This is a genomic window from Micromonospora phaseoli (assembly GCF_900109115.1).
Classification (GTDB): Bacteria; Actinomycetota; Actinomycetes; order Mycobacteriales; family Micromonosporaceae; genus Micromonospora; species Micromonospora phaseoli.
This window is the reverse complement of the sequence record NZ_FNYV01000007.1, coordinates 282157-339827: the sequence shown is the minus strand read 5'-3', so window position 1 is coordinate 339827 and position 57671 is coordinate 282157. Positions and strand designations below refer to the sequence as shown.

General features: G+C 71.6%; 49 protein-coding genes and 1 pseudogene (2 of these 50 only partly in view). 23 read left to right on the top strand and 27 right to left on the bottom strand.

Annotated features, from left to right (window positions below; translation table 11 throughout):
- The 4 genes in view from BMY89_RS19755 to BMY89_RS19740 are tightly spaced (at most 56 nt apart) and all read left to right on the top strand, a layout consistent with a single transcriptional unit that may run on beyond the window.
- On the top strand, positions 1-777 hold the 3' portion of the coding sequence (locus BMY89_RS19755) for an RIO2 family protein (RefSeq protein WP_092381480.1). 198 nt of this gene lie to the left of the window's left edge; the window shows 777 of its 975 coding nt (coding positions 199-975); the start codon falls outside the window, past its left edge; it ends in the stop codon at positions 775-777.
- A gap of 10 nt (positions 778-787) precedes the next feature.
- Complete coding sequence (locus BMY89_RS19750) at positions 788-1747, top strand: hypothetical protein (protein ID WP_092381479.1); 960 nt, start codon at positions 788-790, stop codon at positions 1745-1747.
- Positions 1744-3027, top strand: coding sequence for an adenylosuccinate synthetase (locus BMY89_RS19745; protein WP_111313839.1), 1284 nt, complete (start codon positions 1744-1746; stop codon positions 3025-3027). The genes BMY89_RS19750 and BMY89_RS19745 overlap by 4 nt, the downstream gene beginning before the upstream one ends.
- A gap of 56 nt (positions 3028-3083) precedes the next feature.
- Complete coding sequence (locus BMY89_RS19740) at positions 3084-3701, top strand: DedA family protein (protein ID WP_092381478.1); 618 nt, start codon at positions 3084-3086, stop codon at positions 3699-3701.
- A gap of 80 nt (positions 3702-3781) precedes the next feature.
- Here the strand turns inward: BMY89_RS19740 and BMY89_RS19735 are convergent, their stop codons facing one another.
- Positions 3782-4420 (bottom strand): TetR/AcrR family transcriptional regulator, encoded by a 639-nt coding sequence (locus tag BMY89_RS19735; RefSeq protein WP_175510392.1) that lies wholly within the window; start codon positions 4418-4420, stop codon positions 3782-3784.
- Between the two features lie 65 nt (positions 4421-4485).
- Here BMY89_RS19735 and BMY89_RS19730 point away from each other — a divergent pair, with 65 nt between their 5' ends.
- The 5 genes from BMY89_RS19730 (at position 4486) to BMY89_RS19710 (ending at position 9465) form a co-directional block, all read left to right on the top strand.
- Positions 4486-4938 carry an SCP2 sterol-binding domain-containing protein gene (locus tag BMY89_RS19730; protein ID WP_092381476.1) on the top strand — a complete coding sequence of 151 codons (453 nt, stop codon included), beginning with the start codon at positions 4486-4488 and terminating at the stop codon, positions 4936-4938.
- A gap of 1 nt (position 4939) precedes the next feature.
- Positions 4940-6154: an acyl-CoA dehydrogenase family protein gene (locus BMY89_RS19725; RefSeq protein WP_092381475.1), complete on the top strand. Its 1215-nt coding sequence runs from the start codon at positions 4940-4942 to the stop codon at positions 6152-6154.
- Positions 6155-6174: 20 nt separating this feature from the next.
- On the top strand, positions 6175-7737 hold the full coding sequence (locus tag BMY89_RS19720; protein ID WP_092381474.1) for an AMP-binding protein: 1563 nt from the start codon (positions 6175-6177) through the stop codon (positions 7735-7737).
- Between the two features lie 245 nt (positions 7738-7982).
- Positions 7983-8225, top strand: a complete 243-nt coding sequence (locus BMY89_RS19715; RefSeq protein ID WP_092381473.1) for a hypothetical protein — start codon at positions 7983-7985, stop codon at positions 8223-8225.
- 94 nt (positions 8226-8319) lie between these two features.
- Positions 8320-9465, top strand: a complete 1146-nt coding sequence (locus tag BMY89_RS19710; protein WP_092381472.1) for a serine hydrolase domain-containing protein — start codon at positions 8320-8322, stop codon at positions 9463-9465.
- 82 nt (positions 9466-9547) lie between these two features.
- Here BMY89_RS19710 and BMY89_RS31370 read toward each other — a convergent pair whose 3' ends face one another.
- The 7 genes from BMY89_RS31370 to BMY89_RS19675 all read right to left on the bottom strand — a co-directional run bounded on the left by BMY89_RS31370 (position 9548) and on the right by BMY89_RS19675 (position 22062).
- Positions 9548-14557, bottom strand: a complete 5010-nt coding sequence (locus BMY89_RS31370; RefSeq protein WP_269766872.1) for a DNA repair ATPase — start codon at positions 14555-14557, stop codon at positions 9548-9550.
- The gene (locus BMY89_RS19700; protein WP_092381471.1) at positions 14550-16571 is read right to left on the bottom strand and encodes a flotillin family protein; all 2022 of its coding nucleotides are present in this window, start codon (positions 16569-16571) and stop codon (positions 14550-14552) included. The genes BMY89_RS31370 and BMY89_RS19700 overlap by 8 nt, the downstream gene beginning before the upstream one ends.
- Positions 16572-16710: 139 nt before the next feature.
- Positions 16711-17343 (bottom strand): hypothetical protein, encoded by a 633-nt coding sequence (locus BMY89_RS19695; protein WP_092381470.1) that lies wholly within the window; start codon positions 17341-17343, stop codon positions 16711-16713.
- A 119-nt stretch (positions 17344-17462) separates the two neighbouring features.
- On the bottom strand, positions 17463-18059 hold the full coding sequence (locus BMY89_RS19690) for a hypothetical protein (RefSeq protein ID WP_092381469.1): 597 nt from the start codon (positions 18057-18059) through the stop codon (positions 17463-17465).
- 278 nt (positions 18060-18337) lie between these two features.
- Positions 18338-19588 (bottom strand): phosphoribosylamine--glycine ligase, encoded by a 1251-nt coding sequence (gene purD, locus BMY89_RS19685; RefSeq protein WP_092381468.1) that lies wholly within the window; start codon positions 19586-19588, stop codon positions 18338-18340.
- Between the two features lie 90 nt (positions 19589-19678).
- Positions 19679-20596 carry a type IV toxin-antitoxin system AbiEi family antitoxin domain-containing protein gene (locus tag BMY89_RS19680; RefSeq protein WP_092381467.1) on the bottom strand — a complete coding sequence of 306 codons (918 nt, stop codon included), beginning with the start codon at positions 20594-20596 and terminating at the stop codon, positions 19679-19681.
- A gap of 176 nt (positions 20597-20772) precedes the next feature.
- A complete protein-coding gene (locus tag BMY89_RS19675; RefSeq protein WP_092381466.1) occupies positions 20773-22062 on the bottom strand; it encodes an adenylosuccinate synthase in 1290 nt (429 codons plus the stop codon).
- A 125-nt stretch (positions 22063-22187) separates the two neighbouring features.
- Here BMY89_RS19675 and BMY89_RS19670 point away from each other — a divergent pair, with 125 nt between their 5' ends.
- Both BMY89_RS19670 and BMY89_RS19665 read left to right on the top strand, forming a co-directional pair.
- Positions 22188-23186, top strand: a complete 999-nt coding sequence (locus BMY89_RS19670) for a diacylglycerol kinase family protein (RefSeq protein WP_092381465.1) — start codon at positions 22188-22190, stop codon at positions 23184-23186.
- 70 nt (positions 23187-23256) lie between these two features.
- Entirely contained in the window at positions 23257-25308 is a 2052-nt protein-coding gene (locus tag BMY89_RS19665) for a MinD/ParA family ATP-binding protein (protein ID WP_092381464.1), read from the top strand.
- A gap of 64 nt (positions 25309-25372) precedes the next feature.
- Here BMY89_RS19665 and BMY89_RS19660 read toward each other — a convergent pair whose 3' ends face one another.
- On the bottom strand, positions 25373-25801 hold the full coding sequence (locus BMY89_RS19660; RefSeq protein ID WP_092381463.1) for a DUF3151 domain-containing protein: 429 nt from the start codon (positions 25799-25801) through the stop codon (positions 25373-25375).
- 327 nt (positions 25802-26128) lie between these two features.
- On the opposite strand from BMY89_RS19660, the gene BMY89_RS19655 reads away from it, so the two are divergent.
- Positions 26129-27376, top strand: coding sequence for an LOG family protein (locus BMY89_RS19655; RefSeq protein ID WP_175510391.1), 1248 nt, complete (start codon positions 26129-26131; stop codon positions 27374-27376).
- A gap of 134 nt (positions 27377-27510) precedes the next feature.
- Here BMY89_RS19655 and fbaA read toward each other — a convergent pair whose 3' ends face one another.
- The gene (gene fbaA / locus BMY89_RS19650; protein WP_092381461.1) at positions 27511-28536 is read right to left on the bottom strand and encodes a class II fructose-bisphosphate aldolase; all 1026 of its coding nucleotides are present in this window, start codon (positions 28534-28536) and stop codon (positions 27511-27513) included.
- Between the two features lie 188 nt (positions 28537-28724).
- Positions 28725-29108 carry a phage holin family protein gene (locus BMY89_RS19645; protein WP_092381460.1) on the bottom strand — a complete coding sequence of 128 codons (384 nt, stop codon included), beginning with the start codon at positions 29106-29108 and terminating at the stop codon, positions 28725-28727.
- A 165-nt stretch (positions 29109-29273) separates the two neighbouring features.
- On the opposite strand from BMY89_RS19645, the gene BMY89_RS19640 reads away from it, so the two are divergent.
- From BMY89_RS19640 to BMY89_RS19625, 4 genes are all read left to right on the top strand, one after another.
- Complete coding sequence (locus BMY89_RS19640; RefSeq protein ID WP_092381459.1) at positions 29274-29486, top strand: hypothetical protein; 213 nt, start codon at positions 29274-29276, stop codon at positions 29484-29486.
- Positions 29487-29562: 76 nt separating this feature from the next.
- Complete coding sequence (locus BMY89_RS19635) at positions 29563-30990, top strand: 3' terminal RNA ribose 2'-O-methyltransferase Hen1 (RefSeq protein ID WP_092381458.1); 1428 nt, start codon at positions 29563-29565, stop codon at positions 30988-30990.
- A 69-nt stretch (positions 30991-31059) separates the two neighbouring features.
- Positions 31060-33585, top strand: coding sequence for a polynucleotide kinase-phosphatase (locus BMY89_RS19630; RefSeq protein WP_092381457.1), 2526 nt, complete (start codon positions 31060-31062; stop codon positions 33583-33585).
- Positions 33586-33701: 116 nt separating this feature from the next.
- Positions 33702-34637: a DUF368 domain-containing protein gene (locus tag BMY89_RS19625; protein WP_175510390.1), complete on the top strand. Its 936-nt coding sequence runs from the start codon at positions 33702-33704 to the stop codon at positions 34635-34637.
- A gap of 51 nt (positions 34638-34688) precedes the next feature.
- Here the strand turns inward: BMY89_RS19625 and BMY89_RS19620 are convergent, their stop codons facing one another.
- From BMY89_RS19620 to BMY89_RS19575, 10 genes are all read right to left on the bottom strand, one after another.
- Positions 34689-35066 (bottom strand): ArsR/SmtB family transcription factor, encoded by a 378-nt coding sequence (locus BMY89_RS19620; protein ID WP_007454255.1) that lies wholly within the window; start codon positions 35064-35066, stop codon positions 34689-34691.
- Positions 35067-35123: 57 nt separating this feature from the next.
- A complete protein-coding gene (pyrE, locus tag BMY89_RS19615; RefSeq protein ID WP_092381456.1) occupies positions 35124-35654 on the bottom strand; it encodes an orotate phosphoribosyltransferase in 531 nt (176 codons plus the stop codon).
- Positions 35655-35811: 157 nt separating this feature from the next.
- Entirely contained in the window at positions 35812-36621 is an 810-nt protein-coding gene (locus tag BMY89_RS19610) for an SDR family NAD(P)-dependent oxidoreductase (RefSeq protein ID WP_092381554.1), read from the bottom strand.
- Between the two features lie 8 nt (positions 36622-36629).
- Complete coding sequence (locus BMY89_RS19605) at positions 36630-37346, bottom strand: hypothetical protein (protein WP_092381455.1); 717 nt, start codon at positions 37344-37346, stop codon at positions 36630-36632.
- Positions 37347-37422: 76 nt separating this feature from the next.
- Complete coding sequence (locus BMY89_RS19600) at positions 37423-38238, bottom strand: hypothetical protein (protein WP_092381454.1); 816 nt, start codon at positions 38236-38238, stop codon at positions 37423-37425.
- A 132-nt stretch (positions 38239-38370) separates the two neighbouring features.
- On the bottom strand, positions 38371-38970 hold the full coding sequence (locus BMY89_RS19595) for a DUF4178 domain-containing protein (RefSeq protein WP_092381453.1): 600 nt from the start codon (positions 38968-38970) through the stop codon (positions 38371-38373).
- A 72-nt stretch (positions 38971-39042) separates the two neighbouring features.
- Complete coding sequence (locus tag BMY89_RS31020) at positions 39043-40188, bottom strand: hypothetical protein (protein WP_139217974.1); 1146 nt, start codon at positions 40186-40188, stop codon at positions 39043-39045.
- A 70-nt stretch (positions 40189-40258) separates the two neighbouring features.
- Positions 40259-40609, bottom strand: a complete 351-nt coding sequence (locus tag BMY89_RS19585) for a hypothetical protein (protein WP_232521428.1) — start codon at positions 40607-40609, stop codon at positions 40259-40261.
- 74 nt (positions 40610-40683) lie between these two features.
- Complete coding sequence (gene clpB, locus BMY89_RS19580; protein ID WP_092381450.1) at positions 40684-43275, bottom strand: ATP-dependent chaperone ClpB; 2592 nt, start codon at positions 43273-43275, stop codon at positions 40684-40686.
- A gap of 96 nt (positions 43276-43371) precedes the next feature.
- Positions 43372-44355: a beta propeller repeat protein gene (locus BMY89_RS19575; protein WP_092381449.1), complete on the bottom strand. Its 984-nt coding sequence runs from the start codon at positions 44353-44355 to the stop codon at positions 43372-43374.
- A gap of 181 nt (positions 44356-44536) precedes the next feature.
- On the opposite strand from BMY89_RS19575, the pseudogene BMY89_RS31480 reads away from it, so the two are divergent.
- Positions 44537-44617 (top strand): annotated as a pseudogene (locus tag BMY89_RS31480) (potassium transporter TrkA); the annotation flags it as partial.
- An 18-nt stretch (positions 44618-44635) separates the two neighbouring features.
- On the opposite strand, the gene BMY89_RS19570 reads toward BMY89_RS31480, so the two are convergent.
- Complete coding sequence (locus BMY89_RS19570) at positions 44636-45757, bottom strand: hypothetical protein (RefSeq protein ID WP_092381448.1); 1122 nt, start codon at positions 45755-45757, stop codon at positions 44636-44638.
- Between the two features lie 31 nt (positions 45758-45788).
- Between BMY89_RS19570 and BMY89_RS19565 the strand changes: the two genes are divergently transcribed.
- From BMY89_RS19565 to BMY89_RS19555, 3 genes are all read left to right on the top strand, one after another.
- The gene (locus BMY89_RS19565) at positions 45789-46286 is read left to right on the top strand and encodes a cation:proton antiporter regulatory subunit (RefSeq protein ID WP_092381447.1); all 498 of its coding nucleotides are present in this window, start codon (positions 45789-45791) and stop codon (positions 46284-46286) included.
- 7 nt (positions 46287-46293) lie between these two features.
- Positions 46294-47505 (top strand): cation:proton antiporter, encoded by a 1212-nt coding sequence (locus BMY89_RS19560; protein WP_092381446.1) that lies wholly within the window; start codon positions 46294-46296, stop codon positions 47503-47505.
- Positions 47506-47658: 153 nt separating this feature from the next.
- On the top strand, positions 47659-48087 hold the full coding sequence (locus tag BMY89_RS19555; protein WP_092381445.1) for a hypothetical protein: 429 nt from the start codon (positions 47659-47661) through the stop codon (positions 48085-48087).
- An 86-nt stretch (positions 48088-48173) separates the two neighbouring features.
- Here the strand turns inward: BMY89_RS19555 and BMY89_RS19550 are convergent, their stop codons facing one another.
- From BMY89_RS19550 to dnaK, 5 genes are all read right to left on the bottom strand, one after another.
- A complete protein-coding gene (locus BMY89_RS19550; protein WP_092381444.1) occupies positions 48174-48416 on the bottom strand; it encodes a hypothetical protein in 243 nt (80 codons plus the stop codon).
- Between the two features lie 128 nt (positions 48417-48544).
- Entirely contained in the window at positions 48545-48979 is a 435-nt protein-coding gene (locus BMY89_RS19545; RefSeq protein ID WP_092381443.1) for a heat shock protein transcriptional repressor HspR, read from the bottom strand.
- 28 nt (positions 48980-49007) lie between these two features.
- A complete protein-coding gene (dnaJ, locus tag BMY89_RS19540; RefSeq protein ID WP_092381442.1) occupies positions 49008-50192 on the bottom strand; it encodes a molecular chaperone DnaJ in 1185 nt (394 codons plus the stop codon).
- 84 nt (positions 50193-50276) lie between these two features.
- Complete coding sequence (gene grpE, locus BMY89_RS19535; RefSeq protein WP_092381441.1) at positions 50277-51029, bottom strand: nucleotide exchange factor GrpE; 753 nt, start codon at positions 51027-51029, stop codon at positions 50277-50279.
- Between the two features lie 46 nt (positions 51030-51075).
- On the bottom strand, positions 51076-52959 hold the full coding sequence (dnaK, locus tag BMY89_RS19530) for a molecular chaperone DnaK (RefSeq protein ID WP_092381440.1): 1884 nt from the start codon (positions 52957-52959) through the stop codon (positions 51076-51078).
- 221 nt (positions 52960-53180) lie between these two features.
- Here dnaK and BMY89_RS19525 point away from each other — a divergent pair, with 221 nt between their 5' ends.
- The 3 genes from BMY89_RS19525 to BMY89_RS19515 all read left to right on the top strand — a co-directional run.
- The gene (locus BMY89_RS19525; RefSeq protein WP_092381439.1) at positions 53181-55046 is read left to right on the top strand and encodes a P-loop NTPase family protein; all 1866 of its coding nucleotides are present in this window, start codon (positions 53181-53183) and stop codon (positions 55044-55046) included.
- On the top strand, positions 55043-56731 hold the full coding sequence (locus tag BMY89_RS19520) for a GTPase (RefSeq protein WP_170147721.1): 1689 nt from the start codon (positions 55043-55045) through the stop codon (positions 56729-56731). The genes BMY89_RS19525 and BMY89_RS19520 overlap by 4 nt, the downstream gene beginning before the upstream one ends.
- A gap of 116 nt (positions 56732-56847) precedes the next feature.
- Positions 56848-57671, top strand: the 5' portion of a protein-coding gene (locus BMY89_RS19515) for a hypothetical protein (protein WP_092381438.1). The gene runs 397 nt beyond the window's last position; 824 of the gene's 1221 nt are visible here — the first part of the coding sequence; it begins with the start codon at positions 56848-56850; the stop codon falls past the right edge of the window.

The following is a 57671-nucleotide window of genomic DNA, read 5'->3' as shown; positions in this document are numbered from 1 at the left end:
AAGGGGACCGTCATGCACGGCTACCGGTGCGGCCGGCCGGCATACTCCGGTGATCTGGCCGACCTGTACGAGGTCGGCGCGGATCGGCTGCTCAAGCTGCCCCGGAACCCGGCCGACAACGACCTGATCTCCCGCGAGCAGTGGGCCCTGCGCACCCTCGCCGAACGGGGTGACCCGCGTTGGCTGCCGTACGTGCCCCGGCTGGTCGACAACTTCGCGCACCGGGACGCCGCCACCGGAGCCGAACGCCAGGTCACCGTGCTCGCCACCGCACCCGGCCTACGCAACCTGGTCGAGGTGCGACGCGGGTACCCGGACGGGCTGGACGCCCGCGACGTGGCCTGGATGTGGCGGCGGCTGCTGGTCGCGCTCGGCCTGGCCCACCGGGCCGGCGTGGTGCACGGCGCGGTGCTGCCGCCGCACGTGCTGATCGAGCCGGACGCGCACGGCGTGGTGCTGGTCGACTGGTGCTTCTCGACCGCACCGGGCGGCGTCGTGCCGGCCATGGTGCCCGACCACCAGGACTGGTACCCGGCCGAGGTCTTCGGTCGCCGCCCCTGCGGGCCGGGCACCGACATCGCCATGGCCGCCAGGTGCATGACCTGGCTGATGGGCCGGCACGCGCCACACGAACTGCTCAGCTTCGCCCAGGGCTGCCGGCAGCGGTTGCTGAGCATGCGACCCGACGACGCCTGGCGGGTGCTGCGCGAACTCGACGAGGTACTGCACCGGCTCTACGGCCCGCGGACCTTCCGACCCTTCACCCTCAACCCCTAAGGAGGCTGCCATGGGCAGCGGAATGTGGTCCACCGACGTGTACGACGCCGCCGACCGGTACCGCCGGGCGACCGGCACCAGCGCTTTCTCGTACAGCGACAGCGGAGCCCGGGTGGTGCACCCGGCGCTGGACCCGCGCGGTGCCGCCCGGGAGAGCCGCGACTCGGACGAGCACCCGCAGTCGACCCCGGTCGCCGTGCTGTTCGACGTGACCGGCTCGATGGGACACGTGCCCCGCACCCTCCAGGCCAAGCTGCCGCAACTACTGGGCCTGCTGTTGCGGCAGGGGTACGCCCGCGACCCGCAGATCATGTTCGGCGCGATCGGCGACGCCACCTGCGACCGGGTGCCGCTGCAGGTGGGCCAGTTCGAGTCCGACAACCGGATGGACGACGACCTCGGCCGGATCGTGCTGGAGGGCGGCGGTGGCGGCCAGATGCGGGAGTCCTACGAGCTGGCGATGTACTTCATGGCCCGGCACACGGTCACCGACCACTGGGAGAAGCGGGGCCGGCGCGGCTACCTCTTCATCATCGGCGACGAGCTGGCGTACCCGAAGGTGAAGGCCGCCGAGGTGGCCCGGCTGATCGGCGACGGCCCCCGCGAGGACCTGCCGCTGCGGCAGATCCTCGACGAGGTCACCCGACGCTGGGACACGTACTACCTGCTCCCCGCCGGCAGCCACTACTCGGGCAACCGCAAGGTGCTCGACTTCTGGCGCGACCTGCTCGGCCAGAACACCCTGGAACTTGACGACCTCGACGCGGTCTGCGAGACCATCGCCCTCACCGTCGGCCTCGGCGAGGAGGCCATCGACCTCGACACGGGCCTACGGGACCTGGAACGGGCCGGCTCGCCGGCAACCAGGACGGTGTCCAAGGCGTTGGCCCGTCGCGGCGGTGCCCGCCGGGCCGAGGTGACGGAGCTGCCCGCCACCCGCACCACCGGCGGTGGGGTCGTGCGGCTGTGACTCTTGGGGCGACGGCCTCGCCGCACGCGATCGTGGTCGACCTCGGGTACGGCGACGCCGGCAAGGGCACCGTCGTGGACTGGCTCTGCGCGACCCGGCCGGTGCGGACCGTGGTGCGGTTCAACGGGGGCGCGCAGGCGGCACACAACGTCGTCCTGCGCGACGGCCGGCACCACACGTTCGCGCAGTTCGGGGCGGGCACCTTCCATCCGGGCGTACGGACCCACCTGTCCCGGCACATGGTGGTGGACCCGCTGGCGCTGGCCGCCGAGGCAGACCATCTCGCCGCCGTCGGGGTGCCCGACGCGCTCGACCGACTGACCGTGGACGGGGAGGCGCTGCTGGCCACCCCGTACCACCGGGCCGCCAACCGGGCCCGGGAGCTGGCCCGCGGAGCCGACCGGCACGGCTCCTGCGGGCTGGGGGTGGGCGAGGCCGTCGCGTACGGCCTCGCCCATGCCGCCGACGCACCCCGAGTCGCCGACTGCCGCAACCCGGGACAGCTGCGCCGGCGGCTGGCCCTGCTACGAGACCGGCTCAGCGCGGAGCTGGGCCCGCTGGAGGCTCCGCCGGTCGCCGACTGCCTGCGCGCGTACCGGGCTTTCGCCGAGCGGGTGGCGATCGTCGACCGGGACTGGCTGACCGGAGCGCTGCGGGCCGGCCCGTGCGTGTTCGAGGGTGCGCAGGGGGTGCTGCTGGACGAGTGGCACGGCTTCCACCCGTACACGACGTGGAGCACCACCACCTTCGACAACGCCGAAGCGCTGCTGGCCGAGGCCGGCGCGGCCGGCTCCGCGACCCGGATCGGAGTGCTGCGGACCGTGACCACCCGGCACGGGCCGGGTCCGTTGGTCACCGAGGACCGGGCGCTGCCGCTGACCGACCCGCACAACTCGACGAACCCCTGGCAGGGCCACTTCCGGTTCGGCCACTTCGACGCCGCCGCCCACGCGTACGCCCTGGCGGCCGCCGGTGGGGTCGACGGCCTGGCGCTGACCCACCTCGACCTCACCGAACGGGGCCTGGACCTGCGGATCTGCCGCCGCTACGACGGCCTGGACCGGCTGCTGCCCGGCCCACCCGGCGACCTGGACCGGCAGACGGCGCTCACCGCCCGCCTGCAACAGGCCCGCCCGGTGTACGACCCCCCGCCGGCCGACTGGCCCACGGCGGTGGAACAGGCGCTGGACGCACCCGTCGTGCTCACCTCCCACGGCCCCACCGCTGATCACAAGACCCCGCGCGGCGCACTGCTGGTGAAAGGAAGGGCCCCTTATTAACGCCTGGTGTAGAGGAAGGGCCCCCTCTTAACAGCCGGTGCCCCGAGCATGGAGTCATGGAGGCTGCCCTGGACCTGATCCGGCACACCCTCACCTCGCCGTGGGTCTATCTGCTGCTGATCGGGCTCACCGCGGTCGACGCGATCTTCCCGCTGGTGCCGGCCGAGGCGGCGGTCATCACGGTCACCGTGCTGGCCACCGGGGGCGAGCCGAACGTGGTGCTGGTGGTGCTGGCTGCCATGCTCGGTGCCACCATCGGCGACCACGTCTCGTACGCGATCGGGCGCGGCGGCGGGTCAGGGCGGCTGGACCGATCCCCGGAGGACAGCCGACGGCGGGCCGGGTCGCAGTGGGCGCGGCGGGCGGTGGACCAGCGGGGCGGCATGATCCTCACCGCCGCCCGCTACATCCCCGGCGGGCGGACGGCGGTAACCCTGACCATGGGCGCGGTCCGCTATCCGCTGCGGTCGTTCCTGCTCTACGACCTGATCGGCACCACCTCGTGGGCGCTGTACTGCGTGCTGCTGGGTACCGTCGGCGGGTTGGCCTTCCAACGCGACCCGTTGCGCGGCATCCTGGCCGGGGTCGGTCTGTCGATCGCGGTGACCGCGCTGCTCGAACTGGGACGCCGGCTGCGACACCGCGCGCACCGCCGCTCCGTCCGGCGCGACTGAACCACGGGCGTCGCAGGGTCCGGCTCGGGCGTTAAGAGGGGACCCCTGCTCTACCTCAGGCGTTAACAAGGGGCCCTTCCTTACACCGTAGGCGGATGCCAGGTGGCACCGCTCAACAGTTGGCCCGCGCCGAGCCAGGCGGCGTTCATCATCCGGGTGGCGGTCTTCTCCGGGTCGGCCTCGGGCCGGTCGGCCAGCCAGTCGGCGAGCGACTCGGTCGCGCCGACCAGGGCGTACGCGACGACTTCCAGCTCGGTCTCGGCGGCCTCACGCCCCTCGGCGCGCAGCGCGTGGTCGAGCATTCCGGAGACCACCTCGACCAGCCGCGCCCGCATGACGGACAGCTCGCGGGCGAACCGCTGCTCGCCGCGGGCCTGCCGGTAGAGCACCGCCCAGCCATCGCGGTGTGCGCCGACGAAGCCGAAGAATGCCCGCAGCCCGCGCCAGAGTCGCTCGTCGGCCGGCAGGTCGGGGGCGGCGGCCCCGGCGATGGCCTCCATCATCCGGGTGCCCTCGCGGTGCAGGCAGGCGACGAAGAGGTCTTCCTTGTGCCCCAGGTACGCGTACACCATGGGTTTGGAGATGCCGGCTACCTCGGCGATCTCGTCCATGCTGGCACCGTGGTAGCCGCGCCGGGAGAAGACCTGCACGGCGGAGTCGAGCATCTGCTGCTCGCGTACGGCGCGGGGGAGGCGCTTGAAGGCAGGACCGGTGGACACCTTGCGAGCATACCTACCCATGCGTAAGGTTACGCCTGAGTAACCACTGTCCGAAAGGCTTCCCCATGACTGACTTCGACCCGGCCAACTTCGCCAACGTCGGCCCGAAGGAGTTCGCCCAGCTCGTCAAGAACACCCCGGAGAGCAAGCTCGCCGAGGTGATGTCGGGCGACCTGCGCGGCAAGATCCTCGGCGAGGTCTTCGGGCGGATGCCGCAGTTGTTCCGCGCCGACCGGGCCGGGACGACCAACGCGGTCATCCACTGGAACATCACCGGCGCCCCGGACGGCGGCACCGACACCTACGAGGTGGTCATCGCCGACGGCGCCTGCACGGTCAACGAGACCCCGCAGCACGACCCCCGGCTGAGCCTGACCCTGGGACCGGTCGAGTTCCTGAAGATCGTCTCCGGTGGCGCCAACCCGGTGATGATGTTCATGACCGGCAAGCTCAAGGCCAAGGGTGACCTGGGCCTGGCCGCCAACATCGCGAACCTCTTCGACATCCCCAAGGCCTGACGTGGTCGAGTTCTCGCTCGACCTGAACGAGGAACAGCGGGATCTACGCGACTGGGTGCACGGCTTCGCCAGCGAGGTCGTGCGCCCGGCTGCGGCCGAATGGGACGCCCGCGAGGAAACGCCCTGGCCGGTCATCCAGGAGGCGGCGAAGGTCGGCCTGTACGGCTTCGAGTTCCTCGCCACCTGCTGGGCCGACCCCACCGGCCTGTCGCTGCCGATCGCCAGCGAGGAGTTGTTCTGGGGTGACGCGGGCATCGGCCTGAGCATCTTCGGCACCTCCCTCGCGGTCGCCGCCATCTACGGCGCCGGCACCCCGGACCAGCTCGTCGAGTGGGTCCCGCAGTGCTTCGGCGACGTCGACTCGCCGACCGTCGCCGCGTTCTGCACCTCCGAACCGGAGGCCGGTTCGGACGTCGCCGCCATGCGTACCCGCGCCCGCTACGACGAGGCCACCGACGAGTGGGTGCTGCGTGGACAGAAGGCGTACGCCACCAACGGTGGGATCGCCGGGGTGCACGTGGTGACCGCCTCGGTCGAGCCCGAGCTGGGTTCGCGCGGGCAGGCCGCGTTCGTCGTACCGCCGGGCACGGCCGGGCTCGACGCCACCCGCAAGCTGCGCAAGCTGGGCCTGCGTGCCTCGCACACGGCCGACGTCTTCCTGGACGACGTCCGGGTGCCGGGGCGGTGCCTGCTCGGCGGCAAGGAGGCGTTGGACGAGCGCCTGGCCCGCGCCCGGTCCGGGCAGCGCGCCACCGGCCAGGCGGCGATGCGTACGTTCGAGTTGTCCCGGCCCACCGTCGGCGCGCAGGCGCTCGGCGTGGCCCGAGCCGCCTACGAGTACGCCCTGGACTATGCGAAGGAACGCGTCCAGTTCGGCCGGCCGATCATCACCAACCAGGCGGTCGCCTTCGCGCTGGCCGACATGAAGATGGAGATCGACGCGGCCCGGCTGCTGGTCTGGCGGGCCTCCTGGATGGGCCGCAACAACCGGCCGTTCACCGCCGGGGAGGGCTCGATGTCCAAGCTCAAGGCCGGCGAGGTGGCCGTCTCGGTCACCGACAAGGCCGTCCAACTGCTCGGCGGGGCCGGTTTCCTGCGCGACCACCCGGTCGAGCGCTGGTACCGGGACGCCAAGATCTACACCATCTTCGAGGGCACGTCGGAGATCCAGCGTCTGGTCATCTCCCGGGCGATCTCGGGGATGCAGATCCGCTGACCGCCAGGAGGCACGCGGGCATGGATTTGCCGTTCATCGTCGCCACGCTGACCCGACGGGGACTGCTCACCCCGGGCCGCCCGATCCGCGTCGCGTCCCAGCTCAACGCGTTGCGGAAGTGGGGCTGGAGCCTCGCCGGCGAACTGCGCCAGGCGGCGGCCCGGGATCCCGGCCGGGTCGCCGTCATCGACGACCAGGACACCGAGCTGACGTACCAGGAACTGCTGGACCGTTCGATGCGGCTGGCCCGCGCGATGCGCGCGGGCCTCGGCGTCCAGCCCGGTGACCGGGTTGCGGTGCTCTGCCGCAACCACCCCGGTCTGATAGAGACCATCGTCGCCGCCACCCTGCTCGGCGCGGACGCCGTGCTGGTCAACACCGGTCTCTCCCCGGCGCAGCTGGCCACGGTGGCGCAGGAGCAGCAGCTACGGGTACTGGTGCACGACGACGAGTTCACCGAACGTGCCCTCGGGCTGCCGGCCGATCTGCCCCGCGTCGACGAGCGGGCCCGGGAGGAGCTGATCGCCACCGCCCTGCCCGGCGAGCTGCACCCGCCCGAGCGGGACGGCCGGATCATCGTGCTCACCTCCGGCACCACCGGCGCACCCAAGGGTGCCCGCCGGCCCACCCCGAACGGCTTCGGCCCGCTGGTGTCCATCATCGACCGGATCCCGCTGCACGCCCGGGACCGGGTGCTGATCGCCGCGCCGGTCTTCCACACCTGGGGGTACGCGGCCCTGCAGGTCTGCTTCGCGCTGCGGACCACCATCGTGCTGCACCGGCGTTTCGACCCGGCCGCCACGCTGGACGCCCTGGTGCGGCACCGCTGCCAGGCGCTGTTCGCCGTGCCGGTGATGCTGCAACGGCTGATGGAGGTACCGGCACCGGATCCCCGGCCACCGCTGAAGGTGGTGGCGGTGAGCGGCTCCGCACTGCCCGGCGGTCTGCCGTCGGCCTTCATGGACACCTACGGCGACGTGCTCTACAACCTCTACGGCTCGACCGAGGCGTCCTGGGCCTCCATCGCCACCCCGGAAGATCTACGTCAGGCGCCCACCACCGCCGGGCGTCCGCCGCACGGCACCCGGCTGGCGATCGTCGACGACACCGGCGACCCGGTCACCGGTGGCCGGGTGGGACGGATCCTCGTCGGCAACGAGATGCTCTTCGAGGGCTACACCTCGGGTGCCGACCGGGAACGCCACGACGGCCTGCTGGACACCGGCGACCTGGGCCGGGTCAACGCCGACGGGCTGCTCTTCGTCGACGGCCGGGCCGACGACATGATCGTCTCCGGTGGGGAGAACGTCTTCCCCTCCGAGGTGGAGCACCTGCTCACCCAACTCCCCCAGGTACGCGAGGCCGCCGTCATCGGCGTACCCGATCCCGAGTTCGGCCAGCGGCTCGCCGCCTTCCTCGGCCTGCATCCCGACGAGACACTCGACGCCGACGCGGTCCGTGAGTACGTCCGCCACTACCTCGCCCGGTTCTCGGTGCCCCGCGATGTCGTCTTCGTCAGGTACCTGCCGCGCAACGCCACCGGCAAGGTGCTCACCCGCGAACTACGCCGCTACTACGGCTGACCCGGTGGGCACCGGACCTACGAAGCCGCAAATGGCGACGTGAAGGGCCTGCCCGTACCAGCAGTCACCAGGCGAAAGCGAGTCTGGTGGCCGGGATCGTCCCCTTAGGAGGGGAAAAGTTAGAATTATCGTGGGAATCTCATCTGGCCTCTCCCATTGGTGTTCTCCCACCGACATCTGTCTGAATAGATCTACCGATGATGTCGGCCACGCCTCGACAAGGCGGAAACGGGAGGACGACCACGATGGCTTCCGCGAGTCGCAGGGACGACGACAGCCAACGCGAGGACGCTCGGGAGCAACTGCACCCGGTTCATGCCACCTACGTCAGTGCCGGCATTGCGCTCCTGACCGTGGTGTTGCTGACCATCCTGGGTGGATGTGGTGAAACCGGCGGCACGGCTGTGGCCGGCATCGCAGCCGTGGGCACGATCATGACCGCCGCGTTCGGGGTGGCCGCTGTCTACGCCCGGAGAAACGGCAGGTGACGAAGGGCCGCCGGCGGCCCCTACCGGTCGGGATCCGGGCAGCGTCAGGGCGATCCCCGATCCGGTCCGTCAGCACCCCCGGCAGGCTCAGCCGATGCGAATCGACAGACGTGGTCTGATCGCCGGGATCACCCTCGGCATGCTCCTGGCCGGAACCCTGACGGCACCCGCCAACGCGACTCACCGAGGCTGCCCCGCCGGCACACTCGACCCCGCCGGCCTGGTCGCGGCCGTCGGCGAGGTCCCCGACCGTGAACTCACCACCACCAGCGTGCAGTTGAAGGTCACCACACCGGAGGGCTGCTGGCGCGGCGCCTTCGGCGTACGCGATCTGCGGTCGGCGACACCGGTGCCGGCGGACGCCCGCATCCGGATCGGCAGCGTGACCAAGGTCTTCACCGCCGTCGTGGTGTACCAGCTGGTGGCGGAGGGCCAGCTGGACCTCGACGAGCCGGTCCGGCCCCACCTACCGGACCTGATCCCGGCCGACTGGCCGACCATCACCGTGCGGCAGCTGCTCGCCCACACCAGCGGCCTGCCCAGCCCGGTCCTGCCCGATGGGCTCGACTGGCAACTCGCGCACCGCTACGACCGGTGGACCCCGGAGCAGATCGTCCGGACGGCACTGACGAACCCGCCGGAGTACGCTCCCGGGTCGGCGCAGCGCTACACCAACATGGGCTACATCGTCGCCGGCATCCTGATCGAGCGGGTGACCGGCACGTCGTACCCGGAGCAGATGCGGCAGCGGATCTTCCGGCCACTCGGGTTGCGCGACACGTACGCGCCCGGCACCGCCACCGGCATCCGTGGACCGCACGTCCGGGGCTACCAGCAGGTGGCCAGCGACGGTCGGACCGAATTGATCGACGCTACGCGCTGGAGCCAGACCTTCACCCCCGCCTCCGGTGACCTCGTCTCGACCCTGGCCGACCTGGATCGGTTCGCCGCCGCACTGTTCGACGGCCGCCTTCTCGCCCCCGCGCAGCAGCGTGAGCTGTTCACCCACCCGTGGGCCGGCGCGGGGTACAGCAACGGTGGGCTCTCCTCGGTACGGCTGCCCGACGGCCGTACGTTCTGGGGCAAGTCCGGCGCCCGGTACGGCTATCAGGCTCTTGTCGGAGCCCTCGACGACGGCAGCACCCGCCTCGCGTTCGCCGCCACCCCGACCGACGCGAAGGCCGACGGCCAGTCGGCGCTCGCCCAACGAGTCTTCGCTGCCGTCCTGGCGCTCGCCTGAGCCGGTGCCTGAGCGCGGAGCCGGGACGGCCGGCTCCGCGCTCAGCAACTGTTAATAGGGGGCCCCTGCTCTACCTGAGGCGTTAAGAAGGGGCCCTTCCTTTCCCGATGGCGGCGGCCACTGCGCTGACGCGGTCGGCGAGCAGGCCGAGCGCGCCCACCGCCCGGTCGACCGGGTCGTCGCCCGCTCCGCCGAGGGCCCGCGAGCGCCGGAAGGCGTCCTTCACCTCGGCCCAGCGGGCGGCCTGTTCCGGGCTCAGCCGACCGCGCAGCTCGGCGAGCTTGAGCAGGTTCGCCTCCGCGCCCGCCGCCAGGGTCTGCGCCTCGCCCAGGTAGTGATCGTCGATCACTGCTTCCAGCTCGTCGTCGGTGAGCACCGGGACGATCCGCTCGGCCAGCTTGTTCATGTTGCGGTACGACCCCTGAAGCTGGAACGGCGGCTCGACCCGCGCGTCGTCCGACTGCGCCGCCGAGGCGATGTATGCCTGGTTGTTGGCCAGCACCACCTGCTGTACCCGCAGCAGCTTGCGCAGCACCGAGACGATCTGCTCCAGCTCCACCGGCGGGTACGGGTGGGACAGCTGGTCGGCGCGCACGGTGTCGTCACCCCGGGCCATCCGGACCAGCAGTTCCAGGTCTGCGCGCTCCCGTCCGGAGAGCGGCGCCAGCACCGGGTTGGCGGTGAGCGCGTTCTCCACGTAGCTGAGGGCGAACACCTCCTCCCGGCCGGAGAGCACGTCGCCGAGGTTCCAGACGTCGGCCCGGTTGGCGAGCATGTCCGGCACCCGGAAACGCTTGCCCGACTCGGTGTACGGGTTGCCCGCCATGCACACCGCGAACCGCTTGCCGCGCAGGTCGTAGGTGCGGGTGCGGCCCTCCCAGACACCCTCCATCCGGCGTTGCCCGTCGCAGAGCGAAATGAACTTCTGCAACAGCTCCGGATTGGTGTGCTGGATGTCGTCCAGGTAGAGCAGCACGTTGCTGCCCAGCTCCAAGGCGAAGGAGATCTTCTCGACCTCCTGCCGGGCGGTGGCGTCGGGGGCCTCCGCCGGGTCCAGCGAGGTGACCTTCGTGCCCAGTGCCGGCCCGTTGACCTTCACGAAGACCAGGCCAAGCCGGCTGGCGACGTACTCCATCAGCGTGGTCTTGCCGTAGCCGGGCGGCGAGATCAGCAGCAGCAGGCCCGACTGGTCGACCCGCTTGCCGTCCCCGGTGGCACCGAGCTGCCGGGCCAGGTTGTCACCGATCAGCGGCAGGTACACCTCGTCGAGCAGCCGGTTGCGGACGAACGCGTTCATCACCTTCGGCCGGTACTCCTCCAGCCGCAGCCGCTCCCGCTCGGCGTCCACGACCGCGTTGCGTCGCCGCTGGTAGTCCCGGTACGCCGGGACCAGTTCGGTGCGGAACGCGCGGGTACGGGCCAGCGTCTCGTCCAGTCGCACGGCGAGCGTCGACCCCTCGACACGCCGGTGGGCACCGAGCAGGCCGCCGACGGTCTCCGCCATGGTCGCGGCGCTGTCCTCCCGGGCCAGCTCGGGGCCGCACAGCTCGATGGCGACCGCCTCCGGCAGGTCGTACCCCGACAGATTCCCGTCGTCGGTGGCGAGGAACGCGGTCAGCCACGCCTGGACCAGCTGGTACCGGCCGGCCAGGTCGTCGCCGAGGGCCCGCAGGTCGTCGTCGAACTCCCGGGAAGACCGGGATCGCGGGCCGCCGAGCGCCCGGCGGAACCGGTCCAGCAGGGCACGTGCTCCGCTGCCGCTGACGAACCGCACCGGCGGCGTGGCCAGCTCCGCGAAGAGATACTCGCCGGCCAGCCCGGTGCCGCCGGCCGGCAGCGGCAGCCCGGTGTGCGACAGGAAATTCTCGACCGCCTCGGCCAGCTCGGTGCAGAGCCGGTCGGCGGCATCCTCGCCGCCCGCGCGACCGAACCGTTCCCGGGCCCGGGAAAGCGAGGCGGCCCGGGCCGTCCAGGCGGACCGGGCCGGCTCGTCGGTGCCGTGGCGCCAGAACAGTTGGGCGGCGCCCCGGTCGGCCGGCGGGTAGCGCAGCAGTCCGGCACCGGCGTGCAGGCGCAGCAGCACCCGCAGGATCTCGGCCGCGTCGTGGTCGTGCACGCCGCGCTCGTACCCCTCGTCGTAGCGGGTCTCGGCGATCCGCCGGACCAGCTCCCGCAGCCCGTCGGCGTCCACCGCCGCCGCGTGCAGCTCGTCCAGGTCGGGTCCGTCGCGGCCGGCCTCGGCGGCGGCCAGGATCGCGGTGGCCAGGTACTCGGCCCGGTACACCTGCGCCGACTCGGAGACCAGCAGCTGGTCCCAGAACCGGCTGGTCTGCTGGAACGCCTCGTCCCGTACCGGGGCGCGGTAGTCGGTGCCGGTCACCGCGACCACCATCCGACCCTCGGCCGGTACCACCGCCACGTCGATCGGCTGGGTGTTGACGGCGAAGCGGTGCCGGCCCAGCCGGATCGTCTCGCCGCCGTCGGCGTACAGGTCGAGGCGGTCGCGCAGGCCGCGACCGGCCTCCTGGCGGGCGGCCCGGACCCGGCCGTCCAGCTCCTCGGCCCGCACCGCGTCGCCGAGGGTACGCAGCTCCTCGACCACCGAGCGCAGCTTGCCCACCATCGGGTCGGCCGCGAAATAGGTGTTGATCTCGTCGAGTGAGCCGAGGCTGCCGGCCCGCCGCTGCACGCTGACCAGGATCCGCTCGGCGGAGGTGACGAGCCGGTCGGCCCGGCGGGACCGCTCGTCGAGCAGGGCCTGCTTGCGGGACGAGAATGCCTCGTAGATGTCGGTGCGCCGGGTGGCCAGTTCGGCGAGGAAGTCGTCGAACTCGCCGAACCGGGACTCCAGCTCCTCCACCCGCAGCAGCAGCCGGCCGAGCTGCTCGTCGCAGCGTTCGGCGGTGTCGGCCGCCGCCAGCGCACCGGTCACCGCCTGACCGAGCAGGGCGAACTCGGCGGCGAAACCGGCCCGCCCCTCCGCGGCGGCCAGCTCCGCGCGCCGCTTGTCGAGCACGGCACGGGCCCGGTTGACCGCGCCGAGCACCTCACCGACCCGGCTCAGGATGCCGGTCCGCAGCGTCGCGTCGGCGATGTCCAACCCGCCCACCACGTCGGTGATGGTCTGCAGACCGTCGGTACGGGCCGCCAGCTCGTCGCGGACCGTGCCGGCCTGCGCCACCGTGTCGATCCCGGCGGCCTTCGTGGCGAGCCGCTCCACCTCCTGCTGGTAGCCGGTGAACGCCTCGTCCCGGCGGAGGAACTCCACCGCCCGGCGGCCGGCCACCGCCAGCTCCTCGTCCAGCCGGCCGGCCAGCTCGTCGATCCGGTCGTGCTCGACGTACCGCAGCTCCCGCAGTGTCTCCAGGTGCCCGCGGGCCCGGCGCAGTCCACCGAGCTGGGTGACCCAGTCGTCGGCGGTCAGCGGCGCCTCACCCCGGGCCCGCCGGGCCAGCGAGGCGATCTGCTCGGCACTGTCGTCCAGCTCGGCGCGGGCCCGCTCGGTGAGCGTACGGACCTTCTCGTGCTCCTCCAGCACGGCGGCGGCGGTGCGGCGTAGCCCGGTCAGCGGCGTGGCCAGGTCGCCGAGCTCGTCCTCGCCGAGCCAGTGGTAGTGATCGGCGATCCGGGCGCAGGCGGCGATCAGCGCCTCGTAGACCCCGGCGGTGGCGTTGCTGTCGACCATCCTGGCCGCGGAGAGGGAGTCCGAGATGCCGCGTACCAGGTCCGCGTTGCCGACCCGCTCCAACGGCCCGGTGCCGGCCGGCTGTGCCGCCGCGTACGCGTCCGAGACGTACGGCGTCTGCCAGACCTGCATCGGGTGGACCCGGGTCGGCTCCTCGGAGACCGCCCGGAACACCACCAGCGTGCCGTCGTCGAAGAGGGAGAAGCCGTGGCACGGGATCGGCGCGGCCACCTCCTTGCGGATCGCGTTGTACGGCAGCAGCAGCGTGCGCCCGTCGGAGCGGGCGTGGAAGACGTAGAGCACGTCCTCGCCGTTGGGCGACCGCACCACCCGCTCGAACTCCAACCCGGAGACGTCGGTTTCGAAGGTACGCGTGACGCCGGTGGCCAGGTGGTATCCGCCCGGGAAGATGATGCCGTGGTCCTCCGGCAGCCGCTGACAGGCGACACCGATGCCGTCGAGCCGGACCGCCTCGCGGGTGAGCGTGTTGAAGACCAGGTGCCGCCACTGCGTTTCCTTGTACGGCCGCAGCCGCAGCAGGATCAGCGGTCCCACCCGGGCCCAGTGCACGTCGGCGTCGGCGAGGCTCTGCAACGGCTCGTCCACCGGCTCGCTGTAGATGCCCTCGCCGACTTCGGTGTTGTTCTCCACCTTGACGGTCAGCGTTCCGCCCACCGTCTCGACGAAGACCTCACCGTCGATGGAGATGTGCGGATGCCGGCCGAGGATGTGGTCCTCGCGGGTGGTCTCGACCCACTCGAAGTCGTGCGTCGGTGGAAAGACGTGGTCCCGCTCGCCCCGGCTGTCCAGGTACTCGGGCACGCCGTCGACGCCGACCCGCCAGCGCAGCACCCGGATGTCCTCGGTACGCGGCCCGGTCTGGAAGACCGCCAGCAGCCGGCCGTCGACCCGGCGCAGCTGCAGCAGGCGGGCCTGCCGGTAGTAGCGGTACAGCTCACCGAAGTCGCGGACGAACTGCGGGTCGCGCAGCAGACCGGGCAGCTCGTCGTGGCCGGCCTCGTCGAAGCGGAACCCGGCCGCGTCCGGCCCGTCCTCGCCGGGCTCCCTGGTGAACCGGTGCAGCGAGAAGACGTCGTCGACGGTCGTCTCCGGCTTCAACCCGATGAAGACGTTGTAGCCGAACAGCATCAGCCCGCCGACCGAGACGATGTCACGGGGTACGCAGTTGTGCTCGGTCCGGATCCGCTCGGTGCTCAGCAGCCGCAGCTCGGTGCTGCCGAAGACCTCCAGCCGGCGGGCGTTGAGCGTCTCCGCCCGTCGGGCCAGCTCAGCCGCCTGGCCGGCGAGCCGCCGGCGGAGCACCTCGTAGCTACCGTCGTCCGGCCCCGTACCGACGCCGGCGTCCGAACCCACGTCGGCGTCCGGACCGGCGGTCGACTCACTCACCGGCGCGCTGCTGCGGACCGGTGAGGGCCGCCACCGGGGTGTCCGCCACACCCAGGCGCTGCGCCGCCTTCAGCAACTCCTGCAGCTTGCCCTTGTCGGCGCCGCCGGAGCGCATCTGCTGCATCAGGAACGCCGACAGGGTGAGGTTCTGCACGTCGGCGCTGTCCAGCGAGCCGACCATGCGGGCCAGGTCGTCGGTGAAGCTGGCGCTGCCGTCCAGCCACGGCTGGGCGAGGTTTCTCGCCACCTCCGAGTGGGCCACGAAGCCGTCCACGCTCTTGCCGAACGAGATCGAGCTGAGCAGCCGGTCGAAGAAGACGCTGTCCCCACCGACGATGTCGATGTTCGCCTTCTCCAGGCCGGTGGAGACCAGCTTGGCCTGCGCCTCGGCGACCTGTCGCTGGGTGTCCAGCCCGGCGAGCCGGACCTCCTTCTCCAACTCCAGTCGCAGCCGGTACTCCTCGTGCTGCCGGGTCGCGTCGTCGAGCGCGGCCATCGCGGCGGCCTTCTCGGTGAGACCCTCGGCCTCGCCCTTCAGCTTCTCGCGGACCGCGTCGGCGACGAGCAACGCCTTGTCCCGCTCCACGGCGACCTCGGCACGACCCACCTTCTCGATCGCCTCGGCGCTGCGCTCCTGGACCTGCACCTCGGCCAGGCCGGCCGCCGCCGCCTCGGCCTGGACCCCCTCGGCGAGCCGGATCTTCGCCCGGGTGTCCAGCTCGGCGGCCTGCTGACGGGCCTCCGCCAGCACCAACTGCTCGCGAGCCTTGTGCTTCGCCGCCGCCTCGGCAGCCTCCGCCGCCTTGATGTCCTTGACCAGGTTCTCCTGTGCCTCGGCCTCGGCCTGGATCACCACCGCCTGGCGGGTCCGCTCGGCCTCCTCGACCACCCGCAGCCGCTTGATGTTCTCCTCCTGCTCGGCCACGGTCTTCTCCACCGCGATCCGCTCCCGGATCACCTCGGCGATGGCCCGCTTCTCGGCCTCGACCTCCTTGTCCTTGGAGATCGTGCTGAGCTCGGTCTCCCGCTCCCGGCCGATGACCTCCAGCAGGCGGTCCTTCTCGATCCGCTCGGTCTCGATGGCGATGACCCGCTCGCGGTTCTTCTCGGCCACCGCGATCTCCCGGGCCCGGTTCTCGTGCTGGACGCCCAACTGCTCGTCGGTACGGATGTTGGCGGTCTCGGCACGCAGCCGCTCCTCCGCGCGTACCCGGGTGACCTCGGCCTGCTCGCGGGCCCGCACCGTCTCGATCTCGCGCTGCTGCTTGGCCTCGGCGTCCGCCTGCCGGCGCTCCAACTCCAGGATCGCCTCCTTGGCATCGACGTTCTGCCGGGTGATCTCCTTCTCCTCGCTGCGTCGGAACTCGTTGGTCCGGACGTGCTCCAGCGCGGTCAGCTCGGTGATCTTCCGGATGCCCTGGGCGTCGAGGATGTTCGCCGGGTCCAGCTGCGACATCGGCGTCTGCTCCAGGAAGTCGATCGCCGCGTCCTCCAGGCTGTAGCCGTTGAGGTCGGTGCCGATCACCCGGATGATCTGGTCCCGGAACTCGTCGCGTTTGGTGTAGAGGTCCACGAAGTCGAGCTGCTTGCCGACCGTCTTCAACGCCTCGGAGAACTTCGCGTTGAACAGCTCCTGCAACGTCTCCCGGTCGCTTGCCCGGGCGGTGCCGATCGCCTGCGCCACCTTGATCACGTCCTCGACGGTCTTGTTGACCCGGACGAAGAACGTGATCCGGATGTCGGCCCGGATGTTGTCGCGGCAGATCAGACCCTCGTTGCCGGTCCGTTCGATGTCGATCGTCTTGACCGAGATGTCCATCACCTCGGCCTTGTTCAACACGGGCAGCACGACCGCGCCGGTGAAGGTCACGTCGACCCGCCGGACCTTCGAGACGATCAGCGCCTTGCCCTGCTCGACCTTGCGGAACAGCCGACTGACCATGAACAGCACGCCGAGCGCGACGAGCAGGACGACGGCAAGGAGTACACCTAATCCGGTGGTGATGACATCCATGGCTGGGCGCGCGGGCGGTGGCGACCGGCGGGTGGGCCGGGCGGGACGCCGCGCATCCTCCTTTCGAGGCGTCTGAGGGGCAGCGTGGGGCGGGCCGACGCAAGGGGGTGGCCGGCTTCCCGCGGTGTGTCGGGGCTGGTTACTCGGGGATATGTCTCATCGGATCGAAGGCGGGCCCGGCGGGCATCACCCAGAAGAACTCGCCCTCGGTGTCGTAGTCGTAGATCAACGCGGAGCTGCCGGCGGGCATCCGCTCGTCGCCCGGCTGCCGGACCTGCACCACCGCCGACGAACCGTCGGCCGCGGTCACCTCGGCCTGACCGAAGTCGGCGGTCACCGTACCGGTCCGGACGAGACACAGACGCCCCACGAAGGCGTGCCGGGTGGCGTCCGTCTCCGTCGGGAACAGTCGACTCAACGGCACCGCGACCAGCCGGGTCACCAGCCACGCGGAGACCGCGGCAGCCAGCAGCACCCCGACCGAGACGGCGATCCGGGTGCCGGCGCCGAGACCGAGGCCGTCGAGCAACGCGGTGCCGGCGAGGCTGACGAACCAGGCCACCGCGACGAGCAGGGAGAAGATGACGGCGCTGGGCACCCCGCCGAGACCGAGACCGGCGAGGAAGGTGCCCGGTACACCGTCGACGTCCAGGTCGTCGCCGAGATCCAGCACCCCGGTCAACACCAGCAGCCAGTAGCCGACGACGACCACCAACAGGAAGCTGAACAGCACGGTCGGAAAACTGAGTGCCGCGCCGATGAAGCCGGTCACCCGCGTCCTCCTCCCCGTACCCGCTGGCGCTCAACCGCCACCGCACGATGATCGTGACACGGGGTGTCAACGGCCCAGGGCGGCCGATCAGCCCGTACCACCGACCTGACCGGCCAAGGTCAGCTGAGATTGACCTCGATGAGGGAATCCAACGTCGATGACCGGACCTCGGACTCGTCGGCCGTCACCGCCATGAACCAGCTGCGCCCGTCCGGCGCCCACGCCGACAGGTACGCCGTGGACGTCGCCGCGTCGTCCGTGGCCAGCGCCTGGGCGCCGATCGGCACCCGTACCTCGCGCGGCTCTCCGGGCAGGCCCAGCGGTGCCTCGAAGTCGAACACCACGACCACCCGGGACACCGGGCCGACACCCTCGTACGCCGACCTGGTCCCGATCGGCACGATCTGCGGTCGGGCCATCCGCAGCACCGCTTCGGTGGGATCGACCGGGCGCAGGTAGGACGGCAGCCCGCGCAGCTCGGGCGCCGCCGGGCTGGCGGGTGGGACGGTCACCTGAGCGGGCGGATCGCCGTACTGCGCTGTCGCGACCGCGAACACCGCCGTACCGACGACCGAGCACAACGCGACAACGGCAGCGGCGGCCCGGGCCCGTCGGCCGCGGCGAAGGCGGGCCCGTACCGCCGGCAGCGGACCCCGGTCCGGATGTCCAGGGTCGGCGTTCCAGACCTCGCGCAGGGCTTCCCGGCTGTCGGTCATCGCGCGCTCGCGTACCGGCGCAGCTCCGGTGTGGACTCACGTACGAACGTCTCGAACTCATCGGCGTCCATCCCACCTCCCTCAGCGGGTAAGACGCCGACGGCGGTGTACCGCGTTGCCACCCATCCGTTCCTCGTCGGTGGGCGGAGCAATTCACGACAGGGATGGGGGTGAACGCCACGAGGCCAGCGGCGGCGTGGCGAAGAGCACCCGCACCAGGGTGGACCGCCCCGACGGAGGTGCTGGATCCGCGGTCGTGGCGGTGGCGGCGCCGCGAGTCAGCCGGGGAGGGCGATCCGGCCGTCGATCGCGGCGGCGGCGATGTCGCCTCGGTGGTGCGAGCCGGCCAGCGTGATGTCGCGTACCAGCTGATAGGCGGCATCCCGGGCGGCGGAAAGGTCAGCGCCGGTGGCCGTACCACAGAGGACCCGGCCGCCGGCGGAGAGCAACGCGCCGTCGACGGCCCGGCGCACCGTACCCGCGTGAATGACGCCCGGCTGCTCCGCACCGGTGATCACGTCGCCGGTACGCGGCGTCGCCGGATAGCCCCCCGCGGCGACCACGACGGTCACCGCGGCACCGGCCCGCCAGCGCAGCGGCGGGTGGTCGGCGAGCGTGCCGGTGGCTGCGGCGTTCAGCAGGCCGCCCAGCGGCGTCTCCAGCAGAGCGAGCACCACCTGCGTCTCCGGGTCACCGAAGCGGGCGTTGAACTCGATCACCCGGGGCCCGGCGGCGGTGAGCGCCAAGCCGACGTAGAGCAGGCCGGTGAACGGCGTACCCCGGCGGCGCATCTCGGCCAGCGTCGGGTGCACCACGTCGCGCATGACCTCGTCGACCAATCCGGGCGGCGCCCACGGCAGCGGCGCGTACGCCCCCATGCCGCCGGTGTTCGGGCCGCTGTCGCCGTCGCCCACCCGCTTGAAGTCCTGCGCCGGCAGCAGCGGCACCGCCGCCTCGCCATCGGTCACCACGAACAGCGACACCTCGGGCCCGGCGAGGTACTCCTCGATGACCACCCGGCCGCACTCGCGCGCGTGGGCCTCGGCGGCACCGCGGTCATCGGTGACCACGACGCCCTTGCCGGCGGCGAGCCCATCGTTCTTTACCACGTACGGCGGGTCGAACTCGTCCAGCGCGGCGGCCACGCTCGCCCCGTCGGCACAGGTGTACGCCCGCGCCGTGGGCACACCGGCGGCGGCCATCACCTGCTTGGCGAACGTCTTGGAGCCCTCCAGGCGGGCCGCCTCGGCGGACGGCCCGAAGACCGCGATGCCCTTGGCCCGTACCGCGTCGGCCACCCCGGCGACCAGGGGTGCCTCCGGCCCGACCACGACCAGGTCCGCGCCCACCTCGACCGCCAGCCCGGCCACCGCCGCCGGATCGGCCGGATCCACGGCCCGAAGCTCGGCCACCGCCGCGATCCCCGGATTACCCGGCGCCGCGATCAGCATCTCGACGGCCGGATCGTCGGCCAGCCCCAGGGCGAGCGCATGCTCCCGCCCCCCACCACCAAGCAAAAGAACCCGCACGCCGAGTCATCCTACCCACCCCGTCCCCCACCCCGTTGATCAAGAAGTTTTCGTCTCAGATTCCGCGTCCGCGCGACCTAAAGCTCTTGATCACCGGCTCAGGGCTCGGCGCACGGTCTCCGGTATGTAGTCCGGGCGGAGCGTGTCGGACCAGGTGAAACGGAGGACCTTCCAGCCGGCGTTGATGAGGCGGTTCTGCCTGATGCGGTCCTCGAAGACTGCCTGGGGTGTGCCGTGGGGCGCTCTGCCGTCCGCCTCGGCGATCACCCTGGATCGGCGCCAGCCGAGATCGCCGATGCCGAGCAGGTAGCCGTCGTCGTCCCGGACCTCGAGCTGCAGCACGTCAGGTGGAACACCCCCGTCGACGCATCGCAGCCGGGTGCGGGTCTCCAACGGTGACTCCGCGCGGCCGTCCGCCTCGACCAGGCACCTCCGCGCCGCCACCGCGCCCCGCCGACCAGAGATCAACGGTGGGATCGCCGCAAGTTCCGCCTCGGTGATCAGCTGCCGGTTGAGCGCCGAGTCCAGGACACAGACCGCCGGATACCGGCCGGCCCGGAGAATGACGTCGGCGAAAGTACGTACTGCGTTGGTGACCGGGATCCCGGCGACCAGGTCCACATCGGTCGGACCGAGCGTGAGCTGATGCACCACGAGTCCGGGGTCGCTCCGGCGCTGCGGGCGAGGGCTGTCCGGCGGTACCGACACGTGGATCGTGGCGGTGGCCCTGAGGCCGGCGACGCCGTGCAGTTCGGCGGCCGTGTCGAGGACCGCCACTGCCCCGCGCCCCAGGCTGTCCACCGCCGCGCGGATCCGCGCCCGGCGACGGCGGAGCAGGTCGAGCTCAGGCATCGGCAGAAAGCGCCCCCGGGCCACCCTGGTCCAGCGTCCTGACCTGACCAGATGCCGGATCCGGTTTCGGGTGTAGCCGGCGGAAAGCGCCTGCGCCGCCGTCACCAACCCACCCTGCCCCGCCGCCACACGATTCAACAGCTCGGATTCGTTCATCCACCCAGGCTGTCGCCCACCGCCCGCCCCACGCCGCCCCTGTGGACAAACCTGTGGACAACTGACCCCGCACCTCACGTTGATCAAGAAGTTTGCGTCGACTCAGCCCTGAAATTCAGACGCAAACTTCTTGATCAACGCTGGTGGGGGGTGGGGAGGGGTGGGGAGGGGTGGGGTTAGGGGAGGAGGGGGTGGCGGGTTACGTTTTCTTCGCGGCCGGGGCCTACGCCTACGACGCTGACGCGGGTGGCGCAGAGTTGCTCGATGCGGGCGATGTAGCGTCTCGCGTTCTCGGGTAGGTCGGCTTCGGTTCTTGCCTTGGTGATGTCCTCCCACCAGCCGTCGTGCTCCTCGTAGATCGGGGTGGCGTGGTGGAAGTCGGTCTGGGTCATGGGCATGTCGTCGACGCGCTTGCCGTTGATCTCGTACCCGACGCAGATCGGTACCGTGGACAGGCCGGTGAGCACGTCCAGCTTGGTGATCACCAGGTCGGTGACACCGTTCAGGCGGCAGGCGTACCGGGCGACGACCGCGTCGAACCAGCCGCACCGGCGTTCCCGGCCGGTCGTGGTGCCGTACTCGTGGCCGACCTTGCGCAGGTGCTGGCCGTTGTCGTCGAACAGCTCGGTGGGGAACGGTCCGGAACCGACCCGCGTGGTGTACGCCTTGCTCACCGCGATCACCTTCGTGATCGCGGTCGGCGGGATGCCCGCCCCCACGCACGCCCCACCGGCCGTCGGGTTCGACGAGGTGACGAAGGGGTAGGTGCCGTGGTCCATGTCGAGCATGGTGGCCTGGGCACCCTCCAGCAGCACGGTGTCGCCACGGTCCAGGGCGTCCCAGAGCATCGCCCGGGTCTCCGCGATGTACGGCCGCAGCCGCTCCGCGTACTCCAGGTACTCCTCGATCGTGGCGTCGACGTCGATCGCCTTACGGTTGTAGACCTTGAACAGCACCTGGTTCTTCTCGCGCAGCGCGAGCTCCAGCTTCTTGCGCAGGATGCCCGGGTCGAGCAGGTCCTGCACCCGGATGCCCATCCGGGCGACCTTGTCGCCGTAGGCCGGGCCGATACCCCGGCCGGTGGTGCCGATCCGGGAGCTGCCGAGGTACCGCTCGACCACCCGGTCCAGCGCCCGGTGGTGCGGCATGATCAGGTGCGCGTCGCCGGAGATGCGCAGCCGGGACACGTCGACGCCCCGCTCGGCCAATCCGTCGATCTCGCTGAGCAGCACCTTCGGGTCGACCACCACGCCGTTGCCGATGACGATCACGGCGTTCGGGGACAGCGCACCGGACGGCATCAGATGCAGGGCGTACTTCTGCCCGTCCGGGGTGATCACCGTGTGGCCGGCGTTGTTGCCGCCGGAGTAGCGGACGACGTAGTCGACCCGCTCACCCAGCTGGTCGGTAACCTTGCCCTTGCCCTCGTCGCCCCACTGAGCGCCGATGAGCACGATCGCTGGCATCTTCTCGCCTCCAGAAGGCTCGGGTGCCAGATGGCGACCGGTCAGCGAGCCCGGGGTGTCAGGTTAACAAGTAGTGACGGCACGACCGGCAGGGGTCGCGTCGAGAGGAGCAGAGGGAGCTACCCGTGTACGACGTGGTGCTGCTCACCCTGGGCGCGGAGCGGAACGCTCCGGGAGCCGGGTGTGGCAGCGGCGAAGCCTGCTGCGGCGGTGCGACCGAGGCCGCCAGGGATCGGGACGAGCGTTGCGAGACACCGCGCGTACCCGTGCTGGCCTGCTCGGACGCGCTCACTGCCCGGGGTGCACGGGTCGAGACGTTGACCGCTCGCTCAGATGCGGAGATCGACGAGGTGTTGGCCCGGCTGGACGGGCCGCCCCGCCCGGACGGCCTCACCTGGCCCGACCCCGATTCCAAGACCCGCCTCGTGGTCGCCGTGGCCGGTGACGCACAGTTGCGGGCCGTGCTACGCCGGCTGGTCCGGCGGTACGCGCCGCCGCCCAGCCGCCGCCCGGCTGACCTGGCCGACAACCGCACGGTGCCGGACCTGCCCCCGATCGGCGTACTGCCGCTCGACCCGGCGCGCAGCACGGCGCACCGCGACCTCGCCGCGCAGCTCGGGCTGCCCCGTGACCCGGCCGCGGTGGCCGCCGCGGTGCTCGACGGCACCCCCCGCCGGCTCGACCTGCTGCGCAACGACGGTGGCTCGGTGACCGTGGACGGCGCGCTGCTCGGCGCCGCCGCCGAGGACGGCCGCCCGCTGCACTGGCGCGGCCGGGTGGAGGTGGACGACGCGGTCCTCTCCGCTGGCGACGATCCGCTGCTGGCCTGTGCGATCGGCAACGCGGGCGGGTACGCCCGCCTCGACGACGTGACCCTGCTCGCCACACCGGACCCGACCGACGGGCTGGTCGAGGTGGCGGTGGCGGTGCCGGTGGTCACCCGATCGCGGTTCGGCCGACGCCGGATCCGCCTGGAGGTCCGTCGGGCCCGTGGCCGGGCCGTATCGGTGCTGCCCCGGGACGCGACCCCGCTGCCGTACCTGGACGACGGGGTGGAGGGGCAACTGACACGTAAGCGGTCCTGGTGGACCGAGCCGGGTGCCTGGGCGGTCTGGCAGGCCTGACCTCGCCGACGCACCGGCGGCCGGGATCGGCCGGTGGGCCTATCCTCGGCAGGAGGAATGGGGAGGAACCGTGGTGGACGAGAACGCCGACCGGGTGCACGTGCCCGGCCAGCATGCGGTGCCGGAGCGGGATATCGAACCACTCTGGCCACCGGACCAGATCGACGGCTCCGGCCCGCCGGGTTGGGGTGCCCCGCCACCGGTACCGCCTGCCCCACCGGCCGGGCAACCGCCGTCGCCCGCCGACTACCCGTCGTTGACCGGTGGCGGGCCGCCCGCCACCGGTTGGGAGCCGGACGCCGCCCCCTGGAAGTCGGATCCGCGCGAGGCCGTCGGCGGGGTGTCGACCCCGACCGGCCCGCCTGGCCCTCCACACGCCCCCAACGGTGCGGCGGGTCCGCCGCAGGCCAGCGGGTGGGACCCGTCCGCACCGATCCCGCCCGCACCGCAGCCGGAGCCCGCCCCGGTCGACCTCGACCTGCCCTTCACCCTGGACCGGTCCACCTCGCTCGCCCCCACCCGGGATGTCGGGGTGGTCGCGACCGGGCGCCACTCGATGGCCGGCGAGGAGTCCGACACCGCCCTCGACCCAGCGGCGGTCACCGGCCCGAGCAGCTCCGACGGCACGGTGAACGGCGACGGCGACGCACCCCCGACGGCCCGACCGCAGGCGGAGTCGCCGTGGGCCCACCCACCGCAGCGCCCTGCCTCCGACGCCACCGCACCCGTCGACAACACCGACCGCCCTGCCCGCCCGGACTGGGCCGGGCCGGCTCAGCCGCTACCACCGATGCCCCGGCCGATTCCGGGAATGCCGACGCCCCAGCAGGCCGGCCCACCCCCCTTCGTGCCGCCGCAGCAGTACGGCACCCCGCCCGTGCCGCAACACGGTTCCGCCGTCGGGCCGGTGTACCAGCCCACAGTGATACCGCCGACGCCGCACGCGCCGCCGCCGGACGCGGGCCCACCTGCGGAGCCCTATCCGGGGCCGGTGTCACCGCAGGCCGAGCCGCCGTACGCGGCGGCGCCGCCCGGCCCGTTCCCGCCGCAGCCGGCCTGGCATCCGGCACCCTGGCAGCAGGACGCGCCGCCGCCGGTGACCCACCCGGTGCCGCCGCAGCCCTACCAGTCGGCGAACACGACGTCCCGAACGCCCCCGGGGTATGCCGAGCCGGCGTGGAGCCCGGAGACGGGTGCCCCGCCGACCGCGGAGGACTTCGCCCGCCGGCGGCAGGTACGCCCGGCCGATCCGGTCGCGACGACCGGGCTCCGCGCCGTGGTCAACAAGACGGGCCTGGTGAAGCTCCCGCCAGGGCGGCATGAGCTGGAGCGCAAGCGGGACATCGAGATGGTGCGCCGCAACTTCGGTGGGCTGCGGCAGGTGACCGTGGTCAACCCGAAGGGCGGCGCCGGCAAGACCGTCGCCATCCTGCTGCTCGCGATGACCTTCGGTCAGAATCGCGGCGGGTATGTGCTGGCCTGGGACAACAACGAGACCCAGGGCACCCTCGGCATGCGTGCCCAGCAGGACTTCCATTCGCGTACGGTGCGGGACCTGCTCCGGGACCTCGGCCAGTTCCACGGCGCACAGGGGCGGGTCGGTGACCTGTCGCAGTACGTCCGCTCGCAGGGCGAGGGGATGTTCGACGTCCTCGCCTCCGACGAGTCGGCCACCGGCGGTGAGATGCTCACCGCCGCCGCCTTCGGCGAGATCCGCGAGGTGGTCAGCCGGTTCTACAAGCTGATCTTCGTGGACACCGGCAACAACGTCCGGGCGCAGAACTGGCAGGCCGCGATGGACGCCACCGACCAACTGCTGGTCACCATGTCGGCCCGTAACGACTCGGCCGAGACCGCCGCCCGGATGCTCGACCACCTGGAGCAGAGCGGGCGGCATCGGCTGGTCCGGCAGGCGGTCACCGTGGTCTCCATGCCGCCGTCCCGCAAGGAGATCGACCTGCCCGCGATCCAGGAACACTTCGCCGCGCGCACCCGGGCGGTGCTGCTGGCCCCGTACGAGCGGCTCATCGACACCGGCGAGCCGCTCCGGTACGCCCAGCTCTCGGCGGCGACCCGGGACGCCTGGCTCAAGATCGCCGCAGCGGTGGCCGAGGGACTGTAACGCCGGCCGAAGGGCGGTCGGGCCGGCCGGCTCCCTCGGCCGGCCGGGACCGCCGCCGGGTGGTTCAGTTGCTGGCCAGCGCGTCGGCGGCAGCCGGATCGCAGTCGCGGAGGAACTGGGCACAGCGGGCAGCCTCGTCCGCCTCGGCGATCGCGTCGGCGGCCCGGGACAGCACGTAGAGGCAGCGCAGGAAGCCGCGGTTCGGCTCGTGCGACCACGGCACCGGCCCGTGCCCCTTCCAGCCGCTACGGCGCAACTGGTCCAGACCTCGGTGGTAGCCGGTCCGGGCGTACGCGTACGCCGTGACGACCTGGCCCTGGGCGAAGGCCCGGGTGGCCAGCGCGGCCCAGGCCGCACTGTGCGTCGGGAATCGGGCTGCCACCGAGGCGAACGCCGCCTCGCTGCCGTCCTGCTCGGCCGCGGCCAGAGCGGCGTCGGCCTCGACGTGGGCGGGTAGGAGCGTGGCGGGCGGCTCAGGCAAGAGGTTCTGCATCGCCCCATTCAACCCGCTTCGCACGCCGGCCCGCGAGCGGGGCGGGTAAGCGGGTCGGCTGAACGGCCGAGAGGTCCGTCACGCCTGCGGCCCATGCCGGAGTCGGAGCGTTTCCACTACAACTGTGGATCCGGAGCCTCCCCAGGAACCGGATGCGGGAGCCCGGCCAGGCCGCCGGGCTCCCGCCCAACATCTCGGGCTCCCGTGCCAACTCGTTCGGGCTCCCGTGCGAGCTCGTTCGGGCTCCCGTGCGAGCTCGTTCGGGCTCCCGTGCCAACCCGCCGGGCCGCGTCCGGCGAGGCTGAGCCGGCCGGGCAGGATGACCGGGTGCCGACTCCACCCCCCGCGGACGTCATCGAGCCGCACACCTGGACAGACGAGATTCAGACCCGGGCCGAGTTCGACCGGCGACTGGCCACCGGCAGCCTGGTCGGGCTCACCGTCCAAGGGCTTCGGCTCGATCTGGACCCGCTCCCCGACTTCACCGACGTCGAGGTCGCCGGGACGCTCTTCGTCGGTTGCCGCCTCGCCTCCCGACAGGTCGGCGCCGACCTGGTCCGGCGCGGCGCCAACGTGGTGCCGCCGTTCTCCGGGCTGCCGTACCCGACCCAGCCATCCCACCTCTACACGCCGGAGGAGCTGGCCGCCGGCTTCACCGAGGGCGGCTTCGCCGCCATGTACGACACCCGGGTGTACGCACACTTTCGCGCCCACGGCGGAGCACTGCCGGACGTCCGGGAGGCGCTCGGCCAGCGCCTGCACGACCACGGCGTGGACAACGCGCTCGCCGACGCGACCCGTGCCTGGCTGGCCACCCACGGGCCGCAGTCCGTGGTCGGAGTGATGGGTGGTCACGCGGTACGCCGGGGCAGCGCGTCGTACCGGATGGCCGCGATCCTCGGCCGGGAACTGGCGCGGGCCCACCGGCTGGTGGTCACCGGCGGCGGGCCGGGGGTGATGGAGGCCGCGAACCTCGGTGCGTACCTGTCGACCCGACCGGCCGAGGACCTGACCGCCGCCGTCGACCTGCTCGCCACCGCACCGGACTTCACCGACCACGACCGCTACACGGCAGCGGCGCTACAGGTACGGGAGCTCTTCGGCCGATCGGTGCTGCCGCCCGGAAACGGCATCGAACCCGCCACCGCCTACCGGGCGGACTCGGCCGCGCTGGCCACCGGCGAGCTGGACTGGGCGAGCTGCGGGGGCCTGGCCATCCCGACCTGGCTCTACGGTCACGAGCCGGCGAACCTGTTCGCCGGCCGGATCGCCAAGTACTTCTCGAACGCGATCCGGGAGGACACCATCCTGCGGCTGGCCCGGGGCGGCATAATCTTCGCCCCCGGCCGGGCAGGCACCGTGCAGGAGGTGTTCCAGGCGGCCACCAAGACCTACTACGGCACCGACGGGGTCAGCGGCGCCTACGTCTTCCTGGACCGCGAGTACTGGACGACGGAACTGCCGGTGGAGTCGCTGTTGCGCCCACTGCTGGCCTGCTCGCCGTTCGGCGACCTGTCGGACACGGTGCACCTCACCGATGACGTCGACGAGGCCGTCCGCCTGCTGACCGGGTAAGGAAGGGCACCTTGTTAACGCCTCCGGTAGAGGAGGGGACCCCTATTAACAACCCGACTTAACAACCCGACCCGGCACGGCACGGCGGCCGGCCCCGGAACGGGACCGGCCGCCGAATGGTCAGCGTCAGCGGGTCACTTGGTCATCGTGGTACCGGTCGAGCGCAGGTGCTCGCAGGCCTCCGCCACCCGGGCGGCCATGCCGGCCTCGGCGGCCTTGCCCCACACCCGCGGGTCGTACATCTTCTTGTTGCCGACCTCACCGTCGACCTTGAGCACGCCGTCGTAGTTGCGGAACATGTGGTCGGCGACCGGGCGGGAGAAGGTGTACTGGGTGTCGGTGTCGATGTTCATCTTCACCACGCCGTAGTCGAGCGCCTCGCGGATCTCCGAAAGCAGCGAGCCGGAGCCACCGTGGAAGACCAGGCTGAGCGGCTTGTCCTTGCCGTACTTGGCGCCGACCGCCTCCTGGATCTGGTTGAGGATCTCCGGGCGGAGCTTGACGTTGCCCGGCTTGTAGACGCCGTGCACGTTGCCGAAGGTCAGCGCCGCCATGTAGCGACCCTTCTCACCCAGGCCGAGCGCCTCGACCATGGCCAGGCCGTCTTCGACGGTGGTGTAGAGCTTGTCGTTGATGGCGTTCTCGACGCCGTCCTCCTCGCCGCCGACGACACCGACCTCGATCTCCAGGACGATCTTGCCCTTGGCCGCCTCGTCGAGCAACTGGGCGGCGATCTTCAGGTTCTCCGCCACCGGCACGGCCGAGCCGTCCCACATGTGCGACTGGAACAGCGGCTCCTCGCCACGCTTGACCCGCTCCTGGGAGATGGCCATCAGCGGCCGGACGAACTTGTCCAGCTTGTCCTTCGGGCAGTGGTCGGTGTGCAGCGCGATGTTGACCGGGTACTTCTTGGCCACCTCGTGCGCGTACGCGGCGAACGCCACGGCGCCGGTGACCATGTCCTTGATCGACGGGCCGGAGAGGTACTCCGCACCACCCGTGGAGACCTGAACGATGCCGTCACTCTCCGCGTCGGCGAAGCCCTTGAGCGCCGCGTTCAGCGTCTGCGAGGACGTCACGTTGATCGCCGGGTACGCGTACCGGCCGTCCTTGGCGCGGTCCAGCATCTCGGCGTAAGCCTCGGGGGAAGCGATGGGCATGTCGAACGCTCCTTACTTGCCGCTGTCGGCCGTGCGGCCGCTGTTCTCCTTGAGGGCCGGCCTCGCGGCCGGCTGATCTCGCCGGGGCGCCGGCCGGATGGCCGCCGGCTCCCCTGGGTACGCCGGACCGCGCTGTCCTCCGCGGGCAGTATCCCGTAGCTGGGCCGGCCGGGCACAACCGGGCCGGTTCACCGCCGGTCCGCGGAATCCGGTAGCACGACGCTGATCAGCCAGGTCACCACCGCCATCACGATGGCACCCCAGAAGGCCGCCCAGAAACCGTCCACCTGGAACGGTAGATCGAAGGCCCGGGCGATCCGGTCGGTCAGCAGGAACAACAGGGCGTTGACCACCAGCGCGAACAGGCCGAGCGTCAACAGGTAGAAGACGCAACCCACCACCTTGATGAGCGGTTTCAGCACCGCGTTGATCACACCGAAGATCAACGCTACGACGATCAGAGTGAACGCCGTGTCGTAGCCGGTCCGGCCGGTCACCTCGACCCCGGGCACGACCAGCGTGGTGATCCACAGGGCGACAGCGGTCACCGCCAGCCGGATGAGAAAGCCCACGGCACCATCCTGGCATCGGGGACCGTCGCCGGTGGGTGGTTCGGCCGACTCGGCAACGCTCGCGGCGTACCCTCGCCGAGCCGGCGGCCGACCGCTTGCCAGCGAGGCAGCGGGTCAGCCCGTACCGTGGGTGGGTACCGTCCACCGACATCCCGGAGGCACCGAATGGGCCAGCCCGACGAGGACTTCGCCCCCGGCGACCACCTCAGTCCGGAGGAGCGCGACCCGGAGGCAGAGCCGGCCGACGCGGTCGAGCAGGCCGCCGTGGTCGACCCGGCCGGGTTCGAGGCCGAGCCGCACCGTGGCCTGGAGGTCGACGACTGGGACGCGATGGAGCAGGCCCGCGTCGTGGGTGCCGACGAGGACGACTACCGCTGACGGTCGGACCTCACCGCGACTGAAGCAAGCCGAAAACGGGACGACGCAAGATCGAGACAGCTGACACCATGGCCCGGTGCTGCTCACCCTGACCACCACGCACCAGCCGGCGACCGATCTCGGCCACCTGCTGATCAAGCACCCCGACCGGGTGCACGCGTTCGACGTACCCGTCGGTACCGCGCACATCTTCTATCCAGAGGCCGATGAGCAGCGCTGCACGGCCGCTCTCCTGCTCGACGTCGACCCGTTGCGGCTGGCCGCCGCGCGGGGCCGGGGCCGTGGCCGGCAGCCGACCACCACACCGGACAGCTTCACCCTCGGGCGGTACGTCAACGACCGCCCGTACGCCGCGTCCAGCCTGCTCGCCTCGGCGCTGTCGAAGGTCTACCGCTCGGCCCTGCGGGGCGAGTCCAAGGCGCGGCCCGAGCTGGCCGGGGCGAGCATCCCGTTGGAGGTACGCGTCCCGGTGCTGCGCTGCCGAGGCGGCGCCGACGTGGCCACCCGGATGTTCACCCCGCTCGGCTGGACCGTCACCGCCACCGCCATCCCACTGGACGAACTGCACCCCGAGTGGGGCGTCAGCCGCTACGTCGACCTGACCCTCACCGGCACGATGCGGGTCGCCGACGCGCTCAATCACCTGTACGTACTGCTGCCGGTGCTGGACGACGCGAAGCACTACTGGGTGGCCCCGGACGAGGTGGACAAGCTGCTGCGAGCCGGCGCGGGATGGCTGGCCGACCACCCGGAGCGGGCACTGATCGTCCGGCGTTACCTGGCGCACCGGCGGGCGCTGGCGGGCCAGGCGTTGGAGCGACTGGCCGCCCAGCGGCCCACCGACGAGCCGACCGCCGACGACGGGGTGGACGACGCGCCTGCGGCCGAGCCCGCACCCCGGGCGTCGCTGGCCGCTCGGCGTCGGGAGGCGGTACACGCCGCACTGGTCGACGCGGGCGCCCACCGCGTACTGGACCTGGGGTGCGGCGGTGGTGCCCTGCTGGCCACACTGATCGGCGACCGCCGGTTCACCGAGATCGTCGGTACCGACGTCTCCAGCCAGGCACTCACCATTGCTGCCCGCCGGCTGCGGCTGGATCGGCTGCCCGAACGTCAGCGCGACCGCCTCAGGCTCCGGCAGTCCGCGCTGACCTACCGCGACGACCGGCTGCGCGGGTACGACGCCGCGGTGCTGATGGAGGTCGTCGAGCACCTCGACCCGCCCCGCCTGCCGGCGCTGGAGGATGCCGTCTTCGGCTACGCCCGGCCGGGCACCGTCGTGGTGACCACACCGAACGTCGAGCACAACGTCCGCTACGAGGGTCTGCCGGCGGGCGCGTTCCGGCACGCTGACCACCGCTTCGAATGGACCCGCGCCGAGTTCGCCGACTGGGTACGCCAGGTCTGCGCCAGCTACGGCTACACGGCCGCGCTGCACGGCGTCGGCGACGAGGACCCGACGGTCGGCGCACCCACCCAGCTGGCCGTGTTCACCCGGATCTGATTGTTAACAAGGGGCCCCTGCTCTACCGGAGGCGTTAACAAGGGGCCCTTCCTTCCCTCTGGAGTTGCGATGACCGTCCTCGACATCCCCGAGCTGGCCCTGGTGGCGCTGGTCGGTGTCTCCGGCTCCGGCAAGTCGACCTTTGCCCGCCGGCATTTCGCGCCGAGCCAGGTGCTCTCCTCGGACACCTTCCGGGCGATGGTCGCCGACGACGAGAACGACCAGTCCGCCTCGGCGGAAGCCTTCGACGCGCTGCACTACGTGGCGGGCAAACGGCTGCGCGGCGGCCGACTCACCGTGGTCGACGCGACCAATCTCCAGTCGCACGCCCGGGCCGCCCTGATCCGGGTGGCCCGCGAACACGACGTGCTGCCGGTGGCGATCGTGCTGGACGTGCCGGAGGCGCTGGCCTGGGAGCGTACCGAGGCGCGGGCCGACCGCACCTTCGGCCGGCAGGTGCTGGCCCGGATGTCCCGCGACCTGCGGCGCACCTACGGTCAGCTGGCCCGGGAGGGCTTCCGCAAGGTGCACGTGCTGCGCGGCGTGGACGAGATCGAGGCCGCCGAGGTCCGCTATGAGCGGCTGTTCAACGACCGGCGCGAGTTGACCGGGCCGTTCGACATCGTCGGTGACGTGCACGGTTGCCGCGCCGAGTTGGAGTCGCTGCTGACCCGGCTGGGCTGGCAGCTGCACCGCGACGACGCGGGCCGGCCGGTGGACGCGACGCATCCGTCGGGGCGTACCGCCGTGTTCGTCGGTGACCTGGTGGACCGCGGCCCGGACTCACCCGGGGTGCTGCGCCTGGTGATGGGCATGGTCGCCGCCGGGCACGCGCTCTGCGTACCGGGGAACCACGAGCAGAAGCTGCTGCGCAAGCTGCGCGGGCGCAACGTGCGGATCGCCCACGGTCTGGCCGAGACGCTTGAGCAGTTGGACGCCGAGCCGGCCGAGTTCAGCACCGAGGTGGCCACCTTCGTCGACGGACTGGTCAGCCACTACGTGCTCGACGGCGGCCGGCTGGTGGTCGCACACGCCGGGCTGAAGGAGGAGTACCAGGGCCGGGCGTCGGGGCGGGTACGCGCGTTCGCGCTGTACGGCGAGACCACCGGCGAGACCGACGAGTACGGCCTGCCGGTGCGTTATCCGTGGGCGCGGGAGTACCGCGGCTCGGCGATGGTCGTCTACGGCCACACCCCCACTCCGGAGCCGGAGTGGGTGAACAACACCATCTGCCTCGACACCGGCTGTGTCTTCGGCGGGCGACTGACGGCGCTGCGCTACCCGGAGCGGGAGCTGGTGGCGGTGCCGGCCGAGCGCGAGTGGTACGCCCCGGTCCGACCGCTCACCGCCGCGCCGGCCCGGCCCGACGAGGTGTTGGACCTGACCGACGTGGCCGGCCGCCGGCATGTGGAGCACCCGTACGGCTCACTCACCGTGCCGGCGGAGAACGCCGCCGCCGCGCTGGAGGTGATGAGCCGCTTCGCGGTCGACCCGCGCCGGTTGGTGTGGCTTCCACCGACCATGGCGCCCTGCTCGACGTCGCAGTTGGACGGCTACCTGGAGCACCCGGCGGAGGCGTTCGCCGACTGTCGCAGCGCCGGTGTCGACCGGGTGGTCTGCGAGGAGAAGCACATGGGCTCCCGGGCCGTCGTGCTGGTCTGCCGCGAGCCGGACGGTGGCCCGTTCGGGCCGGGCGGCGGGGTCGTGCACACCCGCACGGGTCGTCCGTTCTTCGGTGACCCGCTCGACGCCGAACTGCTCGACCGGGTACGCGCCGCGGTGACCGGCGCCGGTCTCTGGGACGAGCTGGCGACCGACTGGCTGCTGCTCGACTGCGAGCTACTGCCCTGGTCGGCGAAGGCGGGCGGCCTGATCCGCGAGCAGTACGCGGGGGTCGGTGCGGCCGGGCGGGCCGCCCTGCCGGCAACCCTGGCGGCGCTGGACCAGGCGGCCGGGCGCGGGTTGGACGTGGCGACGCTGCGGGAGCGGATGACCCGCCGCCGGGACGACGTCTCCGCCTACACGACGGCGTACCGGGCGTACGTGGGGCCGACCGACGGGCTGGACGGGGTGACGCTCGCGCCGTTCGCCGTGCTGGCCGCCGCGAAGGCCAGCTACGCCGGCCGAGACCACGGCTGGCACCTGTCCCTGGCCGATCGGCTCTGCGCGGCGGATCCCGGGTTCTTCACGCCGACCCGCCGCCGAGTGGTCGACCTGTCCGACGCCGAGGCGGTGCGGGACGCCACGGACTGGTGGCTGGCGCTGACCGCCGACGGTGGTGAGGGCATGGTCGTCAAGCCGTACGCCGGACCGGCGGCCCGCAACGGGCGGGGCTCACTGCTTCAGCCGGGGATCAAGTGCCGGGGCCGGGAGTATCTGCGGATCATCTATGGTCCCGGGTACACCGAGCCGGAACAGTTGGCCGCGCTGCGTCGCCGGTCGCTGGGGCGCAAGCGGGGGTTGGCGCTGCGTGAGCACGCGCTCGGCCTGGCCGCGTTGGACGCGCTGGCCGACGGCGCGCCGCTGTGGCGTCGACACGAACTGGTCTTCGCGATCCTGGCCTGCGAATCCGAGCCGGTCGACCCGCGGCTGTGACCTGACCGGGCCGGCGCTGTGACCTGACCGGGCCGGCGGCGGACACACCGGTAGCCTCAATGGCCGTGGCGGACGCCACACGCGACTGGTCGAACGATTCACGGAACGGAATCTTCATGGCATTGGGCGAACGGGTGGGCCATGTCCTGCGCGGCGCGGCCATCGGCGTGGCCGAGGCTGTGCCGGGGGTCAGCGGCGGGACCATCGCACTGGTAACCGGCGTGTACGAACGGGTCATCGCATCCGCCGGGCATCTGGTCAACACCGTCCGGTACGCGGCCTCCGACGTGCCACGCGGGCGCGGTTGGACGCGCGCCGGGCACCAGTTTCGGCAGGTGCACTGGGAGGTGGTGATCCCGCTGCTGATCGGCATGCTGCCCGGCCTGCTGATCGCGGCGAAGGTGCTGGAGCCGCTGCTGGCCGACTATCCGGAGCAGACCAGGGGGCTCTTCCTCGGGCTGGTGCTCGCCTCGGTGCTGGTGCCGATCTCGATGGTCGGCAAGCCGTGGCGTGGGCTTGAGGTGTTCGCCTTGGTGGCCGCCGCGGTGGCCGCGTTCGCGCTGACCGGGCTGCCGCAGGCCAGCCTCGAACCGCATCCACTGGTCGTGCTGGTCGCGGCGGCGGTCGCGGTCTGCGCGCTGGTCCTGCCCGGCGTGTCCGGGTCGTTCCTGCTGTTGACCGTCGGCCTGTACGAGCCGACCATCAGCGCCGTCAACGACCGCGATTTCGGCTATCTGGCGATCTTCGCGACGGGCATGGTGATCGGCCTGGCGCTCTTCGTCAAGCTGCTGCAGTGGCTGCTCGAACAGCATCGCCGGATGACTCTGGCGGTGATGGCCGGAGTGATCCTGGGCAGCCTGCGAGCACTGTGGCCGTGGCAGTCCGAGGATCGGGCCCTGCACGCGCCGGGCGAGAGCATCCCGTCCATCGTCGCGCTGTTCCTGCTCGGCGTCGTCGTGGTCACGGCAATGATCATCGCCGAGCGTCGCCGGCTGCGCCGGGCCGCCCGGGATCTCACCGAGGAGACGTACGAGACGCCGCACGTCCGCTGACGCCCACCGCTTGGTGGCTGCCCAACTGGGCGGCCACCAAGCGGTTCCGGTTCAGCGAGCCTTTTTGGTGGCCCGCTTGCGCGGAGGGGTCAGCAGGTCGGCGATCGTAGCGATCGCGCTCGGCACCAGCCGGTAGTAGGCCCACACACCGCGCTTCTCCCGCTCCAGCAAGCCGGCTTCGGTAAGGATGCGCAGATGGTGGCTGACCGTCGGCTGAGAGAGGCCAAGCGGTGCGGTGAGGTCACACACACACGCCTCGCCCTCGGGCGCCGACTGGATCAGGCTGAGTAGCCGCAGCCGAGCGGGGTCGGCGAGGGCCTTGAGGACCCCCGCCAGCCGCTCGGCGTCGGCGCGTTCGATCGGCTCGCCGGCAAGCGGCGAGATCTGAGGCATAGTCATTTCGGCCAACGCAGTTCCCACGTATTCCATCCTTCCACCAGCAGCATCGATCCGCCTGCATATCAGCAGATACGAATCGGCAGACTTTTACGCCACAAGGCCGAGGTCAGCCAACGTATAGGCCGCCCGATACGGCACTCCGGCGGCTCGCACCGCGTCGCCGGCGCCTCGATCAACGATAACCGCCACCCCCACGACCTCGGCCCCGGCCTCGCGAAGGGCTTCGACGGCGGTCAACACACTTCCGCCGGTGGTGGAGGTGTCCTCCACCGCCAGCACTCGACGGCCTGCCACATCGGGCCCCTCGATCCGCCGTTGCAGCCCGTGCGCCTTGCCCGCCTTGCGGACCACGAACGCGTCCAACGGACGCCCGCTCGCGTGCAGCATCGCCAGGGCGATCGGATCGGCACCCAATGTCAGACCGCCCACCGCGTCGTAGGACCAGTCGACGGTCAGTTCCCGCATCACCCGACCCACCAACGGTGCCGCCTGGTGATGGAGCGTGACGCGACGCAAGTCGACGTACCAGTCAGCCTCCCGCCCGGAGGAGAGCACCACCCGGCCGTGGACCACAGCCAGGTCGGAGATGAATTTACGCAGGTCGTCGTGGTCCCCCATGGCGATAGAGCGTACTGCGCAAATCTGCGTGCCGAGTGTGCGGGCTACCTCGGTCAACCCTTCAGGGGGACCGATGAGTGGCGATGCCCGGTTACGCTACGTCGACCATCGCCCCGACTCGCTGACATCAACCGACAGTTCGTCGTGGGTACGCCGGTCAGCCGCGATCGCGGCCGATGCGTCCCCGGGTGTCGCGGGCGACCACATCCAGCAGCCGACGCGGAGCGTGCCGAAGTCCCGCCACCGCCAGCTTGTACTTCCACGACGGAACGCTGACCAGCCGGCCTTTTCCCAGGTCACGCAGAGCCTCATCGACCACAGTGGACGCGTCGAGCCACATCCACTCGGGAGTTTTCGACATGTCGATGCCGGCTCGCTGGTGGAATTCGGTCCGCGTGTATCCAGGGCAGAGCGCCATCACGCGTACGCCGAACGGGCGGGCGGACTGACCGACGGACTCGCTGAAATTGGTGACCCACGCCTTGCTGGCCGAGTACGTCGAGCCCGGCATCACCGCACCAAAACCGGCGACGGAAGAGACATTAATCACTGCCCCGCTGCGCCGTTCGGTCATCGACTGCAGCGCGACGAGGGTCAGCCGCATCACCGCGTGCACGTTGAGCCGCAACAGCCGGGCCTCGTCCTGCGGCGACGACCGAAGGAAGGGGCTGTTCAGGCTGATCCCGGCGTTGTTGACCAGCAACTCGACGGGAGGGTCGTCGGCCAGCCGCCGCTCGACCGCCGCACAGCCGTCGTCGGTGGACAGATCGGCCGCGACGGTCTCGGTCTCGACGCCGTGCCGGCCGGTCAACTCAGCGGCCTGTGCGGCCAGCCGTTCCGCGTCGCGGGCGACGAGCACCAGGTGCCACCCGTCCGCGGCCAGCCGCCTGGCGAAGGCGGCACCGATTCCAGCGGTCGCCCCCGTGATCAACGCCCATCGCTCGCTGCTCGGCTGGTCGGACGGCACGGGCTTGCTCACCTCGGCGGGTACGGGGGCGACGTCGGCGCCCCGGGCGGCGGCGGATAGGGCTGGTACGGCGGTGCCGGCGGTGGATACCCGGCGGGCGGTGGATACGACTGGTACGGCGGAGCGGGTGGCTGGTGCCCAGGTGCGGGCGCCTGCGGTGCGGGGCGGCGACGGAACCAGGCGTTGGCTCCGGGCATCGCCAGCAGCACGGCTACCACAAGGTAACCGAGCACCTGACCGACCGAAAGGGTTGCGCTGAGCGGAATCCACCACGATGGGTGGGCCTGCGGAATCAGGTTGAGCAGCTCGGCCGTAGCCCGGTCGTCACCGAAGTCCAGCGGCGTGGCGCGCTGCACGACCAGCGCGGCGACTCCGCCGCAGCCGCAGCACATGCCCAACCCGGCGACCACCCAGGTGGCCACCCTGGCCCCGGAACGTCGGGCGACGAGACCCAGCGCCAGGCCGACCAGGAGGACACCGGCGAGCACGCTCAACACCGCCGACAGCACGAACGACACCCTCAGCAGCGTTACCACCGCGTCGACGTCGGTGCCCGAGGCCGAGGTGCTGACGGCCGCCGCCCGGAAACGGGTGACGGTGCCGCCCATGACGCTCAGGCCGGCCGCCGCGTACCCGAGGGCGCCGAGCGCCATCACCGCCAGCAGCGCCACGGCCAGCACGACCACGGCCGGCCGGCGGGCCGGTGCCTGTTCGGGGTACGACACGACGAGTCCCTCCGGTAGGCGTTCGGAAGCAACCTACTCGGAGGGACCGTCGCAGTCGTGCCTAACTCACCGGCGGTCAGCCAGGGCGGTTGGTGGGCGGCTGCTCACCGGGCTGGTCCGGACCGCTGGCCGGAGGGGTCTGCCCGCTCGGCCCACCAGGCTGGCCGCCCGGGTCGCCGGCCGGTGGCTGGGAGGCCGGGTAACCCGGTTCCGGGGTGCCTGGATAACCGGGCTCGGTAGGCGTGGCACCCGGGTAACCCGGTGCCGCCGGGTAGCCGGGCTGGCCCGGGTAGGTGCCACCGGGCGCGGGCGGCTCCCACTGCGCGGTCGGCTTGCGGAAGAACTCGTTGGCCTTCGGCAGCGCCAGCAGGATCAACGCCACCAGCAGCGAGATCAGGCTGATCACGCCGAGCAGGGTGGTGACCGGCGTGACCCAGCCCGGCAGAGCCTCCTCCAGCCGACGCTGGATCTCCTCACCGCTGGGCATGTCGCCGCTGGTCCCGCCCGGCGCGCTGAAGCCGCCGGCCACCCCGCTGAGCAGGCTGAAGCCGACGCAGCAGAACAGGATGCCACCGACGATCCAGGTGGCGATCCGCGAGCCGTTCTTGCCCCGCAGGTTCACCAGACCCAGGCCGAACAGCGCGAACGCCACCACCAGCAGGAAGATGGCGGAGCCGACGCCGAGGGCGACCGTCAGGCCGGCGACGTTCTCCGCCCCTTCGACGGTGGAGCCCTCGTAGGCCTCCTCCATCACCTCACGTACGGTGCCGATGGTGGCCAGCGAGATGACCACACTGATCAGTTGGCAGATCGCAAACAGCAGCAGTAGGTAGGTGGATATCGTCACCACGCTCGGCCGGGACCGGGCCGGGGTGCTCTGAGGGTCGACCATTTCTCTCCCTTCCCTGGAACGCGCTTCACCGTATCTGCAACGGGCCATCCTGGCATGACAGGACGCCGATTGGTCGGCGCGTCACCGTCCCCTCGGGCTGTCTCGGGTGGCCGAACGGCATCCTCGGGGACGTCAGGAGCCACTCTGCGGGTGGACGGTCACGTCGCCGCGATCCAGCCGCTCCCCCCGGGCCATCTCCCAGCCCGCCTCGCCGTACGCCTCGAAGGTGAGCCGCGCCCCACCCGGTGCGCGGTAGTCGTGATAGCGCACGGTGCCGCTCGACGCGAGCCCGGTGCTGCCGGAGGCGGTGTAGCGCGCCTGGCCGGACTCGTGCCAGCTGTACCGCCGGCCGTGCAGTTCCACGATCGGGGCGCCCGGATCGACGGCGGCGTTGCGCGGCGCGGGCTCCCACAGCACCAACTCGAAGCCAGGGTCCTCCGCCACGGAGAGCCGGCGCCTGCCGTCACCGTCGTCGAAGAGGTGCTGGGCCCAGCTCCATTCGCCCTCGACCAGCCGGATCGAGCCGCGCACCGGGTAGGCGATGTCGCCGATCTCAACGATGTCGCCGACCTCTATCCGACGCGGATCACGTCGCGGGCTGCCACCGGAGCGCCGTCGCCGGCCCAGAGGTCGCCGCGAACGGTCGCGTCGCCGCCACCGCAGCACGGCAACGACCACGACCAGCCCGGCCAGGCACCCGAGCGCCACCAGGTATCCCGGTGCACCGTCCACCCGGTCACCTCCCGAGACAGGTCGCGCAGACGCTAACCATGATCCGCGCAATGCGGACGTCCCGCCATCCGACTACCGATCGCTCTCGGTCGACCCGCCGGAGACGGCATCGTGCCCGCCACCGTCGGGGGCGGTGTCGCTGCTGGCGGCGGGTTCGCCTTGGGCGGTCGGCTCGCCGGAGACGGACGCCGCACCCGGCGCACCCGAGGTGGGCGGTTGGGCGAGGGTGGGCGGCCCGGTCGGCTCCCGCGTGGCGTGCGCAGCCGGATCCGGGCAGCCTCCGTGGCCGGAAGCCGACTGACCGGGCCAGGCCGGATAGCCGGGCGGCACCGGATAGCCGGGCGGCACCGGATAGCCGGGCGGCACCGGATAGCCAGGCGGCACCGGATAGCCGGGCGGCACCGGATAGCCAGGCGGCACCGGATAGCCAGGCGGCACCGGATAGCCGGGCGGCACCGGGGCCCCGAGCGCCGGATAGCCAGGGAAGCTCGGATAGCCGGGCGGCATGGGGTAGTTGGCCAGGTAGGCGTTTGGTATGTCCCCTCCGCCAGTCGGCCGCCAAGGGTTGACCGGCTCTGCCCGTGGCACGAACCAGCGGTGGGCCGGGGGCAGCGCCAGCAGCAGCACCACCGCCGCGGTGAGCAGGAACACCAGCAACACGCCGAGGCCGGCCAGCGGAAAGAGCAACGAGTCGACCGGACCCGTCTCGCTGTAGAGCGCCTCGATGAAGCCCGACTCCTGCCAGAAGTCCTCGTCCGACGGCAGATCCTCGTCGAGGTACGGCTCTTCGGCGACCGTGAGCGCGATGCCGAACGGGATCAGGAACGCGCCGAGACAACCCTGGGCGACGCAGAGCAGCAACTGAAGGCCGCCGGCCACGAAGACCATGGTGCGCGCGGTGTTGCTGCCGCGGCGTACCCGTGGTGCCGTCAGGGCCAGCCAGAGCGCCAGCAGCAGTGCGGGCACGCCGAACACGACCGCCAGGGTGACGCCGTTCCAGCGCTCCGCGCGTACCTCGTTCGGATCGGCGTCGGGCACCCGCCGCACCGCCCGGTCGATCGCCGCGTCCCACTGGAGCGCCTCGACGATCACCAGTGCGACGAGTCCGAGCAGTAACAGGACAGCGGCGAGCTGCAACCAGAAGGCGACGGTGACGGTGCCGGGGCGGGGTGGACGGGACGGGGGCACGGCAGCCGGTGACTCGGCGGTCGCGGTCATGGCCCGGACGGTACGGTCCGGGCGCAAGTCTCGGCAGCGTCGATCGGACGGACCTGACCGGTCGGACGGATCAGGAGGCTCCGGCGAGCCGCTCGGCGGCGTACTCGCCGACCGTGGTGCTCCCCATGACGCAGCCGGTGGCCGTGCTCAGCTGCGCCGCGTCGCCGCGCAGCGCCGCCCAGGCCGCCTGCCCCTCCGCCGGGTCGAGCCGCTCCAGCAGGGTGGCGGCGTACACGCGGCCGGCCGGGGTGCCGGTCGTGAGCAGGCGGTCGAGCAGGTCTCGGACCTCGTCCGGCTGGTCGGTCAGCGCCGCCGCGATCCGCTGGTACGCCTCGGTCTCCGACAGCAGTGACCCCGCGATCCCGACCCCGCCGAACGCGAGTGTGCCGGCGTGGGCGAGTTCCGAGACCGCCCTCGCCAACTCAGATTCCTTTTTCCGTCGCATGCCGAACATGCCTCCCATCCTCACCCCGGCCGGCCGTGCCCGCTCGGTGATCAGGCGGCCGTCACCGACAGGCCGTCCTTGCCGTCGGCGAGGTCGACCCGCACCGTGTCGCCGTCGCGGATCTGGCCGGCGAGCAGTGCCCTGGCGAGCTGGTCGCCGATCGCGGACTGGACCAGGCGGCGTAGCGGGCGGGCGCCGTAGATCGGGTCGTACCCGTGCTCGGCGAGCCAGCCACGGGCGGCGTCGGTGGTCTCCAGCGACAGGCGACGATCGGCGAGCCGACGTCGCAACCGGGCCAGCTGGATGTCCACGATGGCCCGCAGATCCTCGCCGAGCAGCGCGGCGAAGACCACGATGTCGTCGAGCCGGTTGAGGAACTCCGGCTTGAAGTGCGACCGGACCGTCGCGAGGACGCCCTCACGGCGCTGCTCCTCGGCCAGCGTCAGGTCACTGATCACCGCCGAGCCGAGGTTCGAGGTGAGGATCAGGATCGCGTTGCGGAAGTCGACGGTACGACCCTGGCCGTCGGTCAGCCGGCCGTCGTCGAGCACCTGGAGCAGGATGTCGAAGACGTCCGGGTGGGCCTTCTCCACCTCGTCCAGCAAGATCACCGAGTACGGCCGGCGGCGGACCGCCTCGGTGAGCTGCCCGCCCTCCTCGTAGCCGATGTAGCCGGGCGGGGCGCCGACCAGGCGGGCCACCGAGTGCTTCTCGCCGTACTCGCTCATGTCGATGCGGACCATGGCCCGCTCGTCGTCGAAGAGGAACTCGGCGAGCGCCTTGGCCAACTCGGTCTTGCCGACCCCGGTCGGGCCGAGGAAGAGGAAGCTTCCGGTCGGGCGGTCCGGGTCGGCGACGCCGGCTCGGGCCCGGCGTACCGCGTCGGAGACCGCGGCGACCGCCTCGGCCTGACCGACCACGCGCTCGCGCAGCGACTCCTCCATCCGCAGCAACTTGACGGTCTCGCCCTCCAGCAGTCGGCCGGCGGGGATGCCGGTCCAGGAGGCGACCACGGCGGCGATGTCGTCCGCGCCGACCTCCTCCTTGAGCATCGCGCCGGCGGACTGGAGTCGGGCCAGCTCCTCCTCGGCGTTGGCCAGCTCGACCTTGAGCGCGGGAATTCGGCCGTAACGCAGCTCGGCTGCGCGTTCCAGTTCCCCGTCGCGTTCGGCCCGCTCTGCCTCGCCACCGAGCCGCTCCAACTCCTCCTTCGCGGTGGAGAGCTTGGTGATGTGGCTCTTCTCGGTCTGCCAGCGCTCGGAGAGGGCGGTGAGCTGCTCACGCTTGTCGGCCAACTCCTTGCGCAGCCGCTCCAGGCGCTCGGCGGAGGCGGCGTCCGGCTCCTTGGCCAGCGCCATCTCCTCGATCTCCAGCCGGCGGACCGCCCGCTCGATCTCGTCCACCTCGACCGGCCGCGAGTCGATCTCCATCCGGAGCCGGGACGCCGACTCGTCGACCAGGTCGATCGCCTTGTCGGGCAGGAACCGGTCGGTGATGTACCGGTCGGAGAGGGTGGCGGCGGCGACCAGGGCGGCGTCGGTGATGCGTACGCCGTGGTGCACCTCGTAGCGCTCCTTGAGGCCGCGCAGGATGCCGATGGTGTCCTCGATGGTCGGCTCGCCGACCAGCACCGGCTGGAAGCGGCGCTCCAGGGCCGGGTCCTTCTCGATGTGCTCGCGGTACTCGTCCAGCGTGGTCGCGCCGACCATGCGCAGCTCACCACGGGCCAGCATCGGCTTGAGCATGTTGCCGGCGTCCATCGAGCCCTCGCCCTTGCCGGCGCCGACCACGGTGTGCAGTTCGTCGAGGAAGGTGATGACCTGACCGTCGGAGTTCTTGATCTCCTCCAGCACGGACTTCAACCGCTCCTCGAACTGGCCTCGATACTGGGCGCCCGCCACCATCGCGCCGAGGTCCAGCGAGACCAGCTTCTTGTCGCGCAGTGACTCGGGCACGTCACCGGCGACGATCCGCTGGGCCAGGCCCTCGACGATCGCGGTCTTGCCGACGCCGGGCTCACCGATGAGTACCGGGTTGTTCTTGGTACGCCGGGAGAGCACCTGGATCACCCGACGGATCTCGGAGTCCCGGCCGATCACCGGGTCGATCTTGCCGTCCCGGGCGCTCGCGGTCAGGTCCACGCCGTACTTGGCCAGTGCCTGGTAGGTCTGCTCAGGGTCGGCGGTGGTGACCCGCCGGTCTCCGCCACGCACCTGCGGGAAGGCGGCGACCAGGCTCTCCTCGGTGGCACCGGCGGCCTTGAGCGCCCCGGAGACGGCACCGCCGACCCGGGCCAGGCCGGTGAGCAGGTGCTCGGTGGAGGTGTACTCGTCGCGCAGCGGGCGGGCGATCTGCTCGGCGGCGCCGATGGCGTTGACGAACTCGCGAGCCAGGGTCGGCTCGGCGATGCTGGAACCCCGGGCGGCGGGCAGCGCGTCGACCGCCCGTTGCGCGGCCCGGCGCAGCTCGGCGGGGTCGGCCCCGACGGCGCGCAGCAGGCCGGCAGCGGTCGAGCCCTCGGTGTCCAGCAGCGACAGCAGCAGGTGCCATGGCTCCACGGTGGCGTGCCCGCGCTGGTTCGCCAGTGCGACGGCGCCGGTGATGGATTCGCGGCTCTTGGTGGTGAGGCGTTCGGTGTTCATGGGCTCCCCTGGATCGGTGTGTCCACTGGTACCGACAGAACCAGAGTTGAGCCTATTCCACTCAACCCAATCACGTGACCTGAGTCACATCCGGTATCAGTCACCGTCCAGGTTGATCGCTACCCAGTTTCGCTCGGCGTGCTGGCCCGTGCCGAGCAGAACACCCTGCGGTGCGGCTGCGAACAACGTGCCGTCGGCCAGCACCCGCAGGGTGTGCTCGGCGGTCACCGGCCACGGCAGGTCCTGGTAGCGGCCACCGATGACGGCACCCGCACCACGAGGACTGATCACCGCCGCCGTGCTGCCACCCAGGGGTGTCACCCGCCCCGATTCCGGATGCCCCTCGGCGTACACCCTGAACCAACCGCCCCCGGCGTTGCCTCGCCACAGTGCCGGAAAGCCCGTGCGGTCGGGCCGCTCGCCGATCAGCCACTGCCCGTCGGGTCGCAGCACCACGCGCAGCACGCTCACCTCGCCGGCGTCCGGCAGCAGCTCCCCCGCATGCCAACTCCGCCCCTCGTCCCAGGACTGCACGACGGCCGGCCGGCCATCCTTGGACAGCCCGGCCGCGATCAGCGGCACGTCGAACGTCGTCCCGTCCGAATTGCTGATCAGCTCGTCACCGACCGCGACCGCGTGTGTCGCGGACAGCGGCGGCTGGGCGGGCACCGGGCGCAGCCTTCGGCCGTTCCAGCGACCCACCTCGCCCGAACCTTCGATGATCTGGAACCGCCCCTGGGTCTCCTGCCAGCTGGCCGGGGCATCCTCCCCCGGGCTGTGCCGGAAGGTCTCGCCGCCGTCGGTGGAGCTCCACCAGCCGTGCGGCTCGGCGTGGAGGGCGAGCACGTCGACGGTGGCGTACAACTGCTGGTTGTCCGCCACCGGCTTCGGATGGCGCAGCTGCTGCCAGGACCGGCCACCGTCGCGGGTCGACCAGAGCAGGGCCGGGCAGTCCGGCCCAGGCGGGCGGCCGTCGCAGGCGGCGAAGAGGGCGTAGCCGCCCTCGGCGTCGACGAATTCGACGTACGGCGGGTCGTACCGCTCCGGGACGGCGAGGCGGGTGGTGCGGGTCTCCGCCACGGGCCTCGGGGCCGGCGGTGGGGAGGCGCTGTCCGACACCGTCGGCTCAGGTGCCGGCGCGGTACGGCGGACATCCCCGATCGAACAACCTGCAAGCGCCGCCACCAGCGCAGACAGGAGCAGAGAGCGGACTCGACGCGCGGTCATTCGGCCTCCAGCACGAAAGTAGCCTGAGCGCGCCCGATCACGTGTCGCACGGACTGCACTACCGGGGATCGGCGTACGTCACGACATGATGACGGAGTCCGGCCCGCGGTTGGGGGCGGAGGCGCGGCCGACATCAGATCGTCTCGATGATCACCGCCGTCCAGGTGCGGTCGGCGAGATTGCCGACACCCAGCAGGATTTCCTCCTCGGAGACCGCGAAAAGGGTGTCATCGGGCAGCAAACGCAGGTGATGCTCGCTGGTGACCGGCCAGGGCAGATCCATGTACCAACCGCCGGCCACCACTCCGGCACCCTGCGGACTGACTATCGCCACCAGACCACCGAGCGGCACCGCCTGCCCCGACTCCGGGTGCCCCTGCGCGGATACCGGTTGCCACCCGCTGGCCTCGAGCCGCCACAGCGCCGGGAAGCTCGTCCGGTCGGGCCGCTCACCGATCAGCCAGAGTTGACCGCCCGCCAACTCCGCCCGAAGCACGCCCACCTCGCCGTCTGGCGTCGGCACCGGGGTCCGCTCCCAACTCCGCCCCTCGTCCCAGGAGATCGCGGCGTACAGTCGGCCGTCCTCACCCGCGCCCGCCGCCACCACGGGCCCCCGGTACTCGGTGCCGCCCGCGGTCACTGTCCTCCCATCGCCCTGCACGACCGTGTTCAGCGCGGGTATCGACGGTTGGGTGCGCAGCGGGCGGAGCATCGTGCCGTCCCAGCGACCCACCGTCCCCGAGTGGTCGATGACCCGAAACCTGCCCTCGGCCGCCCACCACCGCGGGGGCGCGGCAAGGCCCGGGCTGTGGTCGAAGGTCTCGCCGCCGTCGGTGGAGGTCCACCAGCCGTGCGGTTCGGCCACCAGCGCCAGCATTCCCGCGGCGGTGTACAACTGCTGGTTGTCGGCCACCGGCTTCGGATGGCGCAACTGCTGCCAGGAAAGGCCGCCATCGCGGGTGGACCAGAGCAGGGCAGGACATTCCGGACCGGGTGGCAGACCGTCACAGACGGCGAAGAGTGCGTATCCGTTCCGGACGTCGGCGAACTCGACGTACGGCCGGTCGTACTTCTTCGGGACGGCGAGACGGGTGGTACGGGTCTCCGCGACGGGCCTGGGGGACGGCGGCGGCGATATCGGGGAGGCGCTGTTCGACGGCCCCGGTGGAGTACGGCGGACGTCCCCGATCGCACAGCCGGAGAGCACCGCCAACAGGGCAGGCAGGATCAACGAGCAGGCCCGGCGGGTGGTCATGCGGCCTCCGTCGCGAGAGTAGCCTGAGCCCGTGCGAGCACGAGTCGAACAGACCGCCTTACCAGGCATCGGCGTACGTCATGACATGATGACCGAATCCGGCCGGCGTCTGGGGGTCGTCTCCCACCGCAACGGTCGCCGTGACCTGGTTCTGTACGACTCGGACGATCCGGACGGCTCCGCCGCGGACGTTCCGCTCACCGACGACGAGGCGGCGGCGCTGGCCGACATCCTCGGTGCTTCGTTGATCCTCGGGCAGCTCTCCGGGCTACGCGAACAGGCCGCCGGATTGCTCACCGAGCAGATCGCCATCCCGACCTCCTCGACCTACCTCAACCGACCGATGGGTGAGGCGAAGGTACGCACCCGCACCGGTGCCTCGATCGTGGCCATCCTGCGCGCCGGCGAGGTGATCGTCTCGCCGTCACCGACCTTCCGTTTCGCGGCGGGGGACGTGGTCGTCGTCGTCGGCAACCGGCGGGGCCTGGACGGGGTCAACGCGATCTTCGCCGGCGATTCGGCTGGCTGAGCCGCCGATGCACGACTTCACCGATCTGCTCGTCGAAGTCGGCGCACTGCTGTTCCTGCTCGGGCTGCTCGGGCGGCTCGGGCGTCGGATCGGGCTCTCCCCGATCCCGCTGTATCTACTGGCGGGTCTGGCCTTCGGGCACGGTGGCATTCTGGAGTTGAGTGCCAGCGAGGAGTTCTTCGCCGTCGGCGCCGAGATCGGCGTGATCCTGCTGCTGGTGATGCTCGGCCTGGAGTACTCGGCCGACGAACTGGTCGGCAACCTCCGGTCGGCCGCCCCAGCGGGGTTGATCGACGCGGTGCTCAACGCCCTGCCGGGTGCGGCGTTCGCGCTGCTGCTCGGCTGGGGTTGGGTGGCCGCGGTGGTGCTCGGCGGGATCACCTGGATCTCGTCCTCAGGTGTGATCGCGAAGCTCCTGGCCGACCTGGGCCGGATCGGCAACCGGGAGACCCCGGTGGTCCTCTCGGTGCTGGTGATCGAGGACCTGGCGATGGCCTTCTACCTGCCGCTGCTGACCGCGCTGCTCGCCGGCGTCGGGTTGGTCAAGGGCGGCCTCGGCCTCGGCGTCGCGCTGCTGACCGTGGTCACGGTGCTGGTGGTCGCCCTGCGCTACGGCAACCTCATCTCCCGGGCGATGTCGGTCGGCAACGCCGAGTCGCTGCTGCTCGGCGTGCTCGGTCTGACCCTGCTGGTGGCCGGGATCGCGGCGAAGCTCCAGGTGTCTGCGGCGGTCGGCGCGTTCCTGGTCGGTATCGCCCTCTCCGGGCCGGTCGCCCATCACGCCACCGAGGTACTGACTCCGCTGCGTGACCTGTTCGCCGCCGTCTTCTTCGTCTTCTTCGGGCTCGCCACCAACCCGCGACACATCCCGCCGGTGCTGCTGCCCGCGCTGCTGCTCGCGATGGTGACCATGGCGACCAAGACCCTGACCGGTTACCTGGCCGCCCGCCGGGCCGGCATCGCCGAACCCGGTCGGTGGCGGGCCGGGCTGGTCCTGACACCTCGGGGCGAGTTCTCCATCGTCATCGCCGGGCTCGCGGTGGCGGCCGGCAGCGTCACGCCGAAGTTGGCGGCGCTCGCCGCGACGTACGTGCTGATCACCGTGATCACCGGTCCGATGCTGGCCCGGTTGCCGGACTTCGCCTGGTTCCGGCGCTGGCTGCGGGCCCGGGCGGCGCTACAGCGGGCCAGGGCGGCCAAGGCGGTGGAGAATGCCTGACCGACCCCCCGGATGACTCCTCGAACCAACAGATGCCGAATTGCTTCCTACAAGGGCTACCGGTACTCACCAGTACCGCGTTAACGTTTCGCCCCAGCAGCCAGGGTTCGTGGCGGGCGGACGCCCCCGCAGCCGAGAGCGGAAGGTTGGCCGGTGAGCGTGCAGGAGTCAGCGTTCCACGGCTTTGCCAACCCCGTCGACCCGTCCCCGGCGGAGTTGCGGGCCTGGGCGTACCACCCGGATTCCGTCCCTTTGACGTCCATGCCGCCCGACTGGGACCTGCTGGTCTCCGGCGACCGGCTGGTGATGACGCTGTTCGAACTGGCGATGGACCCGCGCTGCCCGGCCCGCCGGTTCGCGCTGCACTGCCTCTACATCTACGCGGCGGACGGGATCCGGACGAACTTCCGGGCGCACCCGAAGCGACGCTTCCGCAAGCTGGTGGACCAGGCCGAGCGCAACGGCGACGAGATGATGCGCGCCTGGGCGCACAACAGCCGAGTGCTGCTGTCCCGGCCGGAGCTGTTCGTCTACCGGGAGTGGTGCGAGGGTGGGCTGGTGCGGGAGAACCGTCGACTCTGAGGTCGGATCCGGTCCCGGTCGCGCCGGGTCAGCCGGCGAACGGGCCGGGACCCCCCGTGGCTCCCGGCCCGCACGTCAACAGATCCTCAGCGGGCCGATCCGCCCCGTTGGCGACGGTGCTGGTCGCTACGCGCCCGACCGGCGCCTTGGCCGACCTGTCCGCTCCTGCTGGGGCCACCCGAGTCGCCGCGGCCACTGAACCTGCCGGCTTTGACCTGGTCGGAGAAGCGTCCGCCGGAGATCCGGTCGAATCGCTGCCGGACGTCCTCGGCCAGGTTGTCGAGCCGGTGCTCCGCCTCTTCGGCCACCTTCCTCGCTGATTCCGCCATGGCTCCCCCCGCCAGCTTGGAGTCCGGATTCAGGTGGTTGGACCTGATTTCACGAGGCTAGCGGAGCGAACCTGGCCCTCGCTCGGGTTTCCGTGAAGTGTGGGTACGGCCGCCGGGAGCGACTCGGGTCAGCGGCCGGGGCTGCGGCGGGGCCGCCAGACCACCAGGGCCGTCGAGGTCTGGTTGGTCGGGACCAGGTCACGGCCGGGAAAGCGGGCCAGCGACTCCAACTCGGCCATCCGGCGGTACGCGGCCTCCAGCTCGGCCTCCAGCTGAGCGACCCGCTGCTGCGCCTGCTCCAGCAACTGCTCCAGCCCGATGATCCGTTTGATCCCGGCGAGGTTGACTCCGTCGTCCTGGCTGAGCCGCTGCACCTCGCGCAGCAGCACCACGTCCCGGACGCTGTACCGCCGCCCACCACCGGCTGCCCGGCCGGCCTGCACCAGACCGAGCCGGTCGTACTGGCGCAGCGTCTGCGGGTGCATCCCCGCCATCCGCGCCGCAACCGAGATCATCAGCACCTTGGCCTCGTAGGCAGGGTCATCCGAGCCGAACCCGCTCATCCCGCTCACCTCCGCACCACTTCACCGATCAACCGACCCGACGCACCCGTGCGTCGAGATGTTCCCGGGCCGCCGGCGGGGTCTGCTCGGCGAATGTCTCCAGCGCCGCCCGCGCCTCGTCGGAGACCTGCGCCGGCACCACCACGTCGAGAGTGACCAGCAGGTCGCCGGCTTGGCCGTCCCGGCGGCTGACCCCCTTGCCCCGCGCCCGCAGAATCCGCCCGCTAGGCGTGCCGGGTGGCACCCGCAGCGTCACCGCACCGTCGAGAGTCGGCACCCGCAGGTCCGTGCCGAGCACCGCCTCCGTGAATGTGATCGGGACGGTCAGGGTGAGGTCGTCACCGGTGCGCCCGAACAGCTCGTCCGGCCGGACCTTCACGTGCACGAAGAGATCGCCCGCCGGACCGCCGCGCTCGCCCGGCTCGCCCCGGCCGGCCAACCGGATCCGTTGGCCGTCGGCCACCCCGCCCGGAAAGCGGACGTTGAGCGTACGGGTCTTGGTGACCCCGCCGGTGCCCTGGCACTCCGGGCACTTCTCGTCCACCACCGTGCCGACGCCCTGGCAGTTGCGGCACGGCTCGGAGAAGCTGAACGCACCCTGGTTCCGGTTGGTCACGCCGGCGCCGTGACAGACCGGGCAGGCACGCGGCTGGGTACCGGGCTTGGCGCCGTTGCCGTGGCAGGTGTCGCAGACACCGGGTGCCCGCAGCGTCAACGGCAGGGTCACGCCCCGGACGGCGTCGTTGAAGTCGAGCGCCACCTCGGTCTCGATGTCGCGCCCCCGGGCCGGGCCGGGTGCGCCCGCGCCACCCCCACCGCCCGAGAAGATCGAGCTGAACAGGTCGGAGATGCCACCGCCGGCGAAGCGGCCACCACCGGCCTGCGCGCCGCCGAACAGGTCGGAGACGTCGAACGGCACGCCGCCCGGCTGACCCGGCTGACCCGGCTGGCGAGCGCCCCGCCGGAACGCGCCCGAGCCGAACAGCGAGCGCATCTCGTCGTACTCGTGACGCTTCGCGTCGTCGCCGAGCACCGCGTACGCCTCGGAGACCGCCTTGAAGCGCTCCTCGGCCCTCGGGTCACCGGGATTGTGGTCCGGGTGCGATTCGCGGGCCAGCTTCCGATACGCCTTCTTGATCTCGTCACTGGGAGTGGTCTTCGCCACCCCCAGGACCGCGTAGTAGTCCTTCTCGATCCAGTCCTTGGAACTCACCCGTGCACCTCCTCCCCGCCTCGGGCCCGAGCCGCCCCGCCCGCCGGATGTCGGCGAGCGGGGCGGCCAGGTCACCGTCGCGCACTATTCCGGTTCGGCCACCGCGACCATCGCGGGCCGCAGCAGTCGCTCACCGATCTGGTAACCCCGACGCATCACCTGCACGCAGGTCGGCTCGGTGACGTCGGCCGAGGTCTGATGGGCCACCGCCTCGTGCCGTGTCGGGTCGAACGGGTCACCCTGCACGCCGAACGGGGTCAACCCGAACTTGCCCAGCGTGGTGGTCAGCTGCTCGGCCACCGATCCGAACGGGCCGACGAGATCGCCGTGCTCCCGGGCCCGGTCGAGGTCGTCCAGGATGGGCAGCAGGGCGGCGAGCACGGAACCGGTCGCCTGCTCGGTGACCAGGCCACGGTCCCGCTCGACCCGCTTGCGGTAGTTGGCGTACTCGGCCGACACCCGCTGCACGTCCCGGGTCCGCTCTTCCAGTTCGGCGCGGAGCGCGGCCAGCTCGGCACCGGCCGTCTCCGACGGCTCACCGACGGGCTGCGCCGGAGAGTCCACCACCGGCGCTCCCTCGCTGGCCGACGATTCGCTCAGCGCGCTGGTCTCGACCTCGATCGAGTCGACCACGACCTCGGCGTCCTCGACCAGGCCCTCCGCCGGCACGTTCGGCCCGGCGTCGGCGGCGGTACCCTCGGGCTCGCTGATCTGGCTGATCTTGCGATTGTTGCGGATGACGACCCGCGGCGCATCGCCGGTGGCCGGCTCGGACGCCGAGCCACCCGGCGCCGACCCGGTGCGACCCGGGTCGGCGGCTCGTGGCTTCTCCGTCATACGACTACCTCATCCCTCTGCCCGTGAGCTCGGATCACCCGGACCGTCACTTCTTGTCCTCGTCCACGATCTCCGCGTCGACCACGTCGTCCGCGCCGGACCGCGCGCCGCCGGCCGCACCGGGACCGGCCGCACCGGCAGCACCGGCGCCGGTCGCACCAGCACCGGCCGCAGCGTCCGGCTGGGTCTGCTCGGCCTGCTGGGCGTAGAGCAGCGAGCCCGCCTCCTGCGAAACCTGCGCGAGCTTCTCGTGCGCCGACTTGATCTTTTCGATGTCACTGCCACCCAGCGCACCACGCAGCTCGCCGAGGGCCTCGTTGAGCTTGTCGCGGTTCTCCGCCGGGAGCTTGTCACCGTTCTCGGCGAGGAACTTCTCGGTCTGCCACTGCAGGGCCTCGGCCACGTTGCGGCTCTCGGCCTCGTCGCGGCGACGCTTGTCCTCCTCCGCGTGCTCCTCGGCGTCCCGGCGCATCCGCTCGATGTCATCCTTCGGCAGCGAGGAGCCACCGGTGATGGTCATCTTCTGTTCCTTGCCGGTGCCCAGATCCTTGGCGTGCACGTTGACGATGCCGTTGGCGTCGATGTCGAAGGTGACCTCGATCTGCGGCACACCACGCGGGGCCGGCGGCAGGCCGGTCAGCTCGAAGGTGCCGAGCTTCTTGTTGTACGCGGCGATCTCGCGCTCACCCTGGAAGACCTGGATCAGCACCGACGGCTGGTTGTCGTCGGCGGTGGTGAACACCTCGGAACGCTTGGTCGGGATGGTGGTGTTGCGCTCGATCAGCTTGGTGAAGATGCCGCCCTTGGTCTCGATGCCGAGGCTCAGCGGGGTGACGTCGAGCAGCAGGACGTCCTTGACCTCGCCCTTGAGCACACCGGCCTGCAGGGCGGCACCGACCGCGACGACCTCGTCCGGGTTGACGCCCTTGTTGGGCTCGCGCCCGGTGAGCTGCTTGACCAGGTCGGTCACGGCCGGCATCCGGGTCGAACCGCCGACCAGGATCACGTGCTCGACGTCGGCGACCTTGATGCCCGCGTCCTTCACGGCCTGCTCGAACGGGCCCTTGCAGCGGTCCAGCAGGTCCTGCGTCATCCGCTGGAACTCGGCCCGGCTCAGCGTCACGTCCAGGTGCAGCGGCCCGGCCGCACCGGCGGTGATGTACGGCAGGTTGATGTTGGAGGTAGTGGCCGCGGACAGCTCGATCTTGGCCTTCTCGGCCGCTTCCTTGAGCCGCTGCATCGCCATCTTGTCCTGCGCCAGATCGATGCCGTGCTCGCCGCGGAAGGTCTTCACCAGGTGGTCGATGATCCGCTGGTCCCAGTCGTCGCCACCGAGCAGGTTGTCGCCGCTGGTCGACTTCACCTCGATGACGCCCTCGGCCAGCTCCAGCAGCGACACGTCGAAGGTGCCGCCACCGAGGTCGAAGACCAGGACGGTCTGCTCCTTGGAGCCCTTGTCCAGCCCGTACGCCAGGGCGGCCGCGGTCGGCTCGTTGACGATCCGCAGGACGTTGAAGCCGGCGATCTCACCGGCCTCCTTGGTGGCCTGGCGCTGGCCGTCGTTGAAGTAGGCCGGGACGGTGATCACCGCGTCGGTGATCTGCTCGCCCAGGTAGGCCTCCGCGTCCCGCTTGAGCTTCATCAGCGTACGAGCCGAGATCTCCTGCGGGGTGTACTTCTTGCCGTCGATGTCGACGGACCAGTTGGTGCCGATCTCCCGCTTGACCGAGCGGATCGTCCGGTCCGGGTTCGTCACCGCCTGACGCTTGGCCACCTCGCCGACGAGCACCTCGCCGTTGCGGGCGAACGCGACGATCGACGGGGTCGTCCGCGAGCCCTCTGCGTTGGCGATGACGGTAGGCTCACCGCCCTCCAGAACGCTGACGCAGGAGTTCGTCGTGCCGAGGTCGATACCGACCGCACGTGCCATCTTCGCTTCCTCGCTTCGTAACGTTGAGCAGGTGACAGGCTGCCCTGTCGCCCTGGCCGGCGGGCGCCGCCCGCAGCGACCCCACCTCAAGTTGAGTGAACTTGACTCAATAGTGCCACGCCGCCGGCGATCGTCAAGTCAGGGTTGAGTCAGATTGGCGCAACTCACCAGTCGCTACCGACCGGTTGTCTTACCTTGTGTCGGTCGGGCACGCTTTAGCGGTGACGACGAACGGCGATACCGCCTCACCGTCCGGGACGCCCGCCGTCGCAGCCCGCACCGGCTTCACCGGCGCCGGCAAGGACCGGCCCGCGGCCACCGGGGACGACACCCTGCCCGACGCCCTGACCGGCCTGCGTGCCGCGATCGGGGCGGCCCGGTTCCCGTTGGCCCTACCCTCGGCCGAGCCGGCCGGACGGATCAGCGCCGCGCTCACCGACCAACTCGACGACTACCTGCTGCCCCGGCTCTCCCGCCTCGATGCCCCACTGCTCGTGGTGGTCGGCGGTTCCACCGGCGCCGGCAAGTCGACCCTGGTCAACAGCCTGGTACAGGCCAGAGTCAGCGCCGCGGGAGTGCTGCGGCCGACCACCCGGTCCCCGGTCCTGGTCTGCAACCCGGCCGACTCGGCCTGGTTCCGCCGCGGCGACCTGCTGCCCGGGCTGACCCGCACCAACCAGCCCAACGGGGATACCCGCAGCCTGCACCTGGTCACCGCTCCCGCACTGCCGCCCGGGCTGGCCTTCCTGGACGCACCAGACATCGACTCGGTGGTCGACGCCAACCGGGCGCTGGCCGGCCAGCTGCTCGCCGCCGCCGACCTCTGGCTCTTCGTCACGACCGCCGCCCGGTACGCCGACGCCGTCCCCTGGGAGCTGCTGCACGGCGCCCGGGCCCGGGGTGCGGTGATCGCCCTGGTGCTCGACCGGGTGCCGACCGAGGCGACCGACGAGGTCGCCGCCCACCTCGCCGAGATGCTCGCCGAACAGGGCCTCGGCGCGGCCCCACTGTTCGTGCTGCCGGAGACCTGGGTCGACGGGCAGGGCCTGCTGCCGGGCCGGGTCACCGCACCCCTGACGGACTGGTTCGCCCGACTCGCCGCCGACGCGGACGCCCGGTCCGCGGTCGTCCGGCAGACGCTGGGAGGCGCGCTGGGCGCCCTGCAACCATCGGTCGAGAGTCTGGCCGTGGCCGCCGACGAGCAGCTGGACGCCGCCGACGCGCTGGACGAACGGGTACGCGCGGCATACCGGGCCGCGAACCGGACGGTCGAGCAGGGGCTACGCGACGGTCGGCTGCTCCGGGGCGAGGTGCTCGCCCGTTGGCAGGAGTTCATCGGGACCGGCGAGTTCTTCCGCACGATGGAGGCACGGATCGGCCGGCTGCGCGACCGCGTCGTGGCCGCGTTCACCGGGCGCCCCGCCCCGGCCACCGAGCTGCGTGACGCGATCGAGTCCCAACTGGTGACGCTGCTGCGGGGCGTGGCCGCCGAAGCAGCCGAACACGCGTACACCGGCTGGAAGTCGCATCCGGCCGGGGCCGCACTCGTCGAACCCGACCTCGCCCACCACTCCGCCGGCCTGCCCGGACAGGCCGAGCGGCTGGTCCGGGACTGGCAGCGGGGCGTGCTGGAGCTGGTCCGGGTGGAGGGCGGCGACCGGCGCTTCGTGGCCCGGACGGCGGCGTACGCGGTCAACGCCACCGGGCTGGTCGTGATGATCGCGGTCTTCGCCTCGACCGCGTTCATCCCGACCGGGCTGGAGGTCGCCACCGGGGCCGGCACCACCATCGCCGGTCAGGCGGTGCTCCAGGCGATCTTCGGCGACCAGGCTGTGCGTACGCTGGCCAACAAGGCCCGGGAGGACCTGCTGGAGCGGGTGCGGACCCTGCTGGACGCCGAGGCCGCCCGATATCTCGACCGGACCGAGCAGGCCCGGCCCGCTGCGGGGACCGCGACTGCGCTGCGTCAGGCGGCCGAACGGGTGGAGGTGGCCCGACTGAGCAGCGGATTCGCCGAGGTCACCGCGGAGTTCGGTGCGCCCGGGGCGGGCGCGGACACCCAGGCGAACGATCGGGAACGCGCATGACCGGCATGGGTGGGCGCCTCCGTGAGGCGCTGCGGATCGCCGACGGCCGGGTGGACCCCGACCAGCTGGTCGCCCGGCTGGAGGCGGTGCACCGGTTCCTCGGCATCGTCGACGGCCACCTGCCGGACACTCCGCTGGTTCCGGCGCGCACCCTGGTCGAACGGGCCGGTACCCGGCTGGCGCTCTCCCGGGACCACACCGTGGTAGCGCTGGCCGGCTCGACCGGCAGCGGCAAGTCGAGCCTGTTCAACGCGATGGCCCGGATGGACCTCTCACCCGTCGGGGTACGCCGGCCCACCACCGGTGTGACCCACGCCTGCGTCTGGGGGCCGCTCGACGGCGGCACCCGGCTGCTCGACTGGCTCGGTGTGCTGCCACGGCACCGCTTCGTCCGGGAGAGCCTGCTGGACGGCGACGACGAGTCCACGATGCACGGGCTGATCCTGCTCGACCTGCCGGACTTCGACTCCGTGCAGCACTCGCACCGGCTGGAGGTGGACCGGCTGCTCGGCCTGGTGGACCTCGTGGTCTGGGTGGTCGACCCGCAGAAGTACGCCGACCGGGTGATGCACCGCAGCTACCTCCGCGAGTTCCGCCGGCACCGGGACGTCACCCTGGTCGTGCTCAACCAGACCGACCGGCTGTCCCCGGCCGAGGTGCCCCGGGTGCTCGCCGACCTGCGCCGCCTGCTCGACGCGGACGGCCTGGAAGGGGTGCCCCTGCTGACCACCACGATCACCGACCCGGCCGGCCCGGACGGGCTGCGGGCGGCGCTGGAGCGCACCGTCGCCGAGCGGCAGGCCGCGCTGCGTCGGCTCTCCGGGGACCTGGACTCCGTCGTCGTCGCGCTGGACGCCATGGTCGGCGAGCCCCGCACGGCGCTCGCCGCGGATGATCCGGCGGTCGCCGCGCTGGACCGTGCGCTGGGTACCGCCGCCGGGGTGCCGACCGTCGTGGCTGCGGTCGAGCAGGCGTACCGGCACCGCGCGGCGGCGGCGACCGGCTGGCCGCTGTTCCGGCTTCTGCGGCGGCTGCGTCCCGATCCGCTGCGCCGGCTGCATCTGCCGGGGCCGCAGGGTGCCCCGAGCGACCCGGCGGAGAGCCTGGTCGCCGCGACGTCCGTGCCCGAGCCCAGCGCGGCCGACAAGTCCGCGCTGGCGCTGGCGCTGCGGACCGTGGCCGAACGAGCCGGGGCGGGGCTGCCGAACGCCTGGCCGGACGCGATGACGGCGGCGGCCCGGTCCCGCCTGGCCGACCTGCCGGACGCCCTGGACGGCGCGCTCGCCGGTGCCGACCTCGGGATGAGCCGCCCGCGCCGCTGGTGGCGACTGGTCGGCGCAGTGCAGTGGCTGGTGACGATCGCCGCGGCGGCCGGGCTGGGCTGGCTGGTCCTCGGCTACGCGATGCGGGCCCTGGGGCTGCCGGAGCTGCGGCACCCGATGGTCGGTGAGGTTCCGGTGCCGACCCTGCTGCTGCTCGGCGGGCTGCTGACCGGGCTGCTGGTGGCCGCCCTGACCCGCCCGGTCACCCGATGGGCCGCGCGGCGGGCCGGCCAGCGGGCCGAGGCGCAGCTGACCAGGGCGGTCGCCCACGTCGGCGAACAGCACGTGCTTGACCCGGTGCGTACGGTGATCGCCGCGCACGCCGACGCGCGTACCGTGCTGGAGGTCGCCCGGCACCGGTAGCTGGCCGCTGCAAACGGGGGTGCTTCGACAGGCCGGGTCGTCCGCGTGCGACCGCGTGCCGCACCGGCGGGTTCGCTGACCGCGTCATCGGGCGATCAGCGGCGTAGGGTCGGGTCATGGCCACGCCACAGACCCCCTACGACGCGGTGCTGCACGCCGCACGCGACGTGACCAAGCTCGACTCGGCGCTGGACGCCGAGATGCTCGGCGCGGCTCTGCTGGGCAGCGTGTACGAGATAGCGGAGACCGACCGGGAAGCAGCGGTACGCGAGTTCGTGGCCGGTTTCCTCGCCGCCACCTCGCGACGGCGGACCGCCGCGGCGACCACGGTCCGGGCGGTCTTCGCCGCCCTGGTGCCAGATGCCGTCGGGGCGGACCGGGTCCGCCCCGGCGCGAGCGCACCGGCCTGGTCCGGGCAGCTCGGCAAGGTGCACGTCACCGGCACCTGGGCGTACGGCGACGTGTACGGCGACCAGACCTCCTACCTGGCCACCTTCGCCTACGACGACGCTGTCGGAGGGCCGGAGCACGCGCTGGTGGCACTGGTCGACCACAACATCGGGATCGCCAAGGACGTCTTCGTCGGCGGTCCGGCCAGTCGGATCCTGGAGCAGGTCCGGCAGCTGTGTGCCGACGACGAGTTGACCTGGTTCCGGGAGGAGAGCCCCACCCGGATGCGCGCCGAGGTGAGCCGGCACCTGGCGGTCACCGACGATCTGGGCCAGCTGCCGGGGGCTTCCTCGCTGGCCACGGACCGCGCGCTCGTCGGGGCCCGGTTGACGGTGCTGCCGGCCGCGACCGCGCCACCGCCCCGGCTGGCCGACGAGCCGTTGCCGGACGCCGAGCGGAGCGCGGAGATCCGTCGTTTCCTGAACTCACCGGACGCCACCCGGGCCGGGTTGGACACCCTGGACGGCGCCGAACTGGCCTCCCTGCACTT

Excerpts from the sequence above, each read along its gene's own strand:
- BMY89_RS19690 (WP_092381469.1), bottom strand. The coding sequence starts at position 18,059 with ATGACCGACAGCCGGGAAGCCCTGCGCGAGGTCTGGAACGCCGACCCT.
- grpE (WP_092381441.1), bottom strand. The coding sequence starts at position 51,029 with ATGACGGAGAAGCCACGAGCCGCCGACCCGGGTCGCACCGGGTCGGCG.
- BMY89_RS19660 (WP_092381463.1), bottom strand. The coding sequence starts at position 25,801 with ATGCAGAACCTCTTGCCTGAGCCGCCCGCCACGCTCCTACCCGCCCAC.
- BMY89_RS19720 (WP_092381474.1), top strand. The coding sequence starts at position 6,175 with ATGGATTTGCCGTTCATCGTCGCCACGCTGACCCGACGGGGACTGCTC.
- BMY89_RS19630 (WP_092381457.1), top strand. The coding sequence starts at position 31,060 with ATGACCGTCCTCGACATCCCCGAGCTGGCCCTGGTGGCGCTGGTCGGT.
- BMY89_RS19640 (WP_092381459.1), top strand. The coding sequence starts at position 29,274 with ATGGGCCAGCCCGACGAGGACTTCGCCCCCGGCGACCACCTCAGTCCG.
- BMY89_RS19700 (WP_092381471.1), bottom strand. The coding sequence starts at position 16,571 with ATGGATGTCATCACCACCGGATTAGGTGTACTCCTTGCCGTCGTCCTG.
- BMY89_RS19675 (WP_092381466.1), bottom strand. The coding sequence starts at position 22,062 with ATGCCAGCGATCGTGCTCATCGGCGCTCAGTGGGGCGACGAGGGCAAG.
- BMY89_RS19550 (WP_092381444.1), bottom strand. The coding sequence starts at position 48,416 with ATGGCGGAATCAGCGAGGAAGGTGGCCGAAGAGGCGGAGCACCGGCTC.
- BMY89_RS19680 (WP_092381467.1), bottom strand. The coding sequence starts at position 20,596 with ATGAACGAATCCGAGCTGTTGAATCGTGTGGCGGCGGGGCAGGGTGGG.
- BMY89_RS19730 (WP_092381476.1), top strand. The coding sequence starts at position 4,486 with ATGACTGACTTCGACCCGGCCAACTTCGCCAACGTCGGCCCGAAGGAG.
- BMY89_RS19750 (WP_092381479.1), top strand. The coding sequence starts at position 788 with ATGGGCAGCGGAATGTGGTCCACCGACGTGTACGACGCCGCCGACCGG.
- BMY89_RS19620 (WP_007454255.1), bottom strand. The coding sequence starts at position 35,066 with ATGGAATACGTGGGAACTGCGTTGGCCGAAATGACTATGCCTCAGATC.
- dnaK (WP_092381440.1), bottom strand. The coding sequence starts at position 52,959 with ATGGCACGTGCGGTCGGTATCGACCTCGGCACGACGAACTCCTGCGTC.
- BMY89_RS19570 (WP_092381448.1), bottom strand. The coding sequence starts at position 45,757 with ATGACCACCCGCCGGGCCTGCTCGTTGATCCTGCCTGCCCTGTTGGCG.
- BMY89_RS19560 (WP_092381446.1), top strand. The coding sequence starts at position 46,294 with ATGCACGACTTCACCGATCTGCTCGTCGAAGTCGGCGCACTGCTGTTC.
- BMY89_RS19545 (WP_092381443.1), bottom strand. The coding sequence starts at position 48,979 with ATGAGCGGGTTCGGCTCGGATGACCCTGCCTACGAGGCCAAGGTGCTG.
- BMY89_RS19600 (WP_092381454.1), bottom strand. The coding sequence starts at position 38,238 with ATGGTCGACCCTCAGAGCACCCCGGCCCGGTCCCGGCCGAGCGTGGTG.
- BMY89_RS19520 (WP_170147721.1), top strand. The coding sequence starts at position 55,043 with ATGACCGGCATGGGTGGGCGCCTCCGTGAGGCGCTGCGGATCGCCGAC.
- BMY89_RS19625 (WP_175510390.1), top strand. The coding sequence starts at position 33,702 with ATGGCATTGGGCGAACGGGTGGGCCATGTCCTGCGCGGCGCGGCCATC.
- BMY89_RS19715 (WP_092381473.1), top strand. The coding sequence starts at position 7,983 with ATGGCTTCCGCGAGTCGCAGGGACGACGACAGCCAACGCGAGGACGCT.
- BMY89_RS31020 (WP_139217974.1), bottom strand. The coding sequence starts at position 40,188 with ATGACCGCGACCGCCGAGTCACCGGCTGCCGTGCCCCCGTCCCGTCCA.
- clpB (WP_092381450.1), bottom strand. The coding sequence starts at position 43,275 with ATGAACACCGAACGCCTCACCACCAAGAGCCGCGAATCCATCACCGGC.
- BMY89_RS19740 (WP_092381478.1), top strand. The coding sequence starts at position 3,084 with ATGGAGGCTGCCCTGGACCTGATCCGGCACACCCTCACCTCGCCGTGG.
- fbaA (WP_092381461.1), bottom strand. The coding sequence starts at position 28,536 with ATGCCCATCGCTTCCCCCGAGGCTTACGCCGAGATGCTGGACCGCGCC.
- pyrE (WP_092381456.1), bottom strand. The coding sequence starts at position 35,654 with ATGGGGGACCACGACGACCTGCGTAAATTCATCTCCGACCTGGCTGTG.
- BMY89_RS19710 (WP_092381472.1), top strand. The coding sequence starts at position 8,320 with ATGCGAATCGACAGACGTGGTCTGATCGCCGGGATCACCCTCGGCATG.